49 protein-coding genes and 2 pseudogenes are annotated in these 49824 nt (G+C 36.8%); 16 read left to right on the forward strand and 35 right to left on the reverse strand.

Annotated features, from left to right (window positions below):
- Positions 1-594: 594 nt before the first annotated feature.
- The 4 genes from J2Z23_RS19925 to J2Z23_RS19935 all read right to left on the reverse strand — a co-directional run bounded on the left by J2Z23_RS19925 (position 595) and on the right by J2Z23_RS19935 (position 3360).
- Positions 595-1041, reverse strand: coding sequence for an NUDIX hydrolase (locus J2Z23_RS19925; RefSeq protein WP_338018450.1), 447 nt, complete (start codon positions 1039-1041; stop codon positions 595-597).
- Between the two features lie 143 nt (positions 1042-1184).
- A complete protein-coding gene (locus J2Z23_RS19930) occupies positions 1185-1715 on the reverse strand; it encodes a GNAT family N-acetyltransferase (RefSeq protein WP_057984870.1) in 531 nt (176 codons plus the stop codon).
- A gap of 114 nt (positions 1716-1829) precedes the next feature.
- Positions 1830-2303, reverse strand: a complete 474-nt coding sequence (locus J2Z23_RS22755) for a CBO0543 family protein (protein WP_338018449.1) — start codon at positions 2301-2303, stop codon at positions 1830-1832.
- Entirely contained in the window at positions 2206-3360 is a 1155-nt protein-coding gene (locus J2Z23_RS19935) for a DUF2515 domain-containing protein (protein ID WP_338018451.1), read from the reverse strand. Before J2Z23_RS19935 ends, J2Z23_RS22755 begins: the two co-directional genes overlap by 98 nt.
- A 724-nt stretch (positions 3361-4084) precedes the next feature.
- Between J2Z23_RS19935 and J2Z23_RS19940 the strand changes: the two genes are divergently transcribed.
- The 6 genes and pseudogenes from J2Z23_RS19940 to J2Z23_RS19965 form a co-directional block, all read left to right on the forward strand.
- Positions 4085-4537: an SRPBCC family protein gene (locus J2Z23_RS19940; RefSeq protein ID WP_064467661.1), complete on the forward strand. Its 453-nt coding sequence runs from the start codon at positions 4085-4087 to the stop codon at positions 4535-4537.
- Between the two features lie 260 nt (positions 4538-4797).
- Positions 4798-5787 (forward strand): LacI family DNA-binding transcriptional regulator, encoded by a 990-nt coding sequence (locus tag J2Z23_RS19945; protein WP_057984875.1) that lies wholly within the window; start codon positions 4798-4800, stop codon positions 5785-5787.
- Between the two features lie 148 nt (positions 5788-5935).
- Positions 5936-7342 (forward strand): sucrose-specific PTS transporter subunit IIBC, encoded by a 1407-nt coding sequence (locus J2Z23_RS19950; RefSeq protein ID WP_209974956.1) that lies wholly within the window; start codon positions 5936-5938, stop codon positions 7340-7342.
- Positions 7343-7459: 117 nt separating this feature from the next.
- Complete coding sequence (locus J2Z23_RS19955) at positions 7460-8935, forward strand: glycoside hydrolase family 32 protein (RefSeq protein ID WP_209974958.1); 1476 nt, start codon at positions 7460-7462, stop codon at positions 8933-8935.
- Positions 8928-9431 carry a PTS sugar transporter subunit IIA gene (locus tag J2Z23_RS19960; RefSeq protein ID WP_057984881.1) on the forward strand — a complete coding sequence of 168 codons (504 nt, stop codon included), beginning with the start codon at positions 8928-8930 and terminating at the stop codon, positions 9429-9431. The genes J2Z23_RS19955 and J2Z23_RS19960 overlap by 8 nt, the downstream gene beginning before the upstream one ends.
- A 404-nt stretch (positions 9432-9835) precedes the next feature.
- A pseudogene (locus J2Z23_RS19965) lies at positions 9836-9970 on the forward strand (IS5/IS1182 family transposase); the annotation flags it as partial.
- A gap of 57 nt (positions 9971-10027) precedes the next feature.
- Here J2Z23_RS19965 and J2Z23_RS19970 read toward each other — a convergent pair.
- The 5 genes from J2Z23_RS19970 to J2Z23_RS19990 form a co-directional block, all read right to left on the reverse strand.
- Positions 10028-10618 (reverse strand): 3D domain-containing protein, encoded by a 591-nt coding sequence (locus J2Z23_RS19970; protein ID WP_057984883.1) that lies wholly within the window; start codon positions 10616-10618, stop codon positions 10028-10030.
- 391 nt (positions 10619-11009) lie between these two features.
- Positions 11010-11198 carry a GNAT family N-acetyltransferase gene (locus J2Z23_RS19975; RefSeq protein WP_064467660.1) on the reverse strand — a complete coding sequence of 63 codons (189 nt, stop codon included), beginning with the start codon at positions 11196-11198 and terminating at the stop codon, positions 11010-11012.
- Positions 11199-11388: 190 nt separating this feature from the next.
- Positions 11389-12030, reverse strand: a complete 642-nt coding sequence (locus J2Z23_RS19980) for a uridine kinase family protein (RefSeq protein ID WP_064467659.1) — start codon at positions 12028-12030, stop codon at positions 11389-11391.
- A 92-nt stretch (positions 12031-12122) separates the two neighbouring features.
- Positions 12123-13001, reverse strand: coding sequence for an SDR family oxidoreductase (locus tag J2Z23_RS19985; RefSeq protein WP_209974960.1), 879 nt, complete (start codon positions 12999-13001; stop codon positions 12123-12125).
- 243 nt (positions 13002-13244) lie between these two features.
- Complete coding sequence (locus J2Z23_RS19990) at positions 13245-13781, reverse strand: hypothetical protein (RefSeq protein WP_209974962.1); 537 nt, start codon at positions 13779-13781, stop codon at positions 13245-13247.
- A gap of 486 nt (positions 13782-14267) precedes the next feature.
- Between J2Z23_RS19990 and J2Z23_RS19995 the strand changes: the two genes are divergently transcribed.
- The 4 genes from J2Z23_RS19995 (at position 14268) to J2Z23_RS20010 (ending at position 16661) form a co-directional block, all read left to right on the forward strand.
- Positions 14268-15032, forward strand: a complete 765-nt coding sequence (locus J2Z23_RS19995; RefSeq protein ID WP_057984894.1) for a TerC family protein — start codon at positions 14268-14270, stop codon at positions 15030-15032.
- A gap of 411 nt (positions 15033-15443) precedes the next feature.
- Complete coding sequence (locus J2Z23_RS20000) at positions 15444-15995, forward strand: TetR/AcrR family transcriptional regulator (RefSeq protein WP_057984896.1); 552 nt, start codon at positions 15444-15446, stop codon at positions 15993-15995.
- Entirely contained in the window at positions 15996-16310 is a 315-nt protein-coding gene (locus J2Z23_RS20005) for a DMT family transporter (RefSeq protein WP_057984898.1), read from the forward strand. It abuts the gene before it with no gap.
- Positions 16311-16316: 6 nt separating this feature from the next.
- Positions 16317-16661, forward strand: a complete 345-nt coding sequence (locus J2Z23_RS20010) for a DMT family transporter (RefSeq protein WP_064467657.1) — start codon at positions 16317-16319, stop codon at positions 16659-16661.
- Positions 16662-16691: 30 nt separating this feature from the next.
- On the opposite strand, the gene J2Z23_RS20015 is transcribed toward J2Z23_RS20010, so the two are convergent.
- From J2Z23_RS20015 to J2Z23_RS20025, 3 genes are all read right to left on the reverse strand, one after another.
- Positions 16692-17720, reverse strand: a complete 1029-nt coding sequence (locus J2Z23_RS20015) for a DUF2332 domain-containing protein (RefSeq protein ID WP_209974964.1) — start codon at positions 17718-17720, stop codon at positions 16692-16694.
- A gap of 151 nt (positions 17721-17871) precedes the next feature.
- The gene (locus J2Z23_RS20020; RefSeq protein ID WP_209974966.1) at positions 17872-19146 is read right to left on the reverse strand and encodes an MFS transporter; all 1275 of its coding nucleotides are present in this window, start codon (positions 19144-19146) and stop codon (positions 17872-17874) included.
- 76 nt (positions 19147-19222) lie between these two features.
- Positions 19223-19726, reverse strand: a complete 504-nt coding sequence (locus J2Z23_RS20025) for a winged helix-turn-helix domain-containing protein (RefSeq protein ID WP_057984903.1) — start codon at positions 19724-19726, stop codon at positions 19223-19225.
- 658 nt (positions 19727-20384) lie between these two features.
- Between J2Z23_RS20025 and J2Z23_RS20030 the strand changes: the two genes are divergently transcribed.
- The 4 genes from J2Z23_RS20030 to J2Z23_RS20045 all read left to right on the forward strand — a co-directional run bounded on the left by J2Z23_RS20030 (position 20385) and on the right by J2Z23_RS20045 (position 27545).
- The gene (locus J2Z23_RS20030; RefSeq protein ID WP_209974968.1) at positions 20385-22877 is read left to right on the forward strand and encodes a GH39 family glycosyl hydrolase; all 2493 of its coding nucleotides are present in this window, start codon (positions 20385-20387) and stop codon (positions 22875-22877) included.
- Positions 22878-23107: 230 nt separating this feature from the next.
- On the forward strand, positions 23108-25411 hold the full coding sequence (locus tag J2Z23_RS20035; protein WP_209974970.1) for a beta-glucosidase: 2304 nt from the start codon (positions 23108-23110) through the stop codon (positions 25409-25411).
- A complete protein-coding gene (locus J2Z23_RS20040) occupies positions 25412-26638 on the forward strand; it encodes a PTS sugar transporter subunit IIC (RefSeq protein WP_209974972.1) in 1227 nt (408 codons plus the stop codon).
- Positions 26639-27017: 379 nt separating this feature from the next.
- Positions 27018-27545 (forward strand): hypothetical protein, encoded by a 528-nt coding sequence (locus tag J2Z23_RS20045; protein ID WP_057984907.1) that lies wholly within the window; start codon positions 27018-27020, stop codon positions 27543-27545.
- A gap of 196 nt (positions 27546-27741) precedes the next feature.
- On the opposite strand, the pseudogene J2Z23_RS20050 reads toward J2Z23_RS20045, so the two are convergent.
- From J2Z23_RS20050 to J2Z23_RS20070, 5 genes and pseudogenes are all read right to left on the reverse strand, one after another.
- Positions 27742-28081: pseudogene (locus J2Z23_RS20050) on the reverse strand (DUF4260 domain-containing protein).
- A 102-nt stretch (positions 28082-28183) separates the two neighbouring features.
- A complete protein-coding gene (locus J2Z23_RS20055; protein WP_057984909.1) occupies positions 28184-28663 on the reverse strand; it encodes a GNAT family N-acetyltransferase in 480 nt (159 codons plus the stop codon).
- Positions 28664-28936: 273 nt separating this feature from the next.
- Positions 28937-30121 (reverse strand): macrolide family glycosyltransferase, encoded by a 1185-nt coding sequence (locus J2Z23_RS20060; RefSeq protein WP_057984911.1) that lies wholly within the window; start codon positions 30119-30121, stop codon positions 28937-28939.
- Complete coding sequence (locus J2Z23_RS20065; RefSeq protein ID WP_057984913.1) at positions 30118-30558, reverse strand: helix-turn-helix transcriptional regulator; 441 nt, start codon at positions 30556-30558, stop codon at positions 30118-30120. The genes J2Z23_RS20060 and J2Z23_RS20065 overlap by 4 nt, the downstream gene beginning before the upstream one ends.
- A gap of 1217 nt (positions 30559-31775) precedes the next feature.
- On the reverse strand, positions 31776-33122 hold the full coding sequence (locus J2Z23_RS20070; RefSeq protein ID WP_209974974.1) for a sodium-dependent transporter: 1347 nt from the start codon (positions 33120-33122) through the stop codon (positions 31776-31778).
- 212 nt (positions 33123-33334) lie between these two features.
- On the opposite strand from J2Z23_RS20070, the gene J2Z23_RS20075 reads away from it, so the two are divergent.
- Positions 33335-33514, forward strand: a complete 180-nt coding sequence (locus J2Z23_RS20075; RefSeq protein ID WP_057984917.1) for a hypothetical protein — start codon at positions 33335-33337, stop codon at positions 33512-33514.
- A 308-nt stretch (positions 33515-33822) separates the two neighbouring features.
- Here the strand turns inward: J2Z23_RS20075 and J2Z23_RS20080 are convergent, their stop codons facing one another.
- The 14 genes from J2Z23_RS20080 to J2Z23_RS20145 form a co-directional block, all read right to left on the reverse strand.
- On the reverse strand, positions 33823-34446 hold the full coding sequence (locus J2Z23_RS20080; protein ID WP_057984918.1) for a zinc dependent phospholipase C family protein: 624 nt from the start codon (positions 34444-34446) through the stop codon (positions 33823-33825).
- 114 nt (positions 34447-34560) lie between these two features.
- Positions 34561-35037 carry an NUDIX hydrolase gene (locus tag J2Z23_RS20085; protein ID WP_057994182.1) on the reverse strand — a complete coding sequence of 159 codons (477 nt, stop codon included), beginning with the start codon at positions 35035-35037 and terminating at the stop codon, positions 34561-34563.
- A 35-nt stretch (positions 35038-35072) separates the two neighbouring features.
- Positions 35073-36062, reverse strand: a complete 990-nt coding sequence (locus J2Z23_RS20090) for a zinc-dependent alcohol dehydrogenase family protein (protein ID WP_209974976.1) — start codon at positions 36060-36062, stop codon at positions 35073-35075.
- A gap of 423 nt (positions 36063-36485) precedes the next feature.
- A complete protein-coding gene (locus J2Z23_RS20095) occupies positions 36486-36785 on the reverse strand; it encodes a hypothetical protein (RefSeq protein ID WP_128747517.1) in 300 nt (99 codons plus the stop codon).
- Positions 36786-36883: 98 nt separating this feature from the next.
- Positions 36884-37459, reverse strand: a complete 576-nt coding sequence (locus tag J2Z23_RS20100; RefSeq protein ID WP_209974978.1) for a phosphoglycerate mutase family protein — start codon at positions 37457-37459, stop codon at positions 36884-36886.
- A gap of 56 nt (positions 37460-37515) precedes the next feature.
- Positions 37516-37749, reverse strand: a complete 234-nt coding sequence (locus J2Z23_RS20105; RefSeq protein WP_057994179.1) for an alpha/beta fold hydrolase — start codon at positions 37747-37749, stop codon at positions 37516-37518.
- Between the two features lie 404 nt (positions 37750-38153).
- A complete protein-coding gene (locus tag J2Z23_RS20110) occupies positions 38154-38612 on the reverse strand; it encodes a DinB family protein (RefSeq protein WP_209974992.1) in 459 nt (152 codons plus the stop codon).
- A 175-nt stretch (positions 38613-38787) separates the two neighbouring features.
- A complete protein-coding gene (gene pgsA / locus J2Z23_RS20115) occupies positions 38788-39366 on the reverse strand; it encodes a CDP-diacylglycerol--glycerol-3-phosphate 3-phosphatidyltransferase (RefSeq protein WP_209974981.1) in 579 nt (192 codons plus the stop codon).
- Positions 39367-39844: 478 nt separating this feature from the next.
- On the reverse strand, positions 39845-40591 hold the full coding sequence (locus J2Z23_RS20120; RefSeq protein WP_057984933.1) for a MerR family transcriptional regulator: 747 nt from the start codon (positions 40589-40591) through the stop codon (positions 39845-39847).
- Positions 40592-40604: 13 nt separating this feature from the next.
- Positions 40605-41576, reverse strand: a complete 972-nt coding sequence (locus tag J2Z23_RS20125) for an alpha/beta fold hydrolase (RefSeq protein WP_209974983.1) — start codon at positions 41574-41576, stop codon at positions 40605-40607.
- A 209-nt stretch (positions 41577-41785) separates the two neighbouring features.
- Entirely contained in the window at positions 41786-42148 is a 363-nt protein-coding gene (locus tag J2Z23_RS20130; protein WP_209974985.1) for a DUF6176 family protein, read from the reverse strand.
- Between the two features lie 305 nt (positions 42149-42453).
- The gene (locus tag J2Z23_RS20135; protein WP_128738568.1) at positions 42454-42807 is read right to left on the reverse strand and encodes a DinB family protein; all 354 of its coding nucleotides are present in this window, start codon (positions 42805-42807) and stop codon (positions 42454-42456) included.
- Between the two features lie 106 nt (positions 42808-42913).
- On the reverse strand, positions 42914-43324 hold the full coding sequence (locus tag J2Z23_RS20140) for a DUF6892 domain-containing protein (protein ID WP_057986520.1): 411 nt from the start codon (positions 43322-43324) through the stop codon (positions 42914-42916).
- 233 nt (positions 43325-43557) lie between these two features.
- Positions 43558-44073, reverse strand: coding sequence for a GNAT family N-acetyltransferase (locus tag J2Z23_RS20145; protein WP_057994747.1), 516 nt, complete (start codon positions 44071-44073; stop codon positions 43558-43560).
- A gap of 271 nt (positions 44074-44344) precedes the next feature.
- Between J2Z23_RS20145 and J2Z23_RS20150 the strand changes: the two genes are divergently transcribed.
- Positions 44345-45262, forward strand: a complete 918-nt coding sequence (locus tag J2Z23_RS20150) for a TetR/AcrR family transcriptional regulator (protein WP_057994748.1) — start codon at positions 44345-44347, stop codon at positions 45260-45262.
- 112 nt (positions 45263-45374) lie between these two features.
- Here J2Z23_RS20150 and J2Z23_RS20155 read toward each other — a convergent pair whose 3' ends face one another.
- The 4 genes from J2Z23_RS20155 to J2Z23_RS20170 all read right to left on the reverse strand — a co-directional run bounded on the left by J2Z23_RS20155 (position 45375) and on the right by J2Z23_RS20170 (position 49528).
- A complete protein-coding gene (locus J2Z23_RS20155) occupies positions 45375-46646 on the reverse strand; it encodes a cytochrome P450 family protein (RefSeq protein ID WP_209974986.1) in 1272 nt (423 codons plus the stop codon).
- A gap of 128 nt (positions 46647-46774) precedes the next feature.
- Entirely contained in the window at positions 46775-48004 is a 1230-nt protein-coding gene (locus J2Z23_RS20160; protein ID WP_057986512.1) for a cytochrome P450, read from the reverse strand.
- 39 nt (positions 48005-48043) lie between these two features.
- Positions 48044-48277: a ferredoxin gene (locus tag J2Z23_RS20165; protein WP_057986511.1), complete on the reverse strand. Its 234-nt coding sequence runs from the start codon at positions 48275-48277 to the stop codon at positions 48044-48046.
- Positions 48278-48715: 438 nt separating this feature from the next.
- Positions 48716-49528 carry a hypothetical protein gene (locus J2Z23_RS20170; RefSeq protein WP_209974988.1) on the reverse strand — a complete coding sequence of 271 codons (813 nt, stop codon included), beginning with the start codon at positions 49526-49528 and terminating at the stop codon, positions 48716-48718.
- Positions 49529-49824: the final 296 nt, after the last annotated feature.

The following is a 49824-nucleotide window of genomic DNA, read 5'->3' on the forward strand; positions in this document are numbered from 1 at the left end:
ACTGACTTTTCTCTCCAAAATTATGGAAGGATGGGTCGGTTTTATTTGTTGGGCAGTAAAAAAATCAAAAAATCGGCAGATTTTCAGTGCCCTCCTTCGTACGGCGTAGGGTGGTTTTCTCGTTTTCCAGAAATGTCTTTTTAAGGAAATGTGCACTTATTGCACACACAATGCCTTTAAAAAACTTCCTTTAGAAATTCAAGAAATGATTCCATGATCATCACCTCCTTTCCTGAAGATGGAAAGAAGAGTGACAACCAACCACCCTCACACTATCCGGTTGCTGAGTTAGATATTATCATATTTTTGTGAAAACTACTATAAAAGGTGGAAACTTATGTTTTTTTCATTAGTCTTACTAACTCTAAGAGACCATTCTTTGGTAGGAAACGGATAAAATCCTGATTTTCCTTTAATAGCAGCTTCGGTAATTTTAACTTCGATCGACTCGATCATTTTTTAATTAATTAACTGATTATTTACTTCATTAAGTGAATCTTGAACATTGTTTCCACAATAAATAGCCCTTAGAAGCTAACCTACCTTCCTACTAAGGGCATTGTTTTCCCTAATTAAGAAATCTATAGTTTTATATCATGCAAGAGAGTATTGATTAATTAAAGATTTGATGAGTGGATTAAGTCCACTTGGTAACTCATTAACTTTAAAAAATCTTGCTTCAGTTGTTTCTACACCGTCTGCCTTTAAGTTACCGCCCCTGATTTCCTTTGTTACATAAGCAATTGTAACAGGATAAAATTCATCCCCATTTTGTAATTTGACATAATACTGCTCCCCTGAGAAAACACCTACCAAATCAAGTTGGCCAACTTCAATGCCGGTTTCTTCTAAAACCTCCCTGCGTCCAGCCTCTTCAGCAGATTCCCCTAATTCCATAAAACCTCCAGGGACACCCCAAACTCCATCTTTTCTTTTTTGCAATAAGAATTCTCCATTTTCATTCATGACAGCGACGGCAACACCTACTAATATAAGAGGTTGATTCCCAACAATTTTACGTAAGTCCTCTATATATCCCACTAAACATTCCCTCCCGATAATATGCTTTGAATAGTTTCCTCTAATTCTACTCATTCAAATTCATCACTATTCTTTTTATGAGACGACAAGATCCATTAATGGCAATTTATATACCGGCGATAATGTATTTTTATCATTTTGTTTTATTTTCTTAAATTATTAAAGCGAAAAATAAGCTTATAACCGTCAAACGTTTCTCCTTTTTCTTCCTTATAGACACCATTAGTATAATTGGTAATCGTCTTTCGCCAAAATTTTTGTCCGACAATATTTTTCTCAGATGGATTCGTAAACAACTCCCAATTCCCCTCAAATTGTTCAAAAACCTGATTGGCTGCCTGCTCAGCTATTCCTTGACCTCTTAGGGATTGGATTAAAAAGAATTCATTGACGAAATAATCAATTCTTTTATTGCAATAGGGTGGGGACGCGATCAAGATAAAACCAGCTGGTTTCCCATTGACCTTAATTAGAAAAGGGAATAAAACATCCGGTTTTTCCCACCAAATATTTTGTACTTTATACTGATCACTTAATGTTTGAAAATCATCACTATCCTCGTATATTCCATGAGCATTGGGAAATCTGTCGTAATGTCCTGATAGATCATAAAGATAGAAAGGGTATAAGTTTTTGATTATATAGTTATGTGTCTTACAATAATTTAATCTCAATAATGAAGTTGTTTGTTCCTCTAATTTATCAAGTATAGTTACATCTGGGTTTAAGAGTACAAAGAGCTTGCATCCTTTACTACAAATTTAATCTTTTAAAACCACATAGCAAAACTATTTATGTGATACTTGCCAACTATAAAATTTCCAAATAACGATAAAGAAAAGCAAGTAACCAAAAAGGGAAAATTCATGTTTCCAATAAGTGGAATGAATAAATAAGCCAAATTGTTCTGCTATTTGTTCTGCTATGTATACAAATAAACTGCAAATGAACAGTAAGAGGTACCGGGATATTGGATGTAATCTTTTTAATACCAAAATAATAAGAAAAGAAAATACGGGCAGGATAAAAAGCGTGAATAAGATATTAATTGTAAATATTTCTGAAAACGGACGGCTTGGAAAGGAATATCGCCCTGCGCCCACCAATAAAAGATCTAAATAGGTTCCTACAAGTGAGGCGAACATAATGGTAGATAAATAGGCTTTAGTACTTTGATTTCTTCGGTAATAATGTTTCTTTCGCAAGGATAGCAAACTCGATTTTCTCAAGCGTTTTACAATATTCATGATCAATAGCTCCATTCCCTTTAAACATATCCTTTTTTAAATAATGAATGACTTTCCAATCCGCATACCAATCCCCTTTCTCTACTTCTTTCTGATCCACATGATTCCACGCAAATTTTAATATGGGACTATATATTTTTGGGGCGTTTGGCTTTATACGACAGCTCTTTATTCTGCGCTGGTAGAAATGCCCAGGTACGGATTCATTAATATCGTTAAATAAATGTGGCCAAAAATCTTTCCTTGAGCCTGTGTGGGGTTGTTGAATCGCCCACTTATAAATAGAGAAGTAGTTTTCCGGATCAAAAAGTAATTCATACAAACGTTTCCCTAACAAAATCCGATCATGTAAAGAGGCAAATTGGTGAATGGTTTGGCCAATTAGTTGTATCTCTTTTCTAACGAAGAAAGGAAAAATAATTTGGTTTAAATCCAGTAACTCCTGTAGTTTAAATTCCAGCTTCTCTAGCACTGTGCTTTGATAATACGGATTCTGGATGACTCTTTTCTCTAAATAGCTTTGTTCATTGACAATCAATGCAATGGTCAAAAGATATTCGTCCCTGCTTCGGAAAAAGTAATTCCAAGTCGCTCCCATAAAAAAGGAGACATGAAACAATGGTAAAAGGTGGAAAAGATTGGTGTTTCTTTTTACACTTTCTTCATAAAGCAGTAACTGCGGATAAATGTCTTGAAAGATTAGCCAATTGCCTCGCTCTAAAAAAATGAAAAACTGTTCTTGCTCCTCCGAAGATAAAATCCTTGATAATAGATCTCCCTTTAAATCGGTCATGTTCCAACCACCGTTTCGGGAAACCATATGTCCCAGAAAAGCCCAATGGATTTCAGGGAATCTTTTATAAAAATCTAAGTAAGCATTTGTTCGCGTCACATTATCGACATTTCTATTTTTTGTTTCATGCCTAATGTATTCGATTAAATTATATTCTGCGTCGTTTAATTGATTTACATGAATCGCGACTTTAAACCTCTTCGTTAATTCCTTTTTTATTGCTTTTAGTTCAGGAGTAATTTTTTGACTGGACCATTTCTTTTTTAAACAATGGATGATGGCACATCACTCCTTTCTTAATTATGTTATGGAGGAATATGAGAATAAATGATGGAAAGCTAAAAAGTCATTAGATGTTTGGGGGAGTTGTGATAAAAAAAGCAGAATTGCTCGTTTAGCAGTACAAAGTTGGATCATAAGAACAAAGGGTGAACCGATGTTAACTTTATCGAGGAAGTAGAAGACGTAAATTTGCTAGCAGCTGGGCGCTGGACCTAGACGGAGCAATAGCCCAAATTGATCCCCTCCTATCCCTCAAGGAAAATTCTCCTAATTTTATTTATTGGCAGGTACTTGATTCCAAATACTATCAGCTATTCCTCTTCTGTTCATACATTTACCTTCTCTGAACTAGCATTTTCTTGGAAAACTTATCGCTAAGTTTTCCAAGAAAATGCATTGGCGGAGGAATCCCCAACTCTTGAAATTTAGAAGTAATTACCCAAGAACACTGTCTACATCACGGCGGTTAAGCTTTTTTAATGGTTCGAAACCGCCATTACGTTCATTACCATATTCTAAAAAGAATGCATTATAATGTAAGATAGATACGACGTATCCATAATCATCTTCTGTGTTCAGGTGTTTTGAACGGAGTTTTCACAACACATATGGACAATTGTTTTCAAGTTATTGTATCCATTTAAAAAGATTGTCTTTAGGAATGTTCGCTCTGAATCCTGTAGAATAATAATTGACATAATCATTGTAAGGGAGGTAAAGTATGCCGATCATTAAGCACACTATATTTATCGATGCCCCAATCCAAGTTTGTTTTGACCTCGCGAGAAACGTAGAAATACATACTGAAACAACTAAGAAGACGAAAGAAAGAGCCATTGCTGGTGTAACAGAGGGACTTATGGAAAACGGTCAGACGGTAACATGGGAAGCCATCCATTTTGGCGTAAAGCAAAGATTAACAGCGAAGGTTATAAAAATGGATAAACCGTATGCATTTACCGATGTAATGGTGAAGGGAGCATTCCACTCTTTCACACATACACATGAATTTATAGAAAGTGGCACGGGAACGATTATGATAGATCGCTTTTCCTATCAATCTCCTTATGGCCTCCTAGGACGAATAGCGGATAGATTGTTTTTAGAAAAATATATGCGCAAATTTATTATAAATCGCGCCCAAGAGTTAAAAAGAATCGCTGAAAGAAAATAATTGAAATCGCATAGATTTATTGATCTTACCATTTAACAATTAGTCATGTGATCTCAAAAAAATTTTCATTTCCCCTTACATCCTTCTACGCTTCATTAAATAAGAAGGTCTCCCCGATTAGAAAAACGATGCTTCACCTTAAATTCTAAAAATAAATTTTCTTTAAAGTTTTGGATGTAACACTAGATTTTATCTCTGAAATTGATAATAATTAAAGGTGGAGCGATTAAGAAAATAGTTAATTAATGGAGTTGCAAGTAATGATCACAATTTTAGATATCGCAAAAATGGCGAATGTTTCCCGGACTACTGTATCTCGCGTATTAAATAATAATGGTTATGTAAGTGCCGAAGCTAGAGAGCGTGTCCTGAAAGTGATAAAAGAAACAGGTTATGTTCCTAGTCAGCAGGCAAAGTCCCTTCGAACAAAAGAAACAAAAGTTGTTGGGGTTATTTTACCGAAAATTAGTACTGAAACTTCCAGTAAAGTAGTTAGTGGGATCGATAAAGTGTTAAGTGAACATGGTTATCAAATTTTGTTAGCCATTACAAATTTACAAGTTGAAAAAGAAATTGAGTATTTAAAGTTATTAGCGAATCGACAGGTGGATGGAATTATATTAGTTGCTACAAATGTACAGCAGGAACTTGTGGAGGAAATCCAGAATTTACGTGTTCCATTCATCGTAATTGGACAAAATATGCCTGGCATACCATCCGTTTATTACGATGACTACCAAGCCGCAAAGTTTTTAACTCAAACTATTATTAACAAGGGCCAAAAGAAAATTGCTTATATTGGTGTACATGAGACAGACCAAGCGGTAGGTGTTTTAAGAAAAAAGGGATATATCGATGCTCTAAAAGAAAACCATATACCTATTAATGAAAATTGGATGGAAATCGGCGGTTTTCACTTAGAGTCTGGTTATGAATGTATGAAAAAAATAATAAAGAATAATAAAGACTTACCAGAGGCTATTTTTGCCACGACAGACCGAATAGCAATTGGGGCAATGTCCTACTTAACGGAAAAAAATATAAGAATCCCGGAAGATATGAAGATTGTAAGCATTGGTGCTTCAGAATTATCAAAGTATTCATCTCCAAAGCTGACAACAATTGATTATGAAAACGAAAAAGCGGGAAAGGCAGGAGCTGAGATTTTATATAAAAAAATGAAGCAGGAAAGTATGGAAGCAGAGAAAATAGTATTAAATTATAGATTAATAATTGGGAATACTTTATAATATAATTCATAATGTATGTTTCTCAGCTTGAGGTGATTTACGAACAATGTGGAATCGATTCCCTTTCATAATTTTCTCAGTTTTGTGGAATCGATTCCTCATACAAGCGAGAATCGTACAGCAAATAAACCTTAAGGAGTGATGAGTCATGTCTGAAAATAGTCAAATAGCGACAGATTTAATTGCAGCGATTGGCGGAGAGGACAACATTATTTCTGCAGCACACTGTGCCACCAGATTACGAGTAATGGTCAAAGATCAAGATAAAATTGATCAGGAACGTGTCGAAAATATCCCAAAAGTAAAAGGTGCTTTTTTCAACTCTGGGCAGTACCAAGTAATTTTTGGGACTGGAACAGTTAATCGAATGTATGAGGAAGTAGTCAAACTAGGGATTAGCGGCTCAACTAAATCAGAACAAGCCCAAGAAGCAGTAAAATCTGGAAATAGTTTTCAACGCATCATCCGTACTTTTGGTGATGTATTTGTTCCTATTATCCCTGCTCTTGTAGCTACAGGATTATTTATGGGCCTACGTGGACTTATTATGCAAGAACAAATTCTAGGTTTATTTGGATTAACCCCAGATGATATTTCTCAGAACTTTATTCTATTTACGGAAGTTTTAACTGATACAGCCTTTGTTTTTTTACCGGCATTGGTTGCCTGGTCTGCATTTCGTGTATTCGGTGGTAATCCTACAATCGGGTTAGTTTTAGGATTAATGCTTGTTAGCCCTTCATTACCAAATGCATATTCAGTAGCATCCGGTGATATTGATCCCATTATAATATTTGGTTTTATTCCAGTTGTAGGTTATCAAGGTTCTGTATTACCGGCATTCATTGCAGGATTCGTCGGCGCCAAGCTGGAGCGGTGGATCCGAAAAAGAGTTCCAGAAGTGTTGGATTTAATTGTAACCCCATTCTTAACATTGTTAATTATGATTACTTTGGCGTTATTTGTTATCGGACCTATTTTCCATTCAGCAGAAAATATCATTCTAGCTATTTTCAAGGCTATATTAGAATGGCCATTAGGCATTAGTGGTATTATAATCGGTGGCTTAAACCAGCTAATTGTTGTCACTGGTGTCCACCATATCTTTAATATGTTGGAAATTCAGCTGTTGGAAGCCTTCGGTAATAATCCATATAATGCGATCGTAACATGTTCTGTTGCTGCACAAGGTGGTGCCGCGCTTGCAGTCGGATTAAAAACAAAGTCTGCAAAACTAAAAGCCTTAGCTCTTCCTTCCTCTCTATCAGCTTTCTTAGGAATTACAGAGCCAGCTGTTTTCGGGGTCAATCTTCGTTACTTCAAACCCTTTGTATTCGCTTTAGTCGGTGGTGGTGTAGGAGGTTTCTTATCTGCTATTTTTGGTCTAAAAGCAACTGGGATGGCGATCACGGTAATCCCTGGAACGCTTCTCTATTTAAATGGCCAAATTTTGTTATACCTACTTGTAAATATAGTCGCGATTGCAACGGCCTTTATTTTAACATGGTTCTTCGGATTCTCAGATAAATTAGTAAAAGATTTAAATAAAAACTAGTTTTGTAAAAGGCTGATATTACAAGATCATATATGAGCGGTGAAGAGTATGAACTTACTCTTTCCGCTTTTCTGCTGTAATGATTATCCCCTTATTATATGAAAAAAGGAGCTCAATATGGAGACAGAGATTCAGCTTAGAAATCAAATTGTTCAAAGGTTAAGAGACAACCAACAGCAGGATGAAAATCGACTTGCTTTTCATTTAACTCCACCACTTGGTTTAATGAACGATCCAAACGGCTTAGTGTATTACAAGGGAAAATATCACGTGTTTTTTCAGTGGAATCCGTTTGATACAAAACATACGTTTAAATGTTGGGGACATTACTCTTCCACGGATTTCATCCATTGGGAAGTACATCCACCAGCATTAGTTCCAAGTGAATGGTATGAAAAGGACGGTTGTTATTCTGGTTCAGCAATTGTATATGATAATAAATTGTATCTTTTTTATACTGGGAATGTGAAAACAACGGATGGTGGCAGGGAGACGTATCAATGTTTAGCAGTATCTGATGATGGTATTCATTTTGAAAAAAAAGGACCTGTTATTTATTTACCTGAAGGATTCACCCCTCATTTTCGCGATCCAAAAGTATGGAAGCAAGGAAACAAGTGGTTTATGGTTATTGGGGCACAAACAAAAGAGTTAGAAGGCTTAATTACTGTTTTTTCATCGGATGATTTAATCAATTGGCAATGGTTAGGTCCGCTAGCTGGCAATGGTGTATCTCTTTCTAAATATTTCGGCTATATGTGGGAATGCCCAGATTTTTTTGCTTTAGATGGAAAGGATATTCTCATTGTTTCCCCCCAAGGATTGCAAGCAGAGCCATTTAAATATGAAAATTTATATCAATCCGGCTATTTTATCGGAGAATGGGACATCAAAACGAACAAATATGTTCACGGGACATTTAAAGAACTTGATCATGGTTTTGATTTTTACGCCCCACAAACGTTTGAAGATCCAAACGGGAGAAGGATTTTATTAGCCTGGATGGGTATGGGCGATGAACAAGAGCAAACACACCAATCAATAAAAAGTGGCTGGATTCATAGTTTGACGATTCCCCGTGAATTAACTGTAAAGGATGGCTGTTTATACCAAAAACCAGTCGAAGAGCTTAGAAAATTACGAAACCGGGTTAGTTCTGAGACTTTCTCCATGGCCAACGAAGAAATAGACGTTCTATTAGATAGCGAACTCCAAGAAATCATAATCGAGTTTGAACAATTTGAGGGGAAGAAATGGGAAATTCACATACAAAATAACTGCAAACTTATTTTTAATAAAATAGAGAGTATTGTAACATTAGAAAGACAAAATTTTAATCATTCAAAATGGGAAAAAAGACAATGTAAAATCGATAAAATAAACAACATTCATATGTACTTGGACCGAACTTCCTTAGAAATTTTCCTCAATGATGGCCAAATTGTTTTCTCTAGTAGATTTTATGGGGAAAATGCCAAAAAGCAATGTTCGATTTCTGTAGAAGGGAATACAAAGTTTAGCTGGCAAAACTGGAGCTTAAACTCCTACCAATATAAGAATCATAAATTAAAAAGGTTGTGTACGAATGTTTAAAAAACTTTTCGGAAAAAAACAAGACATAGTAAAGACTATTGAACTTCAAGCCTTTGTCTCAGGTAATATCGTACCAATAGAAAATGTCCCAGACCCAGTCTTTTCCAATAAATTAATGGGAGATGGTATTGCCATCCTCCCCGATGAAGGGAGATTTGTTGCTCCGGTCGATGGAGAAATCATTCAAGTGTTCCCTACAAAGCATGCTATTGGGATAAAGGCCCTGAATGGTGCCGAACTTTTAATCCATATAGGCTTAGAAACGGTTTCAATGAATGGAGAAGGGTTTACTTCGCATGTGAAAGAAGGTGAAAAGGTAAAATCTGGTGATACATTAATCACGGTTGACCTAGAAAAAGTGGAAGAAAATGCCAAAAGTGTTGTATCACCGATTATCATTATGGATCCCGAAAATATGGAGAGCATTACCAAACCTATTTTGTCTGGTAAAGTTTTAGCTGGGAAGGAAATCATTTTACAAGCAACAGCAAAATAACCCTTTCAGCGCTTAAAATGTATTCTAATTATTGGATTCATCTGCATGCCTATTTGGATTCAATTAGCCAAAGGTTTATCAATGGACTGCCGAAATGAATCCACATTCTTCGGTATAATTAACCAAAAGTAAAGAGAAGCACCTTTTGAGTAAAGGTGCTTCTCTCAGACTGTAGACAAACACCATGAATTTTGGTGTTTGTCTACAGTCTTTTTTCTTTTAAAATAGAGATAAAGCTAGAAAGGTTGATTTCCGCTGCAAGCGGACGCTTTCCGCAGGCACGGCTTCAGCCGCTTCCCTCGCTGCGCTCAGTCCAGGGTCTTCAGCTCGCGCTGTTCCCGCTGGAGTCGCCGCTCTCCGCTCCAATCAACGGTATTTTCTATTAACTGAATGAGGTGATGGATATGATGACGAAGAATCAAAATAATGGACGCGAACAGCTGGAAATGCTGACAATAGAGCAGTTGGTTCCTCAAGACCATCTGGTGCGCAAACTGGATGCGGCTATTGATTTCTCCTTTATCTATCCATTAGTCGAAGATCATAAAGAAGCACCTTTTGAGTAAAGGTGCTTCTCTAAACATATTTTCCATCTTTTATTGATAGACTTTAATTTTTACTGTCCGTACTCCCCAGTTAAGAGCTTTCTTTTTAGTAGACATATGCAAATCAATCTTATTTCCTTTTATAGCACTACCCGTATCACCGGCAATCGCTTCACCGTAACCTTCCACATACACTTTTGTCCCGAGTGGAATCTTTTTAGGGTCAACGGAGATCACTTTGGCATTTGGCTTTTTCTTTAAATTAATCCCTGTAGCTGTGATCCCACTACAGCCTTTACAACTTGCAGTATAGGCGGTAGCCTTTACGGTCATTGTTTTATAGGCAGTTTTTTTGTTTACTGTCGATTTTTTTGTAGAAGTTTTCTTCTTTACTGTTTTTTTCGCGGTTGTTTTAGCCTTTGTAGGTTTCGTAACTTTTAATACTTGATTTGGTTTAATCAAATCTTTTTTTAAGCCATTCCAAGTTTTAAGTTGATTAACCGAAACTTTATGTTTTGTGGCGATTTTCCATAAAGAATCGCCTTTTTTTACTTTATATGTAGTAGTTGCCGCCGATGAGACACCGGAAAAGCCAAAGATTAACACACAAACCGTAATCATTGAAAATACTACTTTTCTCATTTAATAGTCTCCCTATGTCATATTGGTAGTCATAGTATATCAGGCCAATGTGACAATTAAATGACAATAGAGTAGTATTTATGTTACGAAAGGGAAATATTGGTAACAATAGCAATATTTATTAGTGCGTCACCTTATTACATGAGTATGTTCATAATTATATACTCAATCGTTTTAGCAATAGCAATCTGTTAACGCTTGATTATCGGGATTTTTTTGTTTTTATCTTTATCTCTGTCTCGGACTCACTCTGGGGATTAGCGTGACAGGGGAGATCCCGCAGGAGCATATATGGGAAGCTCACCGCACGCTGCCCGGAAAGCGTCCACCTGAAGCGTAAAACAACGTTGTTCGGATTTGAATGCTACAATCTCTATTATGAAATTTTCATCTACAAAACCATTCGAAATTTGTAGAAATGAATGGCTTTCTCATTTTTCTTATAAACTTTTAATTGGATTTGCGTTCGCTGTTTTTTGATAAAGTTTAATAGTTGTTTTCTATATCCTTTATTTTGCTGCTCGGGATTCATAAATAATGCCGCTAAATAATCATCCACCATCGAAAGGAAACCTAGCACTTCCCTTCCTCCTCGATTACATAAGTTTCCGCCATCAGTAGATAGGTCTCTTTCATCTCTTTACATTGTGATATCCAATAATTTTGATCAATAAAATCATGGGCAAGCACCGATGCATCTAACCATATCTCTACTAATGTGCTAACTTCTGATCTTTATTGAGTTTAATCTCCAGCTTTTTCTCCCCTACTCAAACTATATTTTTCTCTAGAATACTCCCTTGATCTGTCGTTTTGATAATGATATCAAAATGCTGACTATATGGGTGCATGAATACCTTGTACTGAATGCGCCGTTCTTCATGAGACTGTTGTAAATAATGAAGATCAGTTCCTCTCTCCACAATATCACGGGTCGTCCTTCTCTTAAATTCAGTTTCATCATCTGTATAAAAATAAATTTTCAAATCGAATAAACTCGGATTTATGAAAGCAACACTCATCCCTTCGACAATTGTAATTCGCTTTTCACCAGGAAGAAGGATACTTTTCTTATAATGGGTATCGATTGTACATAAATCGAAGCCATTTCTTATCATCTGGACATCTCTTTCCAAAGATGGCAAGTGATGTGCAGCTGGATGACAAGCTGTCATTTTATAATGGTGGGGTTCATTGTGATAGGAGTAGTGAATCAAGCATTGCTTTCGGATCGCCGAGCTCACAATGTACGGATCTGTATTCAAATAATTTACTTCCCTTTGATTAAGTCGACTAATCAACTTATTAGCAAATGTCGTTTTACCAGCTGCACCATGGCCAGATATTCCTATTACCAGCCGTTGATCCGTCTTGTTAATCCATCCAATGATCTTATCTATTAACTCCTCCATAGTCTTCCTCCTAAACGTGAAAAAATGGTGATATGATCTTCATCATACCACCATTTCACATATTAACGATGATTTTTTAGTTACTTGTTCCTTTAGCCATTCACAACTTCTCCACCATTTACATGAATGACTTGTCCAGAAACATAGGAAGAATCTTTTGAAGCTAAATAAACATAAGCTGGCGCAAGCTCAGATGGCTGGCCAGGTCGTTTCATTGGACCATCTGTGCCCCAATTTTCAAGCTTGTCCTTAGGAAATGTCGCTGGGATAAGGGGAGTCCAGATTGGACCTGGAGCCACCCCGTTCACACGAATTCCTTTATCCAAAATTTCTTGATTTTGCGATAGTGAGCGCGTAAAGGCCACAATTGCACCTTTTGTTGAAGCATAATCCATCAGGATTGGATTTCCCTTATAAGCTGTAATAGAAGTGGAATTAATAATCGCTCCATTGTTATTTATATGTTTCATCGCTGCCTTTGTTAAATAGAACATAGAAAAGATATTGGTACGAAAAGTACGGTCTAGTTGCTCATTCGTAATATCTTCAATTCGTTCACAGACATGTTGCTCACCTGCATTATTAACGATGATATCAAGTCTACCTAGAGTATCGACTGTCTGTTTTACAACCTGCTGGCAGATTTGGTCATCTCCAACATCCCCAGCAATGGTGATACATGTCTGCCCATATTTTTCAACAAGCTTCTTTGTCTGCTTTGCATCCTCATGGGCCTCGTAATAGACAACAGCAATATCGGCTCCTTCCTTCGCATATGCAACGGCAACCGCTTGGCCGATCCCACTATCACCACCTGTAATAATGGCTACTTTCCCTTTTAATTTATCACTGCCTTTATAATCATCATCTTCAATCTTCGGTTGTTTCTCCATTTTTGATTGACTATCAGACATCAAATAATCTTCTTGTGGTTTCTGTGTTTTTAATTTTGGATCCTGATCGTTCTGCATGTAATCACTCCTTTTTAATGGCGGTACTGTAAATTTATTACCCATTAAAAAGTTAACCAAAACTTCCCTTATATATTCTGATTGCCTTGATAACTTACCATTAGTACGGATTTTCTCCTCTTAGTTTGAACTGTATCTCCATTTCCCCCAAAAAATTTCTCGCTTTTTAATCCCTTCTTAAATTGTTAGGGATTGTATATTTTAGGCTCTAATTTAACTGGGGTTAATGCGAACATCCTAAATTTACTCATTGTCTTCAGAAATAATGTTGCCATTTTCATCAATGGCCATTACTTCTACTGGCATGTTTATTTTCCCCTTATCAGCGATAAAATACCATAACCACAGATCTTCACGAAGAAAAATTCGATTTGGTTGTATTCCAGCTTCACTATTAAGCTTAATTGACTTTACTTCATCATTCGCAAATCCACTGATCATTGAAAATTTCTCTTTTGGATCTTCTTCAACTTGCCAACTGATCAATCCCCTTTCCACTTTTTCCTCTTTAAACTCTTGAAAATCTAATTCACGGAAGGGGTTCTTTACTTTCGTAAACTCTTTATTAGTTAAGACAGGCATTACACCTGATTCACTTTCACAAAAAACTAAATTGGAAGATGCATCAACGAAACGGGCTTTACTTGGAGCATCAAATTGCTTTGAAGCCTGGACACAGATTCCTTCCTCTCCATTAATCGCAGGACGTAATACACTGAAAAAAATGAAAACAATAAAGGCTAAACTAATAATAATTAATAAAAGTTTACTTTTATTCATTTTCACAAACCCTCCAATATTATTATTTTCTTACTCCTTATTTGCTATATATGTATGTGAGAGGCTGAGCCAAAACGTTTTTACCAAAAAATCAACTACTTCGGTATATATCCTCCGTAGCCCGACTGTCAGGCCTTCTGAGGCCTTGCTGAACTCTTATTTCCCATAATATTTCCTCTACCTCACCTTTGGAACTTAGCATTTACGTTTGTCCCAACCTCTCATTTACGAAGAAATTTTGTTTTATTTTTTTAGTATATAGAAAAAATTCATCGTTGTAGAACTTAAATTATAAACAATTTTGAATCTTTATTGTTGTTCATAACGTAAATGTTCATATATAAATCCTACCAAGCTCGCATGCTTGATTTTGTTCAGAACGGGAATTCAAATATTAATGAATTCTCGAGTGACCTTGGCGCATTTTTTTTAAGCAAGATTCCATACTATAGGTGGAGCTGATTTTTTATTATTAGGGGGCTTTCCATGGATTCACTTTGGTTAGAATATGCATGGACATTACTTGTATTAATCGGTTTAGAAGGGATACTGTCTGCAGACAATGCCCTAGTGATTGCTGTTATTGCAAAGCATTTGCCGGATCAACAAAAAAAGCGTGCCATCAATTACGGAATCTTAGGGGCCTTTATTTTTCGATTTATTTCGATCTTCCTCATTTCGTTCATGGCAAACGTTTGGCAGGTGCAAGCGATTGGTGCTGCCTATCTGATTTATATAGGTGGGAAACACGTATTTACGCGGTTTTTCCAGTCAAAAGCAAAACAAAAAGACGATCGCGCTCATAAAGCTGGAGCTGGCTTTTGGCCCACAGTAGCTAAAATTGGCATCGCTGATATTGCCTTTGCGATTGATTCAGTCCTAGCAGCTGTTGCACTTGCTGTTACATTACCTGACACTGCATTACCTCAATTTGGCGGGTTAGATGGGGCTAAATTTACCGTTATTGTTATTGGCACAATCGCAGGATTAATTTTGATTAAATTTGCAGCCAATTGGTTTATACAACTTTTAGACAAACGCCCTGGCTTGGAAACTGTTGCTTATCTAATTGTTGCATGGGTGGGAGTAAAATTGGCTGTGATCACCCTTTCCCATAAAAAAGTAGGTGTCTTCCCTGAATCTTTCCCACACAGTACCATTTGGACAATTATATTTTGGGGTGTCCTTATCTCTATTGCTGTAATTGGATGGTTTATATCTGGGAAAAAATCATCACAGAAAAAGAAGTAAGCTTGATGTCATAACGAATAGTTCAATTGCATTTTCATTTCATATTCACGTTTTTTAATTTGCTATCAGTTTCACTGTAGAGGATCATAGTTGTAAAGACGTTTTCCCTATAAAAAACGCCTTTACAACTAATTTTCCTTACATTTCTATTAGCTTCGAAAATTGGGGTATTAAAAGACTGGTCAAAAGTGCTTCCGCCAAAGAAGGAAACAAATAATAAGGTAAATTAATTCGCCCTGAAATATACTCCGTTAAGGTAGTGGATTAATCGTCTACAGAGACCAACATTTTAGTTATGCTCCATTCGCAATGAAAGGGAGAAATATTAACATCGCTTGATCAAATTGTTGTCGTTTTGCTCACTTCCTGCTAAAATGAAACCGTCTGGACGGTATAGTTAAGGAGGAGAAAATGTTGGATTCGAAAAGAGAAAATAAGAAACAACTACTTTTAGAGACCGCAAAAAAATTACTAATTTCAGGTGAATTAGCTACTCTTACACTAGATGCTATTGCTAAAACGGCAAATGTAAGTAAAGGTGGACTCCTTTATCATTTTCCGACAAAAGAAGTTCTATTAAATGAACTAGCCACTTCCATTTTCGCAAAAATGCAGGAGCGTTTTTTAGAAATTGCAGAACAAATACCTATTAATCCCTCACGCTATACTACCGCTCTCATTCAAGTGACTAAAGAGGATTTATTAGCCAATGCCGAGTTAAATGTTGCTCTTCTCGCCCAAACAGCCATCTCTGCAGATTTAAAAAAGCAAGTATCCAAGCTATATCTGCAAATATTGGCCTATTTGGATCAAGACCAACTCATTGAATCGAAAAAGCAAATTACTCGTCTTGCTTTAGATGGCTTATATTACAATCAATTATTTATGGTCGTTCCCCCTTCGAGAGAAGAAATAGATAAGACTTTACATCATTTAAAAGAATTTATAACGGAGGAAACGTAAATGGGATATATGTGGCTTGCTATCGCGGTGATTGCTGAAGTAATCGGAAGCTCTTTATTAAAATTAACTGATGGCTTTAAGCGTTTATTCCCTACGCTTGGTGTCATCGTTGGCTATGCTTTAGCTTTTTATGCATTATCCCTTTCATTGAAAGAGATACCGCTTGGAATTGCATACGCCATTTGGGCGGGAGTGGGAACCGCATTAACAGCCCTCGTAGGGATCATCTTCTACAAAGAAACTATTCATACTAAAAAAGCCATTGGTATTCTGTTCATTATCGGTGGCGTCGTCCTATTAAATAAAGGAGTATAGCATTCTATGAAAGGATATATTTTATTAAGTATTGCCATTATTTCAGAGGTTTTTGCCACTTTATGTTTAAAGATTTCAAACGGATTTGCCCATTTACTTCCCTCGATTGGGGTTGTGTTAGGCTATGGCCTCGCCTTCTATCTTTTAAGTCAATCTCTTGCCTATATGTCCCTTAGTCTGGCTTATGCTGTATGGTCAGGGGTTGGAACAGCTTTAACAGCGATCTTGGGAATTCTTATCTTTGCTGATCCACTTAGTTTCTGGGTTATCTTCGGTATTGCTTGCATCATTTTCGGAGTGGTGCTGATGAATACATCTAAGTCGCCATCTAAAGAGAAAGCTACCTCATAATTGGCTTTCTCTCTTCTTATTATATTAATGTTATAACTTCCAGCTAAACCATCTTCCATGCCCATCTGTTTGTGCTAGGATTTCGTTATATTCAATCCCTCTGATGAATGAATCAAGATGAAGGTCCCTATCCCATATATTATTATAAAGATGAAAGACATCCCTTTTATTCCCCATACGCTTCACATGCTCTAATAATATTTGTTTGCGCTCTACTGGAATTTGATTCGCCACATGTGTGTGGAACACACATATTGCCGAATCATCCGGAATTTTCTCCATAAGATATGGAAGTTGTTCAATTCCATCCCCTTCTATTAATTGAAGTTTCTTCCTATTTTTCCTGAGACATGCTGAAGCTTGTTTGAATAGCTCTCGTCTTTCCACATGTTCCGGCCAGATCAAAGCATTTAACCACAACGCATCATCAGCATCTGTAAGGTCATTGATATGCAAATCTAGCCCATATCTATGCAGAACCGGTGGATTGAATTGGTAAAAAATTGGCCTATGTTCCCCGACAATCTCACATTGAATATGAACAGCCGATTTATGATCACCATACAATTCACCCGCATTATAAGAATAAGAATATTTATCCCATAAAAGCTGAAACCCCGCACTCGTTCCAATTTCTATTAGCGCCAAAGGCTTTTTAGCTTTGGCAAAAATGTAAGAGAAAGATGGATAGAGATATCCACAGCGTCTTACTTCATTCGTCTGAACCATTTTTTCCTGTAATATAGATTGTATGGACTTACTATTTGTTAAACAAAAGTCCTTGAAGAAAGGAAAAGAGTTCCTTAAGTTTTTTGGTTTTTCGGCAATATTAGGATAAAAACTACTTACAATATGTTCTTTTCCCTGAAGGAGAATATAATGAACAGCTCCGAAAAATAAATTGGGAATTGGTTGCCCTTCCCGAGCGTATGAACTCAGTTTAAGCAGTTCATCATCGTTAGCGATTTTCAGTGCCAGATGTTCGTATAATTCACTTGAACTTGCACATTCCCGTTCAGCAAAAGCCTTAAAGTGATCAGATAAGCGTTTTTTCTCCATTTTCATCCCCATCCTTGAAAACTTTCAAACCATACTAAGGTGACTCTGTATATCTCCTTTCCTTTAGTCAGTTTGTTCTATTTAACTTCATGCGTTAACAATCCAAATTAAAATTAGGGCTCTCCCCATAATCTCAATTACCAGCAACTTGCTACCCTTCCCGTTGAATAACTAGACTATTTTCATCTAAAGATTTTGTTGGGGGAAGATTTCGAACTTCCGTATTTATTAGCCAACATATCGCAACAATTAAAACAGTGATGCCTGAACAAATAACGACAAGGACGCTTCCGATCCATGCCCCCACACTGCCACCTAGCAAGGAGCCGACAGGAGCAGCCATCGCTGAAAGACTGGTTGCTGCAGTAATAATGCGTCCAATTAAATGTTTGGGGGCTATTTTTTGTAGCATTGTAAAGACAAGCACATTTAATGCCCCAGCTGGAATCCAGGAAATCATATAAAGGACTAATGTCAGCCATGCAACTGGCATCAAGGCAGAAAGCGTCCATAGTGATCCAGAGATTAAATAACCAAATGCATACAATTTCCCAATTGGAATTTGCTCCAATTTTAATAACGGTGCTATAAGTGCACCGGATAAGCTACCAAAAGCAGACGCCATTAACAAAAAGCCAACATACTGTGCTCCACCTATCACTTCACCGAATGCAGGAAACACAGCTAATGTCGCCGCACTGACAAGGTTCAGAATAATAGCACCATACAGTAATTTAGCGATAAAACTTTTAAACATAGTCGTTATTCCTTCTTGCAAGTCCTGTATATAATTCTGCATAGTCGTTTTAAAACCCTTTTTACGAATAGTCTTTTCTGTTTCCACTTTAGCCACAGATCTATTAGGAAGACGAATAAAAGAAAAGATCATTGCACCAATTAAAAAAGCAATCGAGTTTACCATATATAAAGAAAATGGACCGATCACGACAAACAGAATTCCCGCCAAACCATTAAAGGTGATGTCCACTCCTTGATAGGCAATGGTAAAAAGTGAGTTTCCTTTTGTAAGTTTTTCTTCAGGAAGGACTTCTGGTAGTGCCGCCAGTTGGGCTGGAAAAATTAACACATTGAAAACAGAAATGATCGGCGTCAAAATGAGTACGAGTGCAACAGAGAGATAGTCTAAATAATAAGCAAGTGGAATAACTAGCAATAGTCCAGACTGAATCAGTTGTGTACGGATAAGTAAAGAACGAATGGGAATTCGATCGATAAGTGGTCCTGCACTAAATTCAACGATTCGTGGTAAAATCGATAAAAATCCGGCTAACCCTGTATAGAAAGTGGAACCTCCAAGTTGAAAAATTAAGAGCATGGCAGCTACTCCATATAAACTGTCACCTATATTTGAAATCATTCTGCCAAAAAACATTAAGCTAAAATTCCGATATTTAAAAATTCCCATTTTTATATCCACTCACTTCATCAGATTTTATCCCACTTTAACAATCAGTATGAACTTCGGTGATTCAAATTTCTCGTTATTTTTCTTCTTCTGTTTTCTCTTTTCTGGAAACTAAGGTAAAGTCCATCACGAACTCTTCTTCGCTGATATAATCAGCTGCCGTTGTCTTGACAATCCACTTTTCCATCAGTTCTTGCACTTCTTCAAATAGACGTTCTTTGTCTTCTTCCTTTAGTTGTAATGCGGCATTCATGCTTCGTCTTGATGTGGATTTATAGTTTGGATCTAGTTCAGGATAGACTCCTCCTTCACTCTCAAACGATTTCGCCCGTGAGATATAATACTTTTCAATTACACCTCCAACTCGTTTTTCCTCCACTAGGTCGATTAACTTTCCCTGATGTAACTTTTGCATGTGATAATGAACATTACCTGGTGTTTCACCAATCTGTGTCGCAACTTGCTTTGTCGTCTTAGGTGTTTCAAGTAGCACGCCCAGAATTTTAACTCGTAATGTACTCCCTAATAATTTCGATTGTTCAACAGAAAGTGGTAAAGGTGGATTATTTCTTTTTTTCATCCCATTTGTCTCCTTCCTTATATTTGTTAGGAATTTATAATCTATTTTTTTAGTTCGATCTACATAATTTTACCGAACTGTTTTTTTAGATCATCTTTAGTGTATGCTCTCCTCCTTCTTTTGTAAACCCCTTTTTAACTGAATATTGAATTTGACAGCAAGACTAATTTGGCTAAGGGGAATTCTTGGTATTCTCTAAAGCTTCTAGTTGCGGGCCCGTTAATACGGGATAAATTTTATTTTTGCCACAAAAAACAATCATGAGAGCATGCTCCCAACCCAAACAAAAAAAGAATCCCCTTTAAATTGGATTCTTGTATAGCCCATTCAATCAAGCTCTATGCATCCCCCAAGACAATGCAGTTTCCTTAAATAATCGGTGTCAGGCCGGAGTCTGCAAAACTGAAAATTAATAATATCCCATATGAGGTAATCCTTCGAGTAGCGGTTTTATCAATTAGCCTATTTTTCATTCTAATTCCCAGTTCCTTCAAATGTGGAAAGTAAAGCCATGTTTATACATTGAATCCTGACGAGCATAATCTGAAAAGCATCTTCTTCTCTTTTCCCTCTTTCCATCTCCGAGTTTGCTCCTCCCACTCCTATCATGTACATTAGTATAAAAGAATTACCCTTCACTAGGCAGGTGACTTTCGTTATGGAACAAAAATATGAGTTTATCGAACTCCATGAAAATTTACCATTTAAAATGTTTATTAATAGTGTTCATTCGATTCCTTTTCATTGGCATAAGGAAATCGAGCTTATTTTTGTCGTCAAGGGCTCGATTAATTTAATAGTGGAAAGCAAACCATACATATTAAATGAGCGAGATATTATAGTGATTAATAGTATGGACGTTCATAAAATCGATAAAACAGATACAGAAAATGTACTGTTAACGCTACAAGTTGATCCGGAATTAGCCAATGATACTCCAGAATTGGAAAAAATCATTTTCCATTGTCATTCTCAAGATTCCCAACACCAAGAAAACTATGATACGATTCGGGAATATCTCGCCCAAATGGCTTGGGAACTTAATAAAAGGGCTAAGGGATACCAGGCCAATCTGATGGGTATCCTTTATTTATTAATTGGTCACCTTATGCGCTCTTTTCCTTATGAAGTGAAGGATTCAGAAATTATCCAGGCCAATCATCATGATATGGAACGGTTAAGCCGCATTATTTATTATATCGATGAAAATTATATGCAGAAACTATCATTAAAAGAAATGGCAGAACAAGTGCATCTTAGCTTTTACTATTTTTCTCATTTTTTTAAAGATAAGATGGGCCTGTCCTTTAAAAAATATTTAACGCTTGTCCGATTAGATAAGGCAGCCAATCAGTTATTGGAAACAGATAAAAGTATCTTAGATATTTCCCTTGATTGCGGTTTCGCTAATAATAAGGCATTTAATAAAAGCTTTAAAGAAAAGTATAACATGACACCAAGTGAGTATCGCCAGCAAAATAAACATGATTCACAAGTTCCAGCGTTATTTCCTACAGCCCTAAAAAAAGCAAGTGCGGGAACTTATTTAGATGTAGCAAAAACAAATGACCTAGCGACTTTGTTTGAGTATTTACCTAGTAAAAAACCATCATTTACTGGCCATCTTTCTACTGTTAAGCTATTCCATGTAGAGATAGATACAACCCAGCCAGGACAATCTTATCATAAGTATTGGCAAACATTAACAACTGCAGGAAGGGCAGCCGAAGGACTACGTTCCGATTGGCAAGAACAATTCCGCACCTTGAAAGCAGATTTAGATTTTCAGTATATTCGTTTCCATGGAATTTTTAATGATGAAATGATGGTCTATCACGAATCCTCCGATGGAACAGTTACCTTTAATTGGAATTATGTCGATAAATTATATGATTTCCTCATCCAAATGAAGACACGGCCTTTTGTGGAATTAGGCTTTATGCCTTCTAGTTTAAGACGTTCGGATGAGACAATATATTGGTGGAAAGGTAATATTGCTCCACCTCACGATCTAAACAAATGGGTTTATCTAGTAGATAGTTTCGTTCGTCATTGTATACAACGTTATGGTCTAAACGAAGTTCAGCATTGGTATTTTGAAGTTTGGAATGAACCAGATTTAGAAGGAGTCTGTTGGACTGGAACAAAGGAAGAGTATTTTGAATTTTATCACGCAACAGCAAATGCCATTAAGTCGATTTCACCTGAATTAACAGTGGGTGGCCCTGCATTAAACTATGGAACTGCTTTGCAAAAAACATGGCTTTCAGATTTCTTGACCTTTTGTGAGCAAAATGAAGTACCGATTGATTTTATTTCTTTTCATATGTATTCAGAATACATCGATGCGAAAGAACCAATCTCCACTGGTTTAACCGAAATCAAGCAAGCTGCTTTTTATCAAGAAATTATTCAAAGTGTACAGGAAACATTAGATCATGCTAACCGCAGGGATTTGGATTTGCATGTGACAGAGTGGAATTTCTCTCTTTCATCACGGAATCTAATTCATGATACGATGTTTATGGGGCCCTTTATTATTAAGCATGTCCTAGATACAATTGGTAAAGTTCAATCATTAGGTTTTTGGACATTTACCGACATATTTGAAGAATTCCTTGCAGGTACCTCCATATTTCATGGCGGGTTTGGCTTGATGAATATGCAAGGATTAAAAAAGCCTTCCTATTACGCCTATTCTTTGTTGAAGAAACTCGGCTCGCAAATTCTGAAAAATGGAGAACAATACATTATTACAAAACAAAATGAAGACATCCAAATCCTTGCCTTTAATTATTGTCATGTCGACCAATTGTTTACCGAAGGAGACTGGTCAGGGATTTCCGAAAAAGATCGCTACAATGTATTTGATTTAAAAGAACAAATAAGTCTTGAAATCACACTTCACAACCTATCAGGCAATTACAAATATACCCACTATCAGCTAGACCGCAAGCATGGCTCAGTTTTTGATGAGTGGTTAGAAATGGGAGCTCCAGAATCTCCATCTATAGAAGAAATAAATTACTTACAAAAAAGAAGTGGTCCAGTGATTCGAACAGAGCACATTGTTCTTGACTCATCATTCCAAGCAACTATGGAAATCCCTACCTTTGGTGTTCAACTGATCGTTCTGCAAAAAATCATCTAACCAAAATAAAACATTCTTGCTAAAACGCAGGGATGTTTTTTGCTGTTTTTTATATTTAAGAAAGTGTTTGTACGTCTTTGTTTAAAAAGACAACAAAAAATGCCACGTTTCATAACAAAATTAGTCAAGTAAATGTTTACACTAATGATTAAAATGTGAGTGTAAGCAATTTTCTAAGATAAGGTTAGCAAAAAAATATATTCGATCGGTTTCTAGATAGGAGATGAAGAATGATGAAGATAGATGAAATTCTTTCTACATTAACTTTAGAAGAAAAGGTTTCCTTACTTTTTGGAAAAGGTATGTGGGATATCGCTGGGGTTCGTGATATTCCTGAAGTGACAATGGTGGATGGACCACACGGTGTTCGTAAACCGTTAGATATGGACAAAACTGGAGTATTTGAGGGGAATAATCCAGCTACTGCATTCCCAATACTAGGAGCCCTCGCTTCAACTTGGAATGTTGATTTAGCCTATGAAGTAGGAGAAGCATTAGCTGATGAATGTCACTATTACGATGTCCATGTCCTATTGGCTCCTGGAGTCAATATTAAAAGAACGCCATTAGGTGGAAGAAATTTCGAGTATTTTTCCGAAGATCCAATTTTAACTGGAGAAATCGCAAGTGCTTATATTAGCGGGTTACAAGAAAACGGTGTCGGAACTTCCCTTAAACATTATGCAGCAAACAACTCAGAATTTGAGCGAATGACCATTAGCTCTGAAGTAGATGAACGAACATTACGTGAGATATATTTAAGAGCCTTTGAAATCGCTATAAAGAAAGCGAATCCTTGGCTTGTAATGACTTCATACAACAAAATTAATGGTTACCGCTCAGAAGAAAACCCTTTTTTAATGAAGGAAATGCTTAGAAATGAATGGAGCTATGACGGTGTTACCGTTTCTGACTGGGGAGCTGTGACAGATCGTGCGAAAGCATTGGAAACTTCATTAGACATTGAAATGCCTGGACCATCTCTTTCCAAACAAAAACAACTCGTTCAGCAAATACGCAACCATGAAATTGATGAGGCTTTGGTGGACGCAAGTGTAAAAAGAATCTTAGAATTCGTTCAGAAGGCGAGCGAAGGGAAGAAAAAGGCAAAGGATCGTTGTGACTTTGAACAAAATCATTTAGTCGCAAAGCAAGTGGCTGTTGAGGGCACTGTTTTATTAAAAAATGATCGAAACGTGCTACCCATCAAAAAAGAGAAAACGAAATCATTGTTAGTCATTGGTAGACATGCTATTGATCCCCGAATTAGCGGGAAAGGTGGCAGTGCGATGGTGACTCCGTATAAGTTAGATATTCCTTTAGACAAGATGAAGGAAATTGCCGGGAACGATATCACGATTCATTATGTTGATGGGTATGATGATTTTAATTCAGAACAAAATGAAATGAAGCAACAAGAGGCGATTGCTTTAGCCAAGCAAGTAGATAACGTCATTGTATTTGCGGGCATCCCAGAGGAATTAGAAGAAGCAGAAGGATTTGATAAAGAAGTGACTGACTTGCCACAGTCGCAAATCAACCTCATCTTATCCGTCGTCAAAGAACAGCCGAATACGACTGTCGTTCTATCCAATGGGTCACCCGTCACAATGAACGAGTGGGTAGATGAAGTACCAGCTTTAGTCGAAGGCTGGTTTGCTGGACAAGCTGCTGGCAGCGCGATAGCTGATATCTTATTCGGATTTGCTAATCCATCTGGTAAGCTTTCAGAGACATTCCCAGAACGTATTAGTCATAACCCCGCACATTTAACCTATCCAGGGGAAAATGGAAAAGTTCATTATCATGAGGGAGTCTTTGTTGGTTATCGCTACTATGATAAAAAAGAGATTCAGCCGTTATTCCCATTCGGCCACGGTTTATCCTATACAGAGTTTACGTATGATTCGATTCATGTAAATAAAGAAGCCATACAGGATGATGAAACAGTTGAGGTTACTGTAACAGTTCGAAATAGTGGGGCAATGGCTGGCATGGAAGTGATCCAACTGTATGTGCATGATCAAGAATCCAGTGTCATTCGTCCATTAAAAGAACTTAAGAAATTCAAAAAAGTTCATTTAAATCCTGGTGAGGCAAAACAAATCACCTTTACTCTTTCGAAACAGGATTTTGCCTTTTACGATGTCCTCTCTCAAGGATGGCAAGTAGAAACCGGATCATTCGACCTTTTCATCGGACGTTCCGTTGCCGACATTCGTTTAACTAAAACGATTCATATAACAGCCACTGAAGAAAAGAAACCTGTATTTACCAGAAAAAGTTTAACAAAAGAATGGCTGGCCGACAAAAATGGCAAGAAAATCATTACGGATTTCTTTGATCAACTTAGTGATGAATTAAATATGGAGGATGAATATACATTATCTTTCTTGAAAGAATGCCCTATTTCAGCCGTCATTTCCCTATTTGGTCAAAAGTGGATGGAAACCAATGATGCTGAAGCAAAAGTAGATCAGTTGATTGCGCAAGTGAATCAATTAAATGAGGAAACTTCCAAGGGGGGATGTTAGGTGAACAAGTTAATTAACTTGATGAATGACAAGTTTGCGCCAAAATTAAATAAGTTTACAGAAAATGTCTGGATTTCATCCATTTCCGAAGCGATCATGATTATTTTACCTATGATCCTTGTCGGGTCTTTGTTAAACTTGTTCTCGATTTTAAATGATTTTATTTCATGGTTGCCTGATTTATCCCCTATTACGACATTTAGTTTCGGATTATTTGGCTTGTTCATCTCCTTTCTTACTCCATATTATATTATGGAGAAGAAAGGCTACGATAAAAATAAAATCATTGCAGGTGCAACAGGACTATCTTTATTTATTATGCTTCTATCTCCTACTATCTCTGAGGAAGGTAACATAAGTTTCATTTTAGATAGACTGGGACCTTCTGGAATGATGAACGCCCTTATTGTTGGTCTGTTTGTTGGCCTTGTGATGAGCATCTTTAAAAAGTTTTCCTTCTTTAAAAAAGGCAGCGAACTCCCAGAGTTTATTATGGAATGGATCGATGCGTTAATACCTATTACATTCATTTTGCTTATAGGTTGGGTCATTATCTATCAATTACAAGTTGATATGTTCGATGTGATCTTAAGCATGCTTGAGCCGCTTACATTAATAAGTCAAAGCTTCACAGGATTTTTAATCATTAATTTTATTCTTGTGTTCCTTTATTCATTTGGAATAAGTCCTTGGGTACTAATGCCGATATTAATGCCCATCTGGTTACAAGCCATTAATGAAAATGCTGAACTTGTGAAACAAGGTTTAGAACCAACTAATATTAATACCTTTGAAACATTCTTCTCTGGTTGGCTTGGTGTCGGTGGTCTAGGGGCAACCTTGCCTTTAGTGATATTGCTACTTTTTGCAAAATCTGCTCGTCTAAAGGCTGTTGGGAAAACAACCCTTGTGCCATCCTTGTTTAATATTAACGAGCCAATTGTGTATAGTGCAGTAGCCTTTAATCCAATCTTAATGATCCCTTTTTGGCTAAATGCATTAATATCACCGATCATCGTGTACTTTGCACTTAGTAGTAAGTTGGTTCCTATTCCAAGCATACTTTTCCAGCTTTGGTATACACCACTCGGGATTTCAACATACATTGTTTCAGGTATAGCAGGGTTAATTTTACTAGCCATTGTTCTAGCTGTTATGTTCCTTATCTGGTTCCCTTTCTTTAAAGTCTATGATAAACAAGAATGGCAGAAGGAACAAGAGCAATAAATCATTGTCTCTTATTAAATGAAGAGTGTCATACTGACTAAGAACTGAAAAAAGTCGCTAACGTGGCTTTTTCTGTTCTTAGTTATTCTAATCGTGGTTAAAGAAAAACGATTTTTGAACTGTAACTTTTCCTTTAATATGAACATAGTTCAAATTTTATCAACTTCTACAATCCTCAACACCAGCTGGAAACTTACAAATTATGCCTAAGAAGACAGAGCCCCTTTATTCTTCCATTTCATCCCACATTAAATAGTACTTCTTTTCATACCTACACGAAATGATTGCAGAGTAAAAGGTATATTCAATCTCCCCTTTACAAACATGCCCAAGGAGGATAAGTTATATTTAGTTCCGTATGTTTTAAGGGGGAAAATCTGTGAAAAAGAAATTAGGTTTATTCGTATCTATTATGCTTTTTATTGGTTTTATAGCCGGCTGTAGCCAAAAGACGAATTACGCAACAGATGGGCCATTTGTTCTCTTTACTTATTCGCCTGCTGGACCAGATGACTTTCGTAATATGTACTCACATAACTATGCCCTTTATGAAAATGGCAAACTTGTTTTATATACAGAGCCTGGAAATAAATTAAAGATTGGTGATGATGCTCCTGTACTTGAAACCCAAGTTCCGAAAGATGATGTAGCGAAGGTAAAACAGCTTATTGAGCAAAATAAATTTTGGAAGTTAAAAAAAGATGTGTCTACAGAATCTCAAGATGGGGTTTTTCTTTACCTGACGATTAATTTAACAGATGAGTCCAAAACCGTTGGTGGCTTAAATCCAAGCGAGCCAAAATTTATCGAGATAACGGATTTTATCTCTAGTTTAGTAACTAAAGAAGAGCGGAAATCATGGAATGAGGAAATTAAAGACCATATTTACGAGCTGAATCCAGAATAGTTCTTCACGCTACTATTCTGATTTTCGCTTCGCTCTTTCTCTCCCTTTATTCCCCTGGATTAAGAGGTGGGCTGCATCCATAAAAGTTCCAGCTCACATAATGGAACTTGCTCGTTTTTTTCCTTAAACTTAAACCACTGTGCCAAAGGAGGGAACTTACTTCTATTAGGATTCATTCATAAATTTAGGATTAAGGTCAAACACGATTTAAATGCGTATCTTTAAAATCCTTCGGATACTTTAAGCCAAAGCCAAACATTCTATCCATCCCAATATGTGCGGATAGTATGAGTCCGGCTGCTATCGTAATGAGACTTGATAATAATAATCCTATTTGTATCAAACCAATTGCTAAACTATAAGTATGAATGAAATTATAGACAATTGTTCCCACCTTCTAAATATCCTAACATCGAGATATCTGGGACAAACAAAAGAATGATGAACCAAAACCAACTAAACTCTAAATAGGAATAAAAATAAATACCTACTATTAGAACGGCAAATCCTTCTAAATGTAAAAGAATTTTACTCAAACTTATCCTCCATTCTATCGTTTCCGGTACATAATTCCCCCTATATATAACCTATTTTATCATTTTAGATATTCATTTCCGTCAATTAATAAATTATTGTTCCTAGAATCTATAAACCATCGTAATAGATGTTCCAACAACTTCGACATCTTTAAATCCCAATTTTCTATATACATGAACGGCATTAGTATTTTCAGGATCTACACTGAGTGAAATGGATGCAAAACCCGCTTCTTTTGCCTTTTGAATTATTTTATTCATTAACAAAGTCCCTACCCCCATTCCTCTCGCCTCTTCGCGAACTGCTATTCCAAGTTCAGGAGTATTGCGATCAATAAATCCATATCCCTTATTAGATTCGTCAAACAACCGATACCATACGGCGCCGATTGCTTGGTTATTCGCATTTATCGCTATTAAGGCGGTGTCTCCCCTTTTCCCCCAATCTTCATGATATTTTTTAAAATTAGGTGTGTTGATCAAAACCTCTTTTTGAGGCTTATTATCAGGAATATGAATAGATTCATATAACATATCTGTTAAAAAGCCCATTTCACTTTGCTTTAATTTTCTAATAATCATCAGCTATACATACCTGCCTTTTTATTTTTCTCCTCAAACTACATATATTTGTGATGACTCTGTATATAAAGAATTTCCTTAGTGTTGCTATTCTATTTGTCATATTATTATCGGGCTGTGATGCATACTCAAACGTTTCAGAAGACGAAATGGATTTTAGTGAATATAAACCGTTACCACCCAATGATCATATTAAAATCATTGGTGAGGAACCTGAGTAGCACTGTGTAAAGCAGATTGAAGTCTGTTTATTTTATGCTGTTCAAATAATGGCTACAAAGACCGCTTCTCCATTTTAGTCAGAATCACATCAGCCGCTCTTTTAGCGCCGCCAGCATTTCGAAAGGTTTCTGAAAGTTTCTGGGCATTTTCCCTAAATGTCTGATTCTCCAGTATACGAACGACCGCTGCTGCCAAATGTTTTGACTTTCTTCCTTTTAGTTTAACTCCCGCTCCCAGTTCGGCAACTCGGTCAGCTATGATTCTTTGTTCGCTATGTTGCGGAAATAAAACCATTGGAACACCAAAATACAAGCTTTCGCTCACACTATTCATTCCACAATGAGTAATAAATATATCTGCTGTCTGGAGCGTTGAGATCTGATCAACAGAGTTTTTCACTGTAAAATTTCTGGGCAAACTCCCAAGTACTGAAATCACAGTTTTTTCACCAACAGACATCAGGACATCATAATCCGTATTGGCAAATGCTTCAACACAGTTTTGATAAAAAGGGAAATTTTGATTTAATACAGTTCCAAGGGAAATATAGATTAATTTTCTATCTTTCTTATCATTTTGCTTAGATGGGAATGTCTTAATAGATGGTCCAACAAAGGAAAATCGGTCAGAAAAAGTACCCGCCAATGGCTGGAATTCTTTCGATGTATAAACAATAGTGTCTGTTTCATTATCATTTTGAATAATCGAGACAAAATTCTCTACTTGATACTGATAATCTTTTAATAGTTGAATTTTTTTGTTAATTTTTGGCATACCTACAAACATTTTCCAAATCTCTCCGAGGCTTCTCTTCATCATTTTTGCCGTATATTTATTAAATGCAAAAGTTGTAGTTGAACAAATATAGGGGATCTGCAGCTTCTGTGCAAATAATTTCCCCCAAAAGCATAAAGAATCGGACACAATGCAATCTGGTTGAATATCCCTTAATTCCTTGCAGACCTTTTCATCCAATGCAATCGTTGTATCAACGATCATTTCTATTAATGCAGCAAAATCCTTACCTGCCTTACGTTCCAATTCTTCTTGTGATAGCTTCGGCAAATATTCATCACAAGCAATAAATCTGGCACCAGCACCTTCTATTTTTGCCTGAAACTCCAGAAATGAATAATACCAAACTTGATGGCCTCTATTTACTAATTCGGTTACAAGTGGAATAGTAGGGTTGGTATGTCCATGTGCAGGTATGGAGAAAAATATAATTTTACTCATTCTATATCACCGTCCGCTAGTTCAGCTTTTTCGATCATCTCTGCCAACTGTAAGAAACCCTCCGTTTTTAAGACGGCGATTCCTTTTGTCGCATCTTCTCCCAAAATCACGAGCTTATCCCCTGCTTGAATCTGATACATATCACGCGCCTGTTTAGGAATGACAATCTGACCTCTTTCTCCTACCTTCACAACACCGAAAAATTGCCTTCCCTTAGGAGCGAGTCGCTTTGTCTCTTCTTCACTCATGTCACGGGACAATTGATCTAAAGTTATTTGAAAAATATCAGCTAGTATTTTGCCTTTATAAATATCAGGCACAGCTTCACCGCTTTCCCACTTAGCTACAGTCTGCCTTGATACATCCACTTTCTCAGCTAACTGTTCTTGATTTAGTTTATGTTTTTTACGCAAAACACGTATATTCATACCAATCATGTTTTTCAACTCCTTATATGTATATAATATAGAGGAGATCTAAGGCTAAATCTATCAACAGTTCGCCACATTTTTTGTTAAAAATTGTGGCAATTTCATTACCAATAAATCATAGTTTTAAGTTTACCGTTTTTCATTGAAAGAAATAGCCTTTTTCCATTAATTATATTTCCGTATAGATATCGGTAGATTGATTTCTAGTTGCTTATTTTAGACAAGACAAATAAACGTACAGCAGTACATTTTTTTAAAAAGGTAAGCGGATAAGATAAGATTGTTGATTTCCGTTCTGGCTGGACGCTTTCCGAGGGACGTGTCTTGAGGCCCACAGGATGTGGGTCACAAAGGCGTTCCGCCAGGACGGCGAGTATTTAGCCTTTGATCCTAATCTTTAAGGCTACGCTCCTGCAGGGTCTCTAGCTGGACGCTTCATCCCACAGGAGTCGCCAGCCGACACTCCAATTATCGCTTTTTAAAATGAGTAGGAATCTTGCAAGAACCTCATGTATTTCATTTTCATTGTTCATTGGCGAAATGCATATTGAATAGAAGTGCCACGTTTTTCAATTTGCCTAAAATGTTGTATTCCGTATGTATCTTTTTCAAAAATAGCCTTCATCCCCGCTGAAAAGCGATACAAAACATTTGGATCAAATCCTTTGATTTAATTCCTCTTACACGTTCCATTACCGCATCAAAAAAAAGTTTTTCTTTTCAATTTTGAGGGTCATGAAAGTAACTATTGCAGATACTAAGAATAGTATTAGATTCAATTTCTTAAGGAAACGAACACGTGTTTCCCCAAACGAAATTCCTGCTTTTGCACCCTGACATAAGCCTTCAAAACTGAAAGTACCTCTAGCTTTTCCCTGTGAATAAACCTGAAATAGGCAGCAAAAAGGCCGATTTATTACTGGCTTTTTTGCTGCCTATTACTGTACGAAGGTAATTTTAACTTTTGGGTAAACTTAAAAATCTGAGCACAAAAAAGGGAGTATGTCTAGCATATCTCAAATGATCAAAAGCCATACTTCAAAAACAGTTTGGGTGATTCCACGCTCCCCCTGACAAAGCATTTACATATGCTATATCTCCAACTTTTAGTAGGTGAGTTGATTAGAGGTTGAATAACAAGAGTGTGAGATCCTGGGGGGATATGATGACCTATACAATAGACTAGCCCCTGGTTTATTTACCAAGGGCTAGGAGAAATCGGGTTATAGTACACCGATCGCATCTAAAAACACAATAATAATGGCGATAGGAGCAACATATTTTATTAGTAAAAGCCATACTGCATATATTTTCTTACCATTATTCGAACCGGAATTTATCTCTTCCCATAATGTTTTTCGGTTGATTTTGAATCCGACAAATATCGAAATAAGCAAAGCACCTATAGGCATAAGTATATTTGAGACAAGATAATCTGATAGATCAAACATCGTTTTTCCAAATAGTGTAAAGTCACTCAAGACCCCTGCTGATAAAGCGGAAGGAATCCCAACAATAAAAATCAAAATCCCTGTTATCCACGTAACCTTCTGCCGTTTGCGCTGATCTCCTTTTGTGATCGCCGCAACAATGATCTCTACCATCGAGAAAGCCGAAGTTAATGTCGCAAATAAAAATAACACTAAAAACAGAATCAAGAAGAGAGAACCAAATGGAATTTTATCAAATACGGCTGGCAGAACAACGAACAATAAGCCAGGTCCTTCGGTTGGTTCAAAGCCAAATGAAAATACGGCCGGGAAAATAGCTAGTCCTGCAAGCATTGAAATTAAAACATTCATCATCACAATCGTAAAGGCGGATTTAGGAAGATCCTCCTTTTTAGACAAATAAGAACTATATGTCACCATAACAGATACCCCGACACTGATAGAAAAGAAAGATTGGCCAAGTGCAAATAAAATCGTTTTTGATGACAAATTTGAAAAATCTGGGTATAAAAAGAAGGAAAGTCCTTCGCTGATATTGTCCAATGTTAGGGAACGAATAATTAAAATAAGAAAAGCAATAAACAGTGCAGGCATCATAATCTTGCTCGCCCGCTCAATTCCTTTCTGAACACCTTTTGCTACCACAACAATCGTAATAATGATAAAAATAAATTGTCCAATAATAGCATAGAAAGGATTCGCAATCACGGAGTTGAAAACATCCCCATACATTTGCTCGGATAATCCTGATAAATGACCGGCCATTGTTTCATATAGGAAGATCAGGATCCATCCGCCAACAACGCTGTAAAATGATAATAAGATAAAACATGTCAACATTCCAAGTACACCAATTAGGTGCCAACTAGACCCTGGGGCATAAAATTTATAAGCCGATACAGCGTCCTTCTGTGATCCGCGTCCGATCACAAATTCCGCTAATAAAATCGGCATTCCAATGAAAATTGTAAAAATTAAAAAGATAAGGAAAAATGCTCCCCCACCCGAAACACCCGTAATATAAGGAAATTTCCAAATTGCGCCTAATCCGATCGCAGACCCAGCAGTTGCCAAAATAAAGCCTAGTTTTGATGTCCATTGTTCTTTCGATTGTGTCATTGATATAATACCCCTTATGTAAAAACGCCATGATAGTGTCTGAATCATAAATACATCCAAAACATAATCAAGCATACATGGATGACTCTAAAAAGTAAAGAAAATCGCAATAGTATTAGATGCTTCTTTCTAATTTCATTTAGATTAAAATTCTCTCTGCTAATATCTTTAATCTGCTAAAATATACATTCTTTCTGCTTAAGGAGGCTCTTATGAACAAATACGGGACAATTTATTTGGTAACGCTTTTATTGATTGAAATTTTACTATTCACAATACGACTTGATGCCAATCTTTTCTTTATACTAATAGCATCCCTAATTCTAGCTATTATTGGCATTATCCTTGCATTCTTGGTGGGCGGGGCTACGCAAAGGATATTCATCGCATAATGAGCGTATACTTCATCCATGAAACTGAAGTGGCTTCGCTCACTCCGCCTTATGTACAAGGGAAACTAGCTTTATCTTTTTCAATGCTTAGGTTGTGAGCATGCCCTCATGATTGTTTTCTGGAAAAAACCTTCATCATCTCTCTAATCCTATTACACACCGTCACTCGTACATATTTATGTATCCTGCTAGCAACTATGTTCTTTCTAGATGTAAGAGCACACAACGAATAATTTATAATCCGATATTCCGCTGATTGAATACGAGAATAAGTTTTGACAATATATATTTTGTAATCTTTCATTTAATTAGGCAAGTAAAGGCTTTATTTTCAAGAGTCCGAGATCGATAGATGTTTCTATGTAGCCAATAATTTGAACGAATGTAAAAACATTAAGTTTTTCATGTATAACTTTCTCTTCATACTCCATATCGCCTAATACAGAAGGAACGAATTTTTCCACATCTTGCGCTTTCACTTCTTCCAAATCGATCATTGCAGGAATTTGACCAAAAGCCTTTTGCAAATCATTCGTGAGGCCGTAGTGTTCTAATAATTTTCCATTTAGTAATCGGAAATCCTGATGATATAAAGTATACAATCCTTCATCAGCTTCCATTCTGTTTTTTAACCAAGAAAGATTAAATCCCCTTAGCCAAATATCATCGGCAATTAAATGGGCATAATAGCCCATAAGATAATCGTTTTTGCTTTCTATATGTGAACGATATTTATGTAAAAAACCTTGATCGTCCACCCGCCTCGAATAGTCTTGAACATTACCGATAAAGAAATGGGATGCATTCTTTTCTTCAAATGAAAAAACAGCGTCAGGAGCTACATTTCCAAGCAAAAATGCAGATTGATCTTTAATTGTTAAAGCCTCCGCAATTTTATAACCGATAATTGAATGCATGATTCTTGAACCCATCAGTCCTCCCCCCTTCTTTCCTATTTTAATATTTATACTCTATATATCTGGCTCCAAAAGCTTAATATTTATTAAAAGAAAGCCATCCTCAACTTGGATTACGAAAAACATATTCTAATATTCGATCTGCAAATACTCCGGTGGTTTATCCACTCCAAAATGCTTTTCAATGGATAGAAGAACCTCATCATTTCCAGGCAATGAAACTGTTTCGATCGCTTCAGTGAATGATAGCCATCTATACTCACTATGTTCTTCATTTAATTCTACTTCCTCATCATTTTCCACGTAACCTACAAATACAGGAGCTAAATAAACATAATTTTCCTGGGGAGAATAAATTTGATCGAACTTATTTGCCGAATATAATAAGATTTTAGAAATCCCCGTTTCTTCTTTGATTTCTCGTAAAGCAGATTCCCAAGCCGTTTCTCCACTTTCAATACTTCCCCCCATATAACACCAAACATCTTGCAGTATTGGGGTTGCTCTTTTCAATAATAAAACTTTATATTCATTTTCCATTTTTTTCAGTAAAACTACGGCTATTCCCTTACATCTTATAGGTACTTCAAAATCTTCCTTCCGCATATAGTCTCTCCTTTCCACTTAATCTCCATGTATAGTTACCGCAAGCTACTTGTTAAAAACACTTTTCCTCTACTTCTCTTTACAGATTTAACCGCCTTTTTTACATCTAGCAAATCATATTGTGAGTTAGGCTTCATCAAACGTAGCTGCTGAGTTTCTACAAGTTTTATTATACTTTTAAATGTTCTTTGCCATTGATCCGCTGAAACATTTTTGTTCCAATGGCGTAAATGAAACATCTTCACATTCACTTTGGCTTTGTTAACAATATTTGCCCAATTGACCGGGACTCCCGATAAAAGGCCAATAGTGGAAAATTGTCCATTCGGACGGACACAGAATGCTAAATCATCCCCATCCCTTCCACCGATTGAATCAATTGCTGCTGTTGCTCCCATGCCATTTGTTAAAGTCATGACAGTTTCATAAAGCGGCATTTTCGAAGTATCAATCACTTGAGAAGCCCCTAGCCCAAGCAAAACATCAGTATATGTATCATCTCTCGTCACCGCAATCAGGCGAAAGCCAAGAATCTTCGCTAATTGAGCAAAAATATGTCCGATCGCAGATCCACAAGCATTCACTAATAACCAATCATTGGGTTTTAAGATTAAAACTTCCCTACAAATCACCCACGCTGTAATGGGATTAATATACAATTGGGCTGCCGACACATTATCGATAGAATCTGGTATGGGGACAGCAAACGGAGCAGATGTTTTCACAAATTCTTGCCATGTACCTTCACCACGCAGAGGTAAAACCCGTTGACCAATCAGATTTTTTGAAACGACTGGACCGATCGCTTCGACAACTCCCACACCTTCGTAGCCAGGAATCATCGGCAAAGCAATTCGATGGGAATACGCTCCACTAATAGGAATTAAATCAGATGGATTAATGGGGCGGGTCAACATTCGTACAAGGACCTCATTTTCTTTTGGGTGTGTGATACTTTGATATTCAACTTTTAACACATCTTCAGGGCTACCAAATTCGTAGAATCTAATACATTTTGCATTCAAGACAGTAAGTCTCCTTTATTCATCAGCTTCCTGTTCTGCTGAAACTAAAATACTTAATCCATGTTTTTCACCATAATCCCACATTTTTACCCAAGGATAAGTATGAGTGGTAGATGAAAGCTCATTCTTCCAATGGCTTTATAATATTGATATCACATTTGATTGCACTTAAATTTGCTGCGGGATGAATGCTAACCTCTCTTCCCGTATCATTATAATATACAAACCTCATTGTTTTTCCCTTTTTTTACCTTTACAAATACATTGCCAAGTAATTCCTCTCCAATATATGCCTCTAACTTCCACATCCCGACATTCGGTAACATCATCATTGATGGGATGTGATGGTCTGCCCGGAATTAGGTGCAAGCGAACCATTGGAAGGGAATTCAAAAACAGTCATTTGCTCATTCGTTTCCAAATTCACACCACCAACCTTAAACGGGCTGTGTTAATAACTTTTCCTCTCCCCAAAAAATGCCATATATATTTCTGTGATTCCTCTTCTATAAAGGGGCCGTATTCGCCAAATCCAAGTTTTCCTGTATCGCCAATGCGGAAAATAAAATCGTCCGTTTGCCCATCATCAGTCACTATGATCTCCCTAATAAGTGTTGGACTCTCTTCCCAACTTTCCTTGGCTTTTTTCATCGTCTCATTTGAACATCCTACTAAGCCTATGAGAGCAAAAAATGTAATGATGACAAATCCTAATTTATTCACCTTTTTCTCTCCCATCACCTAATTTCCCAATATTTTGATAGTTCATTTTAAAATGAATCTCATAAGTAACGGCTTATATTCTCTCTTTAAAAGTAGCTTTACGTAGTAACTCTATGCCAACCTATATCTCCTAAAAAATGATCACGCGTCACAGCTTCCCCTAAATATTGGCGATACGCTGTAATCGTTCCATCATGAGAAACAATGAATATCCTATCTTTATTGAGGCTTTTACACCAAGTAATAAATTGTTTGGCTAAATCAATAAATGTATCTTGAGGAATTGTATTAATCCCTGTTTGCCAATGGATTTCTTCTATATTTGCCATCTCCAGTTGGGGGAATTCTTTTTTAATCGTTTCTATTTTTAATATTTGGTCACAACCATAAGCGCTCTCTGCTGATAATAAAGGAAACATTCGAGGACCTATAAATGGATGAACAATTTTTTGACAGTGTACATCGTTTGTCCAGATTAATGCAGTTTGGATCGTACGTCTAAGAGGACTAATGATAAATAAATCATCTGTGGAAACTGGAAATGTTTTTTGGAGCCAATCTGCTTGTGCTTCCCCTATCTCAGTTAAGGAAGGGTCTAACATTTGTAAGCTTTGTGGTGGTCTTAATACATGCTGTCCCTGTGCGTGACGAAAAAAATATAGTTCGATAACCATTCGCTCCTTTTTTTCAATATAGTCCGTTTTAATCTCTCATATTGAATAACTTTCTTCTATTCCTTTAAAAACCTTATCAATGCATCATTAAATTCCAATGGATTATCCTGATTGGAACAATGACTTGCATTATGGATCTCAACCAATCCAATTTCATCGGTATTTTTTGCATCATCATACATATATGACCACGATTCACTTTTTACACTACATATTTTGCGTTTTACTACAAACCATAGTTTGTATAGTCCTGAAAATACAAGGGAGCCCCGTGTAGGAATATTAACCATTCTCGATCGAATGTTTATCGGAGCTAGGTCTTTCCTATAAATCCTTTCCCACTAATGTGTCGATATTTAATCCATTGTTTCCACTGCACATCAATTTGATGCAATGCACCTTACAGTCCATATGCTTCTCCTTCATTACAGACTCGATTGACTGTGAAGGCTACATTTTATGGTTAAGATGCCGCCTTCTGAAATGTTATTTCATTTTTATATTCTATTCATGATTAAAGACATAGTCTGTTGGTTGGGATATTTCCCCAGCAATCAGTTTATTGCTTAAAATACCCGTAGAGCTTATTGAAAATCTTTATTTACTTTTACCTTATAATGAGGGATCAATTGATCATATAGTTTAATGCCTCTACATCTGGATAGGCATTTCCCCTTTCCACTCCCATCAAAATCTAGTCCTTCTTCACCAACATTTTCTTGATGATCCTTATTTGCCCTCTATGATTTAATTCATCCTCAAACACATGAAGCCATTTAAAATAATTGTTTGCTGGTTGATCGAACCAGAACGGTGTTTGCTGGAATAACCATTCATCCGGAAGTGTTTTAAACTTTTCAATCGTTTCATTCCGAGTTTCCACTAAAGCATTAATGTAAAAGTCGATTGTATTTCCCCGGATTTGTTCTCGTGCTTTTCCACCTAATTCTAAAGCAGGATTTAATTCGGCAATTTCTACATCTGTAACCTTCCGATTATGGAATGTTTCAATTTGATACGCTTTTTCTACTGCTACCATATGTGCCAATAACATCCCTATTGAATTAGCATCATCATCATATAGAAAATCCAATTCCTCTTTTGTTAATTGTTTTACCTCCTCAAGAGTCATTACCCTCGTATAATTCATCATTGAAACCAACTTACTAAACTCGAGGCTCAAGTCCCCCTTTAGATCAATTAAAAATAACGTTTTCAACTCTGCCTCCATCTTTTTCTCCTACTTCCCATTCAAATTTTCTTAGTGTTCGTGTATCGAATGCTAAACAACTCAAACTGGCTTTCATTTTGGTTGAAAATACATATAGTTAAATACTTTGTAAAATAATATGTTTATTCTTAACAAAATAATCCCATCCCGACAATAAAGTTACAACCATGGCGATCCATAATGATAAAACATCAAATGGAATTCCTAAATAAACAAACGGGTAATTATGCAATAGTAATGCTGAAATAGAGATGATTTGAAGACGTGTTTTCCATTTCGCAATGTTACTTGCTGCAATGACGATTCCTTTCTTCACAGCTATAAGACGTAATCCCGTTACTGCGACCTCGCGGCTTAAAATAATCACCGCAATCCAGGCTGGAATAATCTGCATATTGACTAGGGCAATCAACGCAGCAGCTACCAATAATTTATCAGCTAATGGATCCAAAAATCTCCCTAAATCAGTAATTAAATTTAATTTCCTTGCATAATATCCATCCAATCCGTCCGTAATCGAGGCGATAATAAATAATAACGCCGCAACAAGATGAGCAATAGATAAATTACTATCACCTATTTTAATCTTAGCAAATGTAAACGGAGCCAATAAAAAAATTAAAAAAACAGGTATAAAACATGTCCTTATTACCGTTATTTTATTTGGTAAATTCATTCATCTTCCCTCCTAATGAAACCAAGCCCTAAAGTTACCCTATTTAATCCCTTCTTTCTATAATCCTTGATCGTTGTTATAGAAATCTACCGCATTACATTAAATTCCATTCAATGAGGAGGCTTGACACTAGGGAACGCAGGCTAAATTCGTGCCGACCTAGCGGCAGGCTCAAAGCGCAACGCCTGCATGGCCCACATCCTGCAGGCCTTCGGAAAGCGAGGTATATTTCCGGGTCGGGTTATTTTCACGCTAGTAGTTCGGAGTTTTCTTAAGCGAAAACACCTTTCTCCCAGCCTCGTTTGCTTCATCATTCGTACTAATGACGATTTCAGTATTACCTATGGTTTTAATATTCTCAACCTTCATAGTAACACCCCATTTGTAGATAACACAAAGCATAGGACCAATATTTTAAAGAGAAATGGGTACCCAAAAATTAGGTTTTTACCGCTTGGGGGAAAAGCTTTGTCTCTTATTACTTAATCTGGTGATACTTTACAACATCCTCTAAATAAGCTTCTGCTTTCTCGATAAGATGACGTTCTCCTAAATTCCATTGCTCCCTATTTTTATCGACTGATTGAAAGGCGGTGAGTATCTCTTCATTACCTTCTGTTACATTCCGAACCATGTCGTGCCAATCATTTGCTAATGATCTGGCTAAAGACGACTCGATTGGAACTTTTGAGGCCTTATAGGCAGCGGCTCGTAATGATAACTTTCTAAAGGTATTGTAAAAGTCTAAAGCCATGGTTTCGGATGTAAATACCTGTTGAAATATTTTTGCTTCCTTTTCAGAAAACTTATACTCTTTCCAAGTTAACATATTTACATCATTCAAGGAGCGTATCAAATAAGATAACACTTCCCACGGTGTTTTATATCCTTTATTTATTAATTCTTTTACTACCATTACTCCATCTAGTTTAGCCTGGATACTTTCTTTTTGAGAGTAAAGCACTGACTCTTGATCATCGAGAATACTTTTTATATCTTTATTCTCTACGGTAACTAACTTGTCTTTAATCTCACTCAGGGAAAAACCAATCGATTTATAAAACGTAATCTGTCCAAGTAAATAAAGTTGCTTTTCAGAATAAACCCTGTGCCCTAGTTCGTTTCGGTTTGCTTTTAAAATCCCCTCGTTATCATAATACTGGATCGTTCGAGGTGTCACGCCTGAGTGTTCACTCATTTCCTTTACAGAATATTCCTTTTTCATCATCTCATCCCTTTTATTTGAGTTTCCCTAAAAAGCTTTCAATAGTCTCTACTAACTCTTCAGGATATTCTCCATTAATGGCATGAGAGGCATCCGCAAATAGCACCATCTCACTGTTAGGGTTTTGCAAATAAACTACACCAGTCTGATACGATTTTTCAGCATGATGCATAGTGGATCCGCCTGCTAATATACCGAGCACAGGCATCTCTAATTCCGCTAATTGTTCTGGCTTGATTTTTTTGGGCATTGGCAACTTACTTTTATATGTTCGCATTCCCGTTTCAATTAAATTGGCAGTTGGATCACTTTGATCCATTTCTATCCCACCTGAAATGTAGCTGAGCATCGTCTCCCTAATAGGTTTCGGTACAATCGGCACGCTAGCAGGGATAGATGCGATGATCATTTTGAATGGGATGGGACCAAATACATATACGGGATCTACTAAGATGAGTGATTGAATTTTTTCCGGGAAGGTGAGAGCTACATTCGTTGCACTCCATCCGCCGAATGATAATCCTAATAAATGAATATCTGATTCGGGGAGCTGTTCTAATACTTGCTCTAACCAGATCGCTTGGTCTTCTGCGGTTTCAATGCGTTTTGTTTCTGTACTTAATCCTGGCTCCCCAAGCAAATCAAGCGTATAAACAGGACGGTGTTCTAGAAAATAGCGTAAATTGGGTTCCCACATAGGAGTAGAAGCTCCTTTTCCAGGAAGCAGCAATAATGGCATTTGATCTAATGTGTCATTTTCTTGGAATTTGTAGAGCTGAACTTCTCCAAAATCAGTACCGATTTTTCTCGATTCGATTGGTTCCGGTAGAACTTCCATTGCTCCATCATAAGCTTTAGTGAATTGCTCATGGCCTTCAATCGAAACAAAATCACTCATCGTACCATCGTCCCTAAAGATATAAATGGTCAAGAATAACATTGCAAGTATGCCGATGGAAATGCCCCAAGTTTTTTTCCGTTTCATTTTCCTCCCCCTTTCAATTTCAATATAACGTATGACGTAACGTTATACGCAAGAGCAAAGAAGAAAAAGCGACTAAAAACATGAAATGAACCGAATGGAGTTACTACTAGCCAAGCGGGCCCCATCACGAGATAAATGGTGTTAACCTCTCTTCCCAACGTGCTAGTGTATATAAAGCACTTGACTAAGTACATTAGATTAACAGGTAGCTACCCCCTACTTCCACCAGTTTCAAAACTCTCTTTCACTCTTTTAGGTATCATTACAACCTCTGGATTGAGATCCACAGTCCTAAACGTAGGATCTATACATTCCTCCCAAAATTCGAGATGTTTTTTATCAACCCAATGCTCAGATTCTTCTACGTCTTGACCAGCATCCCCTTGGATCGAATACCAATATAAATATTCCTGACCATCGAGGTTTTCTCTAAAAATCGTTTCTACATACATCTTTTCATCTTCTAATGTTAATAAAACCTCGTGCATATGATCATTTAAAAATTTCATCCATTCGTCTACTAACTTAGATTTTCCTTTTTTGACTCTGAATCTTGTTAATTCTATATTCATCCGTGAACCACCTTGTTTTTTCTTTTAATTAATTTTAATGCCCTTATTCAAACATCGAGATATTAGAATCTTGCTGATAACAATGAACAAGCATCGCATGTCCAGCTACAGCACCTAGCAACTAGCAAATTTACGTCTACTTCCTACGATAAGTCAACATCAGTTCGCCCTTCAGGCTCAATGTGTTTCCCTTATCTCGTCAGAAGCCTTTAAATTTGTACGTCGCTAAACAGGCGCTTCGCTTTCCTATGTAATTGTCCCCGATGGTGATAGATATGGGCTAACGTTTCTAGTAGCCACTCATATTACGTATAAGTTACACCCCAATAGGAGGTTGTTTCCCTTTTAAGCTCTTCGTCTGTTAAATTCAGATACTCCGTTTTTAAGGTTTTAAAATTTGTACGTAAACCGTCTTTAATTAAGGCGAGTGTTTTATAGGATATGTTAGAATAAAAACTTTCCATTTCTTCTTTCGATGCTTCATTGGCGATAAGTCTATCCGCTACACAAATGAGGGCTAGGTGTTCTAATAACTCTCCGATCGAATGTTTATAGGGAGTAGGCTGTTTTAGTAAATCTTCTTCCAGCAATGTATCGATTATTTGATCAATTGTTTCTACTGCCACCTCAATTTGGTGCAGTGCAGCCTGACAGTCCATATGTTCCTCCTTCACTGAACGTAGATATTCAGTATCCTGCAGTCAAAACTATGCGCAAAATGCCCTTCGTTTCATTCAAACTTTTACTAGATTGGAAATTTATTATCTAGCGAATTTCAATCCCCGCTTTTTCAAAGGGTCCCAATACTTTCGGATTGCACATTGAGATATAATCAACTGTTTTCAAATTCTTAAGATGCTGAAAACCTTCTACCGATTCGACATCAAATAATTCATCCTCACCATCCCAATCTGGTTTGAGAATATGATAAATTTCATGACCACCATCAAATATCAGCTGTTCAATCTTAGCCAAATCATCTGCTTCCAAACGCAGCTTCTCTAAGTAATCCCTAATTTCAGCAATTGGTCCGGCGCCAACATACCATTCAAAATCGTCTACATACTTATTTTTCAAGTCATTTAATTCTTGCAAAAAATGTGGTTCAAGATCTAATAACGCTTCAATCACCACTAATTTAAAATTAAAATCTTGAAACATTCCACTTTTATCCAATATACTTCCTCCATTCTCTTTTGAGTAATTATGAATTCCCCTGCTCTCTAGCTTCTTATTACTTTTTTCTTGTAACATAATAGCCTGATCTTTAAAAACCAATACTAGTAAAAGACAATTTGCGTTTACAATTGTATTCAGCAACAAACCGTCATTGCATATGTTTTATGAATGTAACTCCCGGATATGATAGGTTCTAAATTTCTATGCTTTACACCCGTTCATTGCATAATTTAAGATTTCCACTCTTCTTGTAAGATCGCATAATAATATTCATCCCACCATTCATTTCCTTGTGGTATACACTTTTTAAAATAACCTTCTTTTCTCATACCAATTTTCTCCATAACTCGCCATGATGGAATATTCTCTGGTTGACAAGTCGCGATGATCCTATGTAAATTCATGGTCTCAAAACCATATTTTAATACGGAATATGCTGCCTCAGATGCATAACCTTTATTATGATAAATTGGATTGAATACCCAACCGATCTCATAAGTATGACTTCCAAAATATTGATGGAATACTATGTGACCAATCAATATGTCTTCTTTGTGTAACACTACTGGAAAATTTTCAGCATTTTCCCCAATGTTTTTCTCTACAAATTCCTTCGCATTTTCCTCAGACAATACACCTTCAGGCATATATTTCATCACATCATGATCAGATGTATAACTATATACACTTTGCCAATCGTCATTTGTAAATTTACGTATTATTAACCTGTCCGTTATTATGTTCATCAACGTTCCCCTTGATCATATTTTATAGCCCCTTTTATCATTTTATATTGAATTTACTATTCAGCAAACCGAATTAATAAATATATTGTAAACAACATTTCCAACTTCACATTCATAGTACTTGTCTAATCCCTTAAAATCCACTTCACATTTTTCTCGTTCCATTTTTCTTGCCATTCCCGAAAGAACACCATAGATTTTTCTTAAGAGCAATATGTTATGATAATATTAAATTACGATTTTATTGAGATTTTTAAAAAGGGGTATTCCTATGAGGAAGAGAGATTCTGAAAAAGAAAAACATATATTAATCACAGCAATGAAGCTTTTCTCATCCAAGAGTTATAATCGCACATCGATGCAGGAAGTCGCCGATATTTGTGGAATTTCCAAGGGGAGTCTGTATTTATACTTTAAATCAAAGGAAGATTTACTTTTAAATATCTTGCAATATTATTTTCACTATATGGAAGAGCAAATCATGCTTATTGAAGAAGATGCTTCCTTGTCTACTGCAGAAAAATTCATCAAGGAATTTGAAATTAAATTAAGGCATTATATTGAACATCAAGAATTTTACAGATTACAAGGACAGGAGCTTTCAGGACTGTCAGATAAGAATATTTACCGTTATTTACATCGGCAAAATATTGCGGAGGTTAAATGGGTTGAGCATTCTTTAATCAAAATCTATGGAAAGGAAATGGTGCCTTACGCTGCAGATGGCGCTTTTTTATTAATGGGAATGACCAAACAATACATGGAATTAATTATCTTGAAGCAATTCCCTTTACCAATCAAAAAAGTAGTTCGTTTTGTCATGGCGCAAATTGATTTCATGATCAAAGGTCTATTGGACAGTAATATTGAACCATTAATGAATGAAAACTTGTGGTCGTTATACTTAGAAGAAGCCGGAGAAAAAAGAGTCCATCCTTTCGAATTGATTAAGCAAATGAAAAATCATTTAAAAGTTCAGTCAATCCCTAATAGCCAAAAAGAAGTAGCGATTCAATCTCTAACCATTATGGAGCAAGAATTGATGAATATGCAGCCAAGAATGGCCATTCTTAAAGGAATGCTTCATAATCTCGAACAGATTCATTCCCTTAAGGAAATAAGGAAGGAGCTTATTAACAGTCTCCAGATCGAACACGCGCCAAGTAAATCTAGGTTTACAGCCGAATAGCTTCGATTATTTTTTAAAAATCGCTTTAAAAAGCCAATATGAATAAATATCCCCCCACAAACAAAGTCAATACAAGGGGGGATATTCGTCTTCTCAAAACGAGGACCCTATGCTAAAAAGCGACTGGCAGAGCAGTTAAACTTCGTGAGTTAAGACTAAAGCTCCAAGTAATGCGCTCACGCGGAACACTAAGCCTCAGGTTGGGCATGCGTTTGAATAGAGTGGCAAAGGCAATCTCTCCTTCCAAACGGGCGAGCGGCTTTCCCAAACAGACGTGGATACCATGTCCAAAGGCGAGGTGACGATTGACATTGCGCGCAATATCCAGCTCTTCTGGATCGGAAAACTGGGTCTCATCTCGATTTGCTGAAGTCGGGATGACGAGGAGCATATCCCCCATTTTGATCTGCTGGCCAGCAATTTCAATATCTCTCATAGCGAAACGCGGGCCGACTATGGTGGCTGGTCCATTAAAGCGCAGCAATTCTTCCACTGCCGAGGGAACGAGACTGGGGTCTGCTTTCAGCTTCTTAAGCTGATCAGGATGATCCAATAACATTAATGTGCCAGTGCCAATCAGATTGGAGGTTGTCTCATGCCCCGCAAAGATTAACAGTGTAATCATTGAAAGTAGTTCCTCTTCGCTAAGCCGATCCCCTGCTTCTTCAATCGCCACCATCTGGCTGATTAAGTCATCTGCTGGGTGCAGACGTTTTTCTGCTACTAACTGTGATGTATATTCTCCAAAGGCGCGCATATGTTCTTTGACACTCTCATCTTGTTTTCCTAATCCTTGCCCATGTGCTAAGGCGTTAGACCAAATACGAATTTGCGCCCTGTCTGCTTGTGGAACTCCAAGCATTTCAGATATGACATTAATCGGTAAAGGAAAAGCATAGTCTTTGATCAGATCCATCTCGCCTCGCTCTTGTACCTGATCAAGCAATTCATCAGCTATCTCTTGCATCCGCGGACGCAAGCCTTCGATAAACCTAGGTGTAAAAACTTTGGACACTAGTCCACGTAACCGACGATGATCAGGTTCATCAACAGAGAGCATGGAATTGCCCGTAAAGAACGTGGAACTATCGGACTCTCCATCGTTCCCACTTATACTATGCTTGAGCGGAACATTACCACTAATAGAACGGGGATCGACGGTAAAATGTGTATGGTCTTTTAAAATTTGTACAGCCTCTTTCATCTGTGTTACCATCCATCCTTGGCGGTCTGTTCCTTCCAATGGGATCGGGATCGGAACAATGGGGCCGACTGACCGCAATTGCGCAAATAATGGAAATGGATTTGTCGTTAGTTCACCACCATCTGCACTAAAAAGGCTAAATGCAACTTTTTCTGCTATCATATGGTCTGTAGTCTTCATCACAATCTCCCTTCTCAAAAAAATTAATGGATTTTAACTAGATTTTTCATCTTCAACTAAATCGCATTCAACTCTAAATGTTGCCCAGTTTTGGGCTTCTACTTTGCGAGCGTTTTCCTTCGCGAGTTTTATTTATATACCTTCATTGGAAGATGTGTTAAAGACTGTCCTGTAGCTGATTCTGTTAAATTTCCCTCTAAATCGAAGGATTCTACGGATTCGATTCGAGAAAACTTTTGTAAAAATCCCTTTAAAGTAAGGGTTAATTCTAATCGCGCAAGCGGCGCACCAAGGCAAAAATGCGGGCCTTTTCCAAATGTTAAATGTTTCTTATTATTTGGCCGATGAATATTAAGCGAAAGAGGATCCGCAAACATCGCTTCATCCATATTTGCCGCACTCATCCAGGCAATGACCATCTCGCCTTTTTTCATTTCGGGTCCTAATAAACAATTATCTTGTTTCACTGTGCGATCCCTTTTCGTATTATGAAAACGATAGCGTAACATTTCTTCAACAGCTTTCGGGACCAATTCTAAATCATTTCGGAGTTCTTTATATAGGGAAGGATCATCATAAAGCAATGAATAAAAAGTATTTGCTAGCGCATGGCTTGTTGTCTCAACTCCTGCTCCTAAAAGGGCCATAGTAATTCGAACAATTTCATCATCTGTAAGCTTGTCGCCATCCACTTCTGCTTTAATTAAATCAGAGAGAATATCCTCGGATGGATCTAATCGTTTCTGAAGAACGATTGGGTAGAGATATTGATAATATTCTTTGGCTGCAGCTTGTTTTTTCAGCTCAATTTCTTGTTGGTTTTCTTTATCATAAGGGAGGAAAAGAACATCAACCCAATGTTTAAAGCGTCTCCGATCTTCTATTGGGACACCAAATAATTCCGCAATTACCATTCCTGGTAAAGGAGCTGCCAGTGCTTGGACGATATCAACAGTGGAGTTTTCCTCTATACCTTCGATAAGTTCAGTGACAATCCGCTCGATACGTGGTTCCCAATTTTTCAAACTACGCGGTGTAAAAGCAGCAGATAGCAAAGAGCGTCTCTTTCTATGCACGGGTGGATCTACCATGATATTGACATTATCTGGAATCGTTCCTTCTTTATTATTCGCCCCCACAGAAATGGTTGTTTTTGGACCTTCACTTGAAAAGAATTCATAATTACTTAATACTTGTTTCACGTCTTCATACTTAAACACATTCCATGTATTCGTTTCCACATCAAAATAAATTGGCTGAGATGTGAGCATGTCTTTATACCACTGTAATGGAAAAAACTCCTCTGAACGCGTCTGAAACTTCTTAACCTCTTTCAATGAAACGATTTCTTTCCTCATTTGGATGACTCCCTTCAAATTTTTAAAGTAGAATTCATCTTACTCATTGGCAAATGGCTGATCAGCTATCTTGACTGAATCTGTAGGACACTCTTCCATGGCTTCTATCAAACTATCCATTTGATCTTCAGGGATCGGTGTCAGTCCTTGATTATCGTCTAATTTCACAAACGCTACCCCATCCTGATCAAGGTCAAAAATGTGAGGTGCCACTCCCTCACAATTTCCACAGCAAATACATGTTTCTTGGTTAATAATCGCGTATTTTGCCATTGTAAAACCTTCTTTCTTTTTCCGTTTCACCTTTCAATGATTCCCTTTTTATTCGTGAGGGCCATTTTTGACCTATAAGTTTCCATTTTGACTAATAGGTCATCTTTAGCGTAACATATCCATATATTTCCAAACAAAGGTCTTTCGAATGGTTTTTATGAAAGGGTAAAATGTTGTTCATGCTAATCGTTAACCTGCAAGATATCAGAGGTGTTAGAGGTAATAGAATAGGAGTGAATATAGCTTTTAGCTAAAAAGAAGATGGGTCCATGGAACCGATTGCTTTAACGGCTGATGAGTCCGTCACTTCTAAACATGTATTTTTACAGATTTTAAATAGAGTCTCTCGAAGAGGCAAACTTTATTTTCATTCAGAAATTTATGATTGCGAATAGACTAGGCATATTCACCTAGTCTTTTTTTGTATTTATCTATGTTTTATACTCTTTCCCTGGCTTCTTGTTCCAAAAGCTTTACAACGGCATCCACAATCGCTTCCCTATCTGTTGTACTATATAACCCACCACGCAAATGAGGCATTAATTCTTGTAAATCAGGATCCGTTTCTGCGGATTTTATTGCATCCTTTAAAACTTGTACGGCAATGATTTTATCGAAAAATCCTAATTTAATTTGTTTGGTTGTAATGAAATCTAACATTTTTTCCATGGCATCTTTATGCCTATATTTTTCTAGTGCTGCTTCATGGTAAAGAGGATAGACGACAATATCCGCGAATAAGCGATTTAACTTATTAAGGTCATTTTTATCAAAGGAAAGTGTTTCTCCACTATTATCTAAAAGGCTAAATATCTCTTTAGTCGCTTCTGCTTCAATCTTCTCACAGATCATCACAATATTAAATAGATGATCGACTTCCCTGATAATCTCTTGCGCATTCGAATCTAAGTTGCTCTCAAGAAGTTTCTGTAAAATTCTATGGAACTTTTGCACATTTTTAGGAAGTTCTGTCTCATATCCCTCTTCCATAGATTCCATTTCACTTCTTATTTCATATAAAATATTCTTATAAGTTGCTATTTCCTCATAAAAACCATCTTTCTTCAATAACTTACCTTCACAAGCAATCAATGTTTCAGGCTGATGTTTAGTCGTTTTACTATAACATTCAAAGAAACGATACTGTTTGTTGTTCTCATCAACAAATTGTACAGGCTCTTCATAAGCCTCTAAATCAGGATAGACATCTTTCCCATTTACCCATAATTTATTATCCTTCACTTCAATCATTCTCACTCACTCCTCTCTATGTAGTTATGGACCAGTTTTTCTTATGAAAAAAAGCAAGTAGCGATCCTGAAATGATTTATCTATATATACGTTCAAAAGCAGACTCTGGTTTCAAAATTCTCGGTTGAAAGACTAATAGAATCGTATTAATAAAAGTTGTACCTCAAGAAAACAATCGAGTAGGAGGCTAATCATTAATTAATTAGCCGACCTCTCACACCACCGTACATACGGTTCTCGTATACGGCGGTTCAATAACTTAAGTATCGACGCTCATACAGGTGGTTCAGGTCTTT

The sequence above is a fragment of the Lederbergia galactosidilytica genome (assembly GCF_017873565.1).
In the GTDB taxonomy this organism is placed as follows: Bacteria; Bacillota; Bacilli; order Bacillales; family Bacillaceae_C; genus Lederbergia; species Lederbergia galactosidilytica.

Bases quoted from the DNA above. Each gene is read 5' to 3' on its own strand.
- J2Z23_RS19995 (WP_057984894.1), top strand. From the start codon at position 14,268: ATGGATTCACTTTGGTTAGAATATGCATGGACATTACTTGTATTAATC.
- J2Z23_RS20150 (WP_057994748.1), top strand. From the start codon at position 44,345: ATGAGGAAGAGAGATTCTGAAAAAGAAAAACATATATTAATCACAGCA.
- J2Z23_RS19960 (WP_057984881.1), top strand. From the start codon at position 8,928: ATGTTTAAAAAACTTTTCGGAAAAAAACAAGACATAGTAAAGACTATT.
- J2Z23_RS20145 (WP_057994747.1), bottom strand. From the start codon at position 44,073: ATGAACATAATAACGGACAGGTTAATAATACGTAAATTTACAAATGAC.
- J2Z23_RS20125 (WP_209974983.1), bottom strand. From the start codon at position 41,576: ATGAAACGGAAAAAAACTTGGGGCATTTCCATCGGCATACTTGCAATG.
- J2Z23_RS20005 (WP_057984898.1), top strand. From the start codon at position 15,996: ATGGGATATATGTGGCTTGCTATCGCGGTGATTGCTGAAGTAATCGGA.
- J2Z23_RS20120 (WP_057984933.1), bottom strand. From the start codon at position 40,591: ATGAAAAAGGAATATTCTGTAAAGGAAATGAGTGAACACTCAGGCGTG.
- J2Z23_RS19940 (WP_064467661.1), top strand. From the start codon at position 4,085: ATGCCGATCATTAAGCACACTATATTTATCGATGCCCCAATCCAAGTT.
- J2Z23_RS20100 (WP_209974978.1), bottom strand. From the start codon at position 37,459: ATGGTTATCGAACTATATTTTTTTCGTCACGCACAGGGACAGCATGTA.
- J2Z23_RS19980 (WP_064467659.1), bottom strand. From the start codon at position 12,030: ATGGAGGAGTTAATAGATAAGATCATTGGATGGATTAACAAGACGGAT.
- J2Z23_RS20070 (WP_209974974.1), bottom strand. From the start codon at position 33,122: ATGACACAATCGAAAGAACAATGGACATCAAAACTAGGCTTTATTTTG.
- J2Z23_RS20085 (WP_057994182.1), bottom strand. From the start codon at position 35,037: ATGCGGAAGGAAGATTTTGAAGTACCTATAAGATGTAAGGGAATAGCC.
- J2Z23_RS20170 (WP_209974988.1), bottom strand. From the start codon at position 49,528: ATGATTGAAGTGAAGGATAATAAATTATGGGTAAATGGGAAAGATGTC.
- J2Z23_RS20025 (WP_057984903.1), bottom strand. From the start codon at position 19,726: ATGAAAAAAAGAAATAATCCACCTTTACCACTTTCTGTTGAACAATCG.
- J2Z23_RS20020 (WP_209974966.1), bottom strand. From the start codon at position 19,146: ATGGGAATTTTTAAATATCGGAATTTTAGCTTAATGTTTTTTGGCAGA.
- J2Z23_RS20010 (WP_064467657.1), top strand. From the start codon at position 16,317: ATGAAAGGATATATTTTATTAAGTATTGCCATTATTTCAGAGGTTTTT.
- J2Z23_RS20135 (WP_128738568.1), bottom strand. From the start codon at position 42,807: ATGGACTGTCAGGCTGCACTGCACCAAATTGAGGTGGCAGTAGAAACA.
- J2Z23_RS19945 (WP_057984875.1), top strand. From the start codon at position 4,798: ATGATCACAATTTTAGATATCGCAAAAATGGCGAATGTTTCCCGGACT.
- pgsA (WP_209974981.1), bottom strand. From the start codon at position 39,366: ATGAATTTACCAAATAAAATAACGGTAATAAGGACATGTTTTATACCT.
- J2Z23_RS20065 (WP_057984913.1), bottom strand. From the start codon at position 30,558: ATGATTGGTATGAATATACGTGTTTTGCGTAAAAAACATAAACTAAAT.
- J2Z23_RS20060 (WP_057984911.1), bottom strand. From the start codon at position 30,121: ATGAGTAAAATTATATTTTTCTCCATACCTGCACATGGACATACCAAC.
- J2Z23_RS19990 (WP_209974962.1), bottom strand. From the start codon at position 13,781: ATGAATAAAAGTAAACTTTTATTAATTATTATTAGTTTAGCCTTTATT.
- J2Z23_RS20055 (WP_057984909.1), bottom strand. From the start codon at position 28,663: ATGATTATTAGAAAATTAAAGCAAAGTGAAATGGGCTTTTTAACAGAT.
- J2Z23_RS20130 (WP_209974985.1), bottom strand. From the start codon at position 42,148: ATGAATATAGAATTAACAAGATTCAGAGTCAAAAAAGGAAAATCTAAG.
- J2Z23_RS20155 (WP_209974986.1), bottom strand. From the start codon at position 46,646: ATGAAGACTACAGACCATATGATAGCAGAAAAAGTTGCATTTAGCCTT.
- J2Z23_RS20165 (WP_057986511.1), bottom strand. From the start codon at position 48,277: ATGGCAAAATACGCGATTATTAACCAAGAAACATGTATTTGCTGTGGA.
- J2Z23_RS20080 (WP_057984918.1), bottom strand. From the start codon at position 34,446: ATGGGTTCAAGAATCATGCATTCAATTATCGGTTATAAAATTGCGGAG.
- J2Z23_RS20075 (WP_057984917.1), top strand. From the start codon at position 33,335: ATGAACAAATACGGGACAATTTATTTGGTAACGCTTTTATTGATTGAA.
- J2Z23_RS20000 (WP_057984896.1), top strand. From the start codon at position 15,444: ATGTTGGATTCGAAAAGAGAAAATAAGAAACAACTACTTTTAGAGACC.
- J2Z23_RS19950 (WP_209974956.1), top strand. From the start codon at position 5,936: ATGTCTGAAAATAGTCAAATAGCGACAGATTTAATTGCAGCGATTGGC.
- J2Z23_RS20160 (WP_057986512.1), bottom strand. From the start codon at position 48,004: ATGAGGAAAGAAATCGTTTCATTGAAAGAGGTTAAGAAGTTTCAGACG.
- J2Z23_RS20035 (WP_209974970.1), top strand. From the start codon at position 23,108: ATGATGAAGATAGATGAAATTCTTTCTACATTAACTTTAGAAGAAAAG.
- J2Z23_RS19955 (WP_209974958.1), top strand. From the start codon at position 7,460: ATGGAGACAGAGATTCAGCTTAGAAATCAAATTGTTCAAAGGTTAAGA.
- J2Z23_RS22755 (WP_338018449.1), bottom strand. From the start codon at position 2,303: ATGGAGCTATTGATCATGAATATTGTAAAACGCTTGAGAAAATCGAGT.
- J2Z23_RS20105 (WP_057994179.1), bottom strand. From the start codon at position 37,749: ATGGTTAATATTCCTACACGGGGCTCCCTTGTATTTTCAGGACTATAC.
- J2Z23_RS20015 (WP_209974964.1), bottom strand. From the start codon at position 17,720: ATGGAGAAAAAACGCTTATCTGATCACTTTAAGGCTTTTGCTGAACGG.
- J2Z23_RS19970 (WP_057984883.1), bottom strand. From the start codon at position 10,618: ATGAGAAAAGTAGTATTTTCAATGATTACGGTTTGTGTGTTAATCTTT.
- J2Z23_RS20030 (WP_209974968.1), top strand. From the start codon at position 20,385: ATGGAACAAAAATATGAGTTTATCGAACTCCATGAAAATTTACCATTT.
- J2Z23_RS19985 (WP_209974960.1), bottom strand. From the start codon at position 13,001: ATGCAGAACGATCAGGATCCAAAATTAAAAACACAGAAACCACAAGAA.
- J2Z23_RS20110 (WP_209974992.1), bottom strand. From the start codon at position 38,612: ATGATGAATTATACGAGGGTAATGACTCTTGAGGAGGTAAAACAATTA.